Raw genomic sequence first — 57,671 nt, forward strand, 5'->3', positions numbered from 1 at the left:
AAACAGGTTAATATTCCTGTACTTCCAGTTATTGCGATGGAGGGACGGAGAAGGTTAGGCCAGCCTGGCGTTGGTTGTCCAGGTTTAAGGTGGTAGGCTGAAATCTTAGGCAAATCCGGGATTTCAAGGCCGAGAGCTGATGACGAGTTGCCGTTAGGCGACGAAGTGGTTGATACCATGCTTCCAAGAAAAGCTCCTAAGCTTCAGATAACTGGGAACCGTACCCCAAACCGACACAGGTGGTTAGGTAGAGAATACCAAGGCGCTTGAGAGAACTCGGGTGAAGGAACTAGGCAAAATGGCACCGTAACTTCGGGAGAAGGTGCGCCGGCGAGGGTGAAGGACTTGCTCCGTAAGCCCATGCCGGTCGAAGATACCAGGCCGCTGCGACTGTTTATTAAAAACACAGCACTCTGCAAACACGAAAGTGGACGTATAGGGTGTGACGCCTGCCCGGTGCCGGAAGGTTAATTGATGGGGTTAGCGCAAGCGAAGCTCTTGATCGAAGCCCCGGTAAACGGCGGCCGTAACTATAACGGTCCTAAGGTAGCGAAATTCCTTGTCGGGTAAGTTCCGACCTGCACGAATGGCGTAACGATGGCGGCGCTGTCTCCACCCGAGACTCAGTGAAATTGAAATCGCTGTGAAGATGCAGTGTATCCGCGGCTAGACGGAAAGACCCCGTGAACCTTTACTATAGCTTTGCACTGGACTTTGAATTTGCTTGTGTAGGATAGGTGGGAGGCTTTGAAGTGGGGACGCCAGTTCTCATGGAGCCATCCTTGAAATACCACCCTGGCAACTTTGAGGTTCTAACTCAGGTCCGTTATCCGGATCGAGGACAGTGTATGGTGGGTAGTTTGACTGGGGCGGTCTCCTCCCAAAGAGTAACGGAGGAGTACGAAGGTGCGCTCAGACCGGTCGGAAATCGGTCGTAGAGTATAAAGGCAAAAGCGCGCTTGACTGCGAGACAAACACGTCGAGCAGGTACGAAAGTAGGTCTTAGTGATCCGGTGGTTCTGTATGGAAGGGCCATCGCTCAACGGATAAAAGGTACTCCGGGGATAACAGGCTGATACCGCCCAAGAGTTCATATCGACGGCGGTGTTTGGCACCTCGATGTCGGCTCATCACATCCTGGGGCTGAAGCCGGTCCCAAGGGTATGGCTGTTCGCCATTTAAAGTGGTACGCGAGCTGGGTTTAGAACGTCGTGAGACAGTTCGGTCCCTATCTGCCGTGGACGTTTGAGATTTGAGAGGGGCTGCTCCTAGTACGAGAGGACCGGAGTGGACGAACCTCTGGTGTTCCGGTTGTCACGCCAGTGGCATTGCCGGGTAGCTATGTTCGGAAGAGATAACCGCTGAAAGCATCTAAGCGGGAAACTTGCCTCAAGATGAGATCTCACTGGGATCTTGAATCCCCTAAAGGGCCGTCGAAGACTACGACGTTGATAGGTTGGGTGTGTAAGCGCTGTGAGGCGTTGAGCTAACCAATACTAATTGCCCGTGAGGCTTGACCATATAACACCCAAGCAATTTGCGCACGAAAGCCAAATTGTGGTGGTGAAGACGAAAGAACCGAAAGTTCGCAACATCACAAATATCGCATATCCGAATTCGCTGGGCTGTCCATCTGGACATTCTGGCAACAGAATTTCTTGACGACCATAGAGCATTGGAACCACCTGATCCCATCCCGAACTCAGCAGTGAAACGATGCATCGCCGATGGTAGTGTGGGGTTTCCCCATGTGAGAGTAGGTCATCGTCAAGATTCATTTCGCAAAACCCCTATCTGCGCATGCAGGTAGGGGTTTTGTCTTTAAGTAGGAACTACAGAGATTCGCAGGTACGTCCGAGGGACGGGCCAGCACACAGAATTTCTTGACGACCATAGAGCATTGGAACCACCTGATCCCATCCCGAACTCAGCAGTGAAACGATGCATCGCCGATGGTAGTGTGGGGTTTCCCCATGTGAGAGTAGGTCATCGTCAAGATTCAAATCCAAAGCCCCTGTCTGCGATGCAGACAGGGGCTTTGTCTTTTCCGGGGGGGCGCACTTTCAGGCGAGCGCGCTTCCCGTGTAGGAGCGGCCTTGTGTCGCGATCGGACGCGCAGCGACCACCATAGAGTCAGAACTGATAGCTGACCGTGGCACTGACATTGCGCTCTTCACCCATGTAGCAGTAGTTCAGGCTTGCACACGAGGTGATGTAGCTTTCATTGGTGAGGTTATTGGCGTTCAGGCGTACATCCATGCCTTGGAGGCCGACCTTGCCCAGGTCATAGCCGATTGAAGCGTCGAACAGGGTATAGGAGGGCACCTTCATGCTGTTTTCCGCATCCACCCAGCTGTACCCCACATACCGCACCCCACCGCCCAAGCGCAGGCCATCCAGGGCCCCCTGGTGGAAGTTGTAGTCAGCCCAAAGGGAAAACATCTGCTTCGGTGCCTGGGTTGGCGAATTGCCCTTGTTATCCAGGTTGCCGGACACCAGGCTGGGCATCGACTTTGCGTACTCGATATCGGTAAAGGTATAGCCGCCCAGCAGCTTCAAGCTGTCGGTCAATTGCACATGGGCCTCCAGCTCCAGCCCTTGTGAGCGCACTTGCCCTACAGGGCGATAGAAGTCCTCGTCAGGCTGCTTCGAGGCCAGGTTCTCCTGCTCGATGCGGAAAACCGATGCGGTGAACAGGTTGTCGCTACCCGGCGGCTGATACTTGATGCCAGCCTCCCATTGAGTGCCCTCGGTCGGTGCCAGAGGGCGGCCTTGCTGGTCGGATACGGTATTGGGGTTGAACGACTCCGAGTAGCTGACATAGGGCGCAATACCGTTCTCGAACAGGTAGAGCACACCTGCGCGGGTAGTAAACCTGGAGCGCTGGTCACTGACCTTGGTGTTGCTGTCGCGATTCTCCTCGGACACCTTCACCCAGTCCTGGCGCAGCCCCAACGAAAAGCGCCATTGGTCCAGCTCCACCAGGTCCTGCAGGTAAACGCCCGTTTGCTGCAAGCGCCGCTGGTAGCGGTTCTCGCCCAGCACCTGAAGGTTGCCGTTGCCGTACTGCGGGTTGCCTGCATCCAACGGATCGACTGTGCCATAACGCCAGGCCACGTCAGCCTTGCGTCGCTGGTAGTCGGTGCCCAGCAGCAAGGTGTGTTTGGCGGCCCCGGTGAAGAATTCCGCCTGCAGCATGTTGTCGATGATGTACGAATGCAGGCGTTCGTCGCCGCCGGTATAGGCGCGGTTGAGGATATTGCTGTCGGCATCCGCCCAACCGGCGGAATACACCTGGTCCATCGACACATCGGAATCCTGATAGCGGAAGTTCTGGCGTGCCGTGAACACATCGTTGAAGCGATGCTCGAACTGGTAGCTGAAGGACTGTTGGGTACGCTCGTAGTTGTCGATACCCGGCTCGCCCTCGAAGAAGTGGTCCGACAGGCGCAAGCCGTTGCGTTTGTGCAGCATGCCATCTGCGGGGTTACCGCCGTGATAGCCGCCGTTGGGGTCGTGTTGCAGGTAGGCCTGCAGGGTCAGCGAAGTGTCTTCGCTGAAGTCGATGCTGACGGCCGGCGCGATGGCGTAGCGTTCTTCCTTGTTGTGATCGAACTGCGTGTCGGAAGCATCCGCCAGGCCTGTCAGGCGATAAGCGATACGCTTGTCGTCATCCACGGGGCCGCTGAAGTCGAAACCCATGCCACGCTGGCCTTGGGTACCGATGGTGGCCTGGACTTGATGGTAGGGGGTAAATAGCGGCTTCTTGGTGGTCAGCGCCACCAGGCCTCCTGGCGAGCTACGGCCATACAGTACCGAAGACGGTCCCTTGAGAATATCGATGCGCTCCAGGAAGTACGGGTCCACCTGCATGGTGCTGTAGGTGCCGTTGTCTCCCATCGACTTGAGCCCGTCGACGTAGATGTTGTCCACCGAGCCGTCGTTGAAGCCACGCATGGCCACATAGTCATAACGATGGGTCGCCCCGTAGGGGTTGGTCAGTACCCCTGGTGTGTAGCGCATGGCTTGGGCAACGGTTTGTGAGCCTTGGTCGTCCATCTGCTGTCGGGTAACCACCGAGACCGATTGCGATGTCTCTACCAGTGGCATGCTGGTCTTGGTCGCCACTTGGCTATGGGTAGCGTTGTAACCCTCCGTGCTGCCCAGTGCATTGCCGAGGGTGAAGCTACGGATATCGGTGTCTGGCAATGACAATGCAGCGCCTTGGGGTTGTGCCTGCAGCACGTAGCTGCGGCCGTCCTGGCTGACGGCTTCCAGGCCGCTGCCATTGAGCAACTGGTGCAGTGCCTGATCGGTTGGGTATTGCCCCTGCAGGCCGTTCGACTGCAAGCCTTGGGTGAGCTGGGGTGTGCTCGACAAGGTGATGCCAGCCTGGCGGGCGAACTGGTTGAGCACGTCATCCAACTGGCCGGCCGGGATCGCATAGTGGTGGCTCATCTGGGCCGTTTCAGCTGCCATGGAAAGTTGCGTGACGGCTGTAAGGCCCAAGGCGGTGCCAAACAGGGCAGCCCGGACTGCTTTGCGCAAAGGCGCTGAGTGCAAGACAGGTCGAAAATCATTCGCGTTGAAGGTGCGCGTGTGCACGGGGGCGGTAGGCATGAGGGGTCCGTTGAAGTGTGAGGGCAGGAGGTGTCGCTTACTGTCCTAGCCGGACCGGCATTCAAAACCCGTCAAAAAAGTTATTGGGGCCGCTACGCGCCGCATCGCCGGCAAGCCAGCACCCACAGGTATTGCATAAGCCCTGAGGCCTTGTGCGATCCCTGTGGGTGCTGGCTTGCCGGCGATGGGCTGCATAGCAGCCCTGAACGCAATAGCCCCATCAGTTCAGGCCAGCCCCTCCACGCGAACCCACCAGCGTGTACGTTGACGAAGCCGCACGGGCAGCGTCCGTGGTAGCAGTTGCAGCAGTTGCTCCGGGTCTTCGAGGCGGAATACACCCGACAAGCGCAAATCGGCAATATCGTCGCTGCAGCCCAGATAGCCATGGCGATAACGGCTGACCTGCGAGAGGAAGTCGAACAGGCGCATGTCCCGGGTGACGATCAGGCCCTCGGTCCAGGCCATCGCATCCATGTCCACCTGCTCGAGCCGGTGTGTACCCTGTGCATCCAGGCGCCAGTTCTGGCCGCTTTCGATCCATTGCAGCGGGCCAATGCCAGGCCGGTGTATCGCCACCCTGCCATGGCTGACATTGACCTGCGTGCAGTCGCTGTCCTGGCGCGCCACAAAGCGCCCTTCGAACCCTTCCAGCAACGCGTCACGAGTTTGTACAAGCAAGGGACGCTGCCGGCTGCAGGCAATCATCAGTTCCCCCTGCTTCAGGCGGACCAGGCGCTGCTGGTCATTGAAGGCCAGGTCGACGGCACTGCGGGTATTGAGTTGCATCAGCGAGCCATCGGGAAGCGCAAAGCTGCGTCGTTCGCCCGTGCCGGTGGCGTAGTCCGATGTCCAGGCGTTGACCGCATCGAGGTCTTTTCCCAGCCATGCCGCCGTCCCCACCATGGCAACGCCACCAAGCAGCTTCAGCGCCTGCCGACGGTGCAGCCGGCGCTGGCTGGTCTCCAGGGTCTGCAAAGCCAGCCCGGCGCCAGGGACGGCACGCAGGTCGAGGTCCTGATGCAGGTGAATCACCCGTTGCCAGGCCTGTTCGTGTTCGTGGTGGGCAGTGCGCCATTGCCTGCACTGTTGCTGCAGGGCAGGGTCATGCCCGCTCTCGCGCAGCCTCAGCATCCACTGGATGGCCTGCTTGACCGCTGTTGCGCCAGGCTGTGCGGCGGTCATCATGTCAGCACTCGTCGCTGTAGCGCAGCAGGTAGCAATGGTAGAGCGCGTCGGCGATGTAGCGCTCCACGGTGCGCACCGAGATCCCCATCTGGTCGGCGATGGCCTGGTGCTTCAGCCCTTCGCATTGGGCCAGCAGGAATGCGCGGCGTACTTTGGGCTTGAGGCCGTCGAGCATGCGCGCGATGCGCTCCAGCAACTCCAGCAGCAGCTCACGCGTTTCGGCCGAGGGGGCCTGTGCTTCCGGCAACTGTGCCAATGCCTCGAGATAGGCCCTGTGCAGTTCCTCGCGCCGCCAGTGGTCGATCACCAGCCCGCGCGCGACCGTCCGCAGGAAGGCCCGGGGAGTATTCAGTTGCAGGTGTTCGCGACGCTGCAACAGGCGCACGAAGGTGTCCTGGGCCAGGTCTGCGGCATCGGCGGCGTTGCCCAGCTTGCTGCGTAGCCAGGCATGCAACCAGCCGTGGTGGTCACTGTAGAGCGTTTGCACGGAATCGTTGCTGGGCATGGGTGAGGGCGCTGCCATCAATGGACATGAATGATAATTAGTCTCATTGTTGGCGGGAGCCGATCAATTTGCAACCCAGCCGACTGCACCATGCGCGCAGTCACTACCCGCTAGCGCCCCAGTTGCGTATCCAGATACTTACGGATTACCCGCGATGCGTTATTCAGGTGCCGTTCCAGCACCGCTACCGCTTCGTCCACCAGCTTGTCGCCAGCTGCATCCGCCAGTGCGTTGTGATCGTCCTGGGTGAGCTTGCCCAGGCCCATGGACGAAAGATGAAACCGCAGGAAGCGCTCTTCCTCATTCAGTTCGTCCTCGATCAGGCGCAGAAGCTTCTTGTTCGGCGCCTTGTTGTACAAGGACATGTGGAACAGGCGATTGAGACGGCCGATTTCAGCGTGACGGGTTTCGTTTTCCAGTTGCTGGATATACCCGCGGGCGCTGGCGATGTCGCTGGCATCGAGCAGCGGAATGGACTGGCGCAGCGCCTCGGTCTCGAGCAGCACGCGCAGGGCATAGGTGTCCACCGCGTCCTCGCCGATCAACGGCGCAACCACCGCACCCTTGTGCATTTCCACTTTCAGCAGCGATTGCGCCTCGAGCTGGCGCAGGGCCTCGCGCACGGGCATGCGGCTGACACCGAACAAGGTGGCGAGCTCTTGTTGTCTTACGGCAGTACCTGGGGGCAAGCGGCCATCAAGAATGGCACTGCGCAGGCGTTCTTCGATCACGCCACGGGCCTGGTGCGGCAACAGCTGCTCGCTGGCCAGCACATTGCTCAATTTGATTTTCTCGGCCACGCGACGTCTGCCTCAACGATGACTTAAGTTGGATCCAATGACACTAGTAACAGCTCTTGGGGGTGTCAAACCTTTACCGGTAATGGAACCGGCGCCCCAAAAGCGCGGCTATGGTGGATGAAGTCGCCTGTCAAAGGAAGCGGCCTATGGAAGGTTATAACCAGAAAGTGTAGGTCGGGTGACCGGCGGGTGCATGATTGCAGGGTGCCATTGTCTTTTGCCGTGGCAAGCCGCACCATCGCTGCTTTCGACTGGCCTGAACAGGGCTTCGCAGTGGCGATATCCTGGATGCTCAAAACTGTTGTGCAACGTGTCGGCCTTGCTGTGCTGCTTGGCAGCCTGCTGCTGGGCGGCTTGCACGCGGATTGGGACTTTTCCCAGATCAGCCGCAAGTCGCAGGCCCTGTATGGCCCCTTGGGTGCCGGGCAGGGCCGGATCGATGCCTGGCAGAACCTGATGGCCACGCAGAAGCAGGGTACTGAGCTTGAGCGATTGCAGGTGGTCAACCGCTTCTTCAACCAGCAATTGCGCTATGTCGAGGATATCGACCTGTGGCGTGAGGTCGATTATTGGGCCACGCCGGTGCAGGCGCTGATCAAGGGGGCAGGGGACTGCGAGGACTATGCCATCGCCAAGTATTTCAGTCTGCGGCGTATGGGCATCCCCAGCGAAAAGCTGCGCATCACCTACGTCAAGGCGCTGCGGCAGAACCGGGCGCACATGGTCCTGACCTATTATTCAAGCCCACAGGCACAACCATTGGTGCTCGACAGCCTGATGGATGCCATCAAGCCGGCCAGCCAGCGTACCGACCTGCTGCCGGTGTACGCCTTCAATGGTGAGGGCTTGTGGCTGACGGGTGCCGCAGGCAACAAGAAGGTCGGCGATACCAAGCGGTTGTCACGCTGGCAGGATTTGCTGAAGAAAATGCAGGCCGAAGGGTTCCCGGCCGAGCCGGTCTACTGAAGGAGCACAGATGTCACTGTTCAAACAATTGCTGTTGGCCATTTGCCTGTTCCTGGTGGTCGCCTTCAGTGGCAGTTTCATGGTCAGCCTGGAAAGTTCGCGCAGCCAGTACGTCAACCAGTTGCGCTCGCACGCCCAGGATGCGGCGACCGCGCTGGCGCTGTCGCTGACGCCGAATATCGATGACCCAGCGATGGTCGAGCTGATGGTCAGCTCGATCTTCGACAGTGGTTACTACGCAAGCATCAAGGTTGTCGACCTGGGTTCCAATGCTGTGCTGGTGGAGCGCCACGCCGAGCCGGACCCCGGCGGTGTGCCGCGCTGGTTCGTGCACCTGATCGGCCTGGAAGCCGCCGGTGGCGATGCCATCGTCAGCCGCGGCTGGCAGCAGGCCGCACGCGTTGAAGTAATCAGCCACCCGATGTTCGCCATTGCCAAACTCTGGCAGAGCGCCCTGGGCAGCCTGGGTTGGCTGCTGCTGTGTGGCGCGGCCAGTGCGGTACTCGGCGCCTTGCTCCTGCGTCGCCAGTTGCGGCCGCTGGACTACATGGTCGAGCAGTCCCACGCCATTGCCCGCCGCGAATTCCTCAGCCTGCCCGAGTTGCCGCGCACGCCGGAGCTGCGCCGGGTAGTACAGGCGATGAACCAGATGGTCGAGAAGCTCAAGGCACTGTTTACCGAGCAAGCCGAGCGCAGTGAGCGGCTGCGTGCCGAGTCCTATCAGGACAGCCTGACCGGGCTGTCCAACCGCCGTTATTTCGAGATGCAGCTGAACACGCGGGTGAGCAACCTGGAAGAAGCGCGCGCCGGCTACCTGCTGTTGCTGCGGGTCCAGGGGCTGGCGGGGTTGAACGCCCGTCTTGGCGGCCAGCGTACTGACCAGTTGCTACAGGCCGTGGGTGAGCAGTTGCGTCGCACCTGTGCCAGCTACCCGGAAACCAACGACCTGATTTCCCGCAGCCGTGGGGGCGAGTTCGCCGTGCTGGCGCCGGGTATGGTGCATGAAGAGGCGGTACAGCTTGCCCAGGCCCTGGAAGCGACGCTGCACAGCCTGCACGAAACGGGCGCCAGTGATATCGACCCGGTGGCTTGTATCGGCCTGGCGCCGTTCAGCCCCGGTGATTCACCTCAGGCATTGCTGAAGCTTGCCGACGAGGCCCTGGCCCGCGCCGAGAACCAGCCAACACCGGGTTGGGTATGCCTTGAACAAGGCGTGGCTGCAGTTGCCGCGGATAGCCAGCATGTCTGGCACGAGCGGCTGGACCAGGCGTTCGACAATGGGCATTTCGAACTGTTCTTCCAGCCAGTGGTGGATTGCGCTTCTGCGCAACGGGTACTGCACCACAAAGTGATTTCGCGTTTGCAGGATGGCCAGGGCGAAGCGCTGCCGGCCGGCCGCTTCCTGCCCTGGCTGGAGCGCTTCGGCTGGATGCCGCGGCTTGATGTGCTGGTGTTGGAGAAAGTGCTGGCGCACCTTCGAGGGCATGACCAGGTGTTGGCACTGAACCTGTCCGCCGCCACCCTGGCCGACCCCAAGGCACTTCAGCGTGTTTTCGAGCTTCTGGGCCAGAACACGGCGCTCGGCCCGCGGCTGGTTTTCGAAATTGGCGAGGAGCAGTTACCTGAGCAGGCGGCCCTGGAGCAACTCACCCGGCGCCTGCACGCGCTTGGCTTCGGCCTGGCGCTGCAACGCTTTGGTGGGCGTTTCAGCATGATCGGCAACCTGGCGCACCTGGGCCTGGCGTACCTGAAGATCGATGGCAGCTACATCCGCAACATTGATCAAGAGCAGCACAAGCGGCTGTTCATAGAAGCGGTCCAGCGCGCCGCACACAGCATCGACCTGCCGCTGATTGCCGAGCGGGTCGAGACGGAAGGTGAGCGGTTGGTGTTGCGGGAGATGGGTGTAGGCGGGATTCAGGGGCAGTTGGTTGGTGAGCCTGCCCCCTGGCGCTGAGGGTATGCGGTCCCTTGTAGGAGCGGCCTTGTGTCGCGAAAGGGCCGCACAGCGGCCCCAGGATTTCAGCAAAGATGCATAAATCGCTGGGGCTGCTGTGCAGCCCTTTCGCGACACAAGGCCGCTCCCACAGTGTGGGTCGCGGCGATAAGTGTGCTTTTTAACGCTCGCGCAACGCTTCCGAACGCGCCTTCATGATCGGCTTGAGCAGGTAGCTCATGATGGTCTTCTTGCCGGTCATGATATCGACCGTCGCCACCATCCCCGGAATGATCAGCAGCGGCTTCTCGTCAGTGCCCAGGTGGCTGCGGTCGGTACGCAGCTTGATCAGGTAGTAGGTGGTCTTCTTGTCTTCATCGGTGATGGTGTCGGCACCGATCTGCTCCAGCTTGGCCTTCAGCCCACCGTAGATGGTGTAGTCATAGGCCGTGAACTTGACCGTCGCCTCCTGCCCAGGGTGCAGGAAGGCGATGTCCTTGGGCAGGATCTTCGCCTCGATGACCAGTGAGTCGTCCAGCGGCACGATTTCTATGATGTCGCTGCCCGGCTGGATCACCCCGCCAATGGTATTTACCAGCAGCTGCTTGACGATACCGCGTACCGGCGAAGTAACCATGGTGCGGTGCACGCGATCATCCAGCGCCTTGCTGGTCGCCGTGGCCTTGTTCAGCTCGGTGCGCGCTTCGTTCAATTGGGTCAGCGCTTCGCTGCGGAATTTGCCACGGGTCTCTTCGATCTTGCTTTGCACCTCGCGAATGGCCGCCTCGGCACGCGGGATGGCCAGCGCCGTGGAGTCCAGCTGACCGCGGTTCTCCACTTCGGCGCGGCGCAGGCGCAGCACCTCAACCTGGGAGATCGCACCGGTGGCCACCAGGGGCTCGGACATGCTGATCTCCTTGCGCAACAATTGCAGGCTGTTGGCGTACTGGGCACGTTTCGAACTGTATTCGCGCAGTTCCTGCTGGCGCTGTACCAGCTGCTGTTGCAGGCCACCAATTTCGTCCTGCAGTTGCTGGCGCCGGCTCTGGTACAGCGACTCTTCACTGGCCGCCTGGCTTGGCGCGGCCTTGCGCAGCGCCTCGTCGATCTTCAGCGGGCTGTCCTCGACCTCGGCACTCAGGCGCTCGACACGCAAGGCCATGGCCAGGCGGTCGGCCTCGGTTTCACCCACGTTGGAGGCGAAGCGGGTTTCATCCAGGCGCAGCAATGGCTGGCCCACTTCGACGATCTGCCCTTCCTTGGCGAAGATCTCGGCGACGATGCCGCCCTCCAGGTTCTGGATCTTCTGCACCTTGGACGACGGAATGGCCTTGCCTTCACCCCGCGTAACTTCGTCGATGGGCGCTACGCTGGCCCACACGATCAGAAACACGAAGAACAGGATCACGCCCCATATGGTCAGCCGCACGACCCGCGGCGCATCCTCGATCAGGGCCTTGTTGACCTCTGGCAGCGGCTGGCCGCCCAGTGAATCGGAACCCTTGAAATAGCGCCGCAGGCCGTCCTTGAATTGCCCCACATCCAGCTTATGCAACACTGATCTGCCCCTTCTTCAGCGCATCCATGACCGCGGCTTTCGGGCCGTCGGCGACAATCTGCCCGCGATCGATCACGATCAGCCGGTCCACCAGCGACAGCAGCGAGGCACGGTGCGTGACCAGCAGCATCGTCTTGCCTTCCACCACCGCCTGCAGGCGCTGCTTGAGGCGTTCTTCGCCGGTGTTGTCCATGGCGCTGGTCGGTTCGTCCAGCAGCAGGATCTGCGGGTTGAGCAACAGCGCGCGGCCCAGGGCGACGTTCTGCCGCTGGCCACCGGACAGGTTCTGCCCGCGTTCACCCACCTGCAACTCGTAGCCGTCCGGGTGCAACCGGGCGAACTCATGCACACCCGCCAGTTCGGCAGCTTGCAGAATCAACTCATCCTCGATGTAGCGAGCCCCGCTGACCAGGTTGTCGCGCAGGGTACCGGCCAGCAGCTGGATGTCCTGGGGCACGTAGCCGATGTTGTGGCGCAGTTCGCTGACGTCGATCTGGCGAATGTCCACGCCATCGACCAGCAGCGAGCCGCTATCGGCCTCGTACAGGCCGACGATGAGCTTGGCCAGCGAGCTCTTGCCCGAGCCACTGCGGCCGATAATGCCCACCTTCTCGCCGGGGCGGATGGTGAGGTTGATGTTCTTCAAGGCCTGATTCTGTTGGTTCGGGTAGGTGAAATCGACCCCCCGGAACTCGACGCTGCCCTGCAGCACCTTGCGGCTCAGCGGGCGTTCTTCGAAGTTGCGTTCTTGCGGCAGTTCCATCATGTGGTCGGTGGAGACCATGGTCACCTTGGCTTGCTGGTAGCGGGCGAGCAGGCCGTTGAGCTGGCCCAGCGGGCCGAGGGCACGGCCGCTGAGCATGTAGCAGGCCACCAGGCCGCCCATGCTCAGGTTGCCGTCGATGATCAGGTACACGCCGACGCAGATCATCGCCACGCCTGCCAGTTGCTGGATCAGCAGGGTGATGTTCATCGCCAGGCTCGATAGCACCTTCACCCGCAGTTCCAGGCGGCTGAGGGTACCCAGGGTTTGCTCCCACATGTACTGGCGTTCGCTTTCGGCGTTGTTGACCTTTACCGCATCCAGGCCGGCAAGGGTCTCGATCAGGCTGGACTGGCGCTCCGAGGCCAGGGCCATGGTCCGTTCCATGGTCGCCATCAGTGGCCGTTGCAGGGCGTAACCGATGCCCAGGGCCAGCGGGAAGGCGATGATCGGGATCCACACCAGGTGCCCGCCAATGATGGCGATGACGATCAGGATCAGAACGGTGAACGGCAGGTCGATCAGGCTGGTCAGGGTCAGCGAGGCGAGGAAGTCACGCAGGCCCTGGAACTCGTGAATGTTCTGGGCAAAGCTGCCGACCCTGGCCGGGCGGTACTTCATCGACATGCCGACGATACGTTCGAACAGCGTTGCCGAAATGATCAGGTCGGTCTTCTTGCCAGCCAGGTCCAGGCACAAGCCGCGCAGGCCCTTGAGGATCAGGTCGAAGATGTAGGCACCGGCGATGCCGATGGCCAACACCCAGAGGGTCGAGGTGGCCTGGTTGGGCACCACCCGGTCATATACGTTCATCACGAACAGTGGCGCGGCCAGGGCGATCAGGTTGATCACCAGGCTGGCGGCGATGGCGTCGATATATAGCCACTTGCTGCGCAGCAAGGTATCGCGGAACCACGACTTCGCCCGCGGGATGAGGTTGCCGTGGTTGACGTCGAACTTGTGCTGCGGCTGGGCAAAGAATACCCGGCCACTGTAATCGCTCTGCAGGGCTTCGCGGCTGACATGCACCTCGCCGCCATCACTCTCGCTGAGCAGCAGGCGCGCCGTGTCTTCGTTTTCCCAGCCCAGCAGGACGGCGCTGCGGCCTTCCTTGAGCAGCAACATGGCCGGCATGGCGATGCTCGGGATCTGCTCCAGCTTACGCTGCAGCAGGCGCCCCTGCAGGCCAGCCCGGGCGGCTGCGCGGGGCAGAAGCTCGGGGCTCAGGCGCTGGGCCGGCAGCGGCAGGCCGGTGGTCAGCATGACCCGGCTGGCGGGTTTCTGGTGCAGAACACACAGGCTCAACAGACTATCCAGCAGGGGATCGTCATGCTGACTGCGTGGATCGTGGCTGAGTTGGACTCGACTGACTTCGGATTCCACGCGGCTCTTCATCCTTGTGGTGGGTGGGGTGGGTGTGCCGCCGTTCAGGCTGGCTCACCCTGGCGTTCAATGGCGCTGCCAGGCAGTGGCCATGAGGCTACGGCACCTTGGCGCTTGGGCAACCGGCCAATGGTCGCCTTGAATCGGTATTGAGTAAACAATTCTACGGTCTTCATTCCTGGCAGACGATGCTGAGTGGCGGATGTTTCATTTTTGATCCAGTCAGCATCCAGGCCGAATTAATTTGCAGCATAGCCTGCCATCCGTCTGGCGGCAGAGGAGTTGTCCGTATCGACTTGTAGCTTGTCAATAAACAGGCGCTTATTTGTTGACGTCATTCGGTAACTAATTAGGCAAAATTTATTATTGGAAAGCAGGTCGCTGACAGGCTTTGGCTCGACAATCGACTACGTTTTCTCATTTTCGGGCTGGCAGTATTTGCTTAGTGGTTCGCTATCTCTTTGATCTACGGCAAATCGGGTGCCTGATTGTGCAGCGGTGCGGGCTGCTGGCTCCGTGAGCTATCGTATGGCCGCGCTTTTGCCTGGCCTCCCGATCAAAGTCTGGCTGCCTTCAGGCAAGGTTTGTGCTTGTAACCAGGCAATGACCCGAGCGGCAGGGAAAGTGACTTGGTTATTGACGCTTGAATCTTTGACAGCTGCCGATGAGCGGTTGTCCAGTCGTATTCTTTGCGGTTACCTAGCACGAGGAAAGCTGCTGAAAGTACTCACTGAAGACGCTTTGGATGATGTACGACACTTATCCTCAAGAAACGCATGGTTAAGATTCGAATATCAATGTGACATTACATTGCTGATTGTTTAGGATGGCAATGTATAAGGTCAATAGTTTGGCATTTGGTTAATTCCAAAAAGTTATAGACGGAATATTGACGCCAATAAACGTCTAGAGATCATCGACATAGTTCCGCCTGAAGTGGTCTGCAAGTGCCGCTCTGGCAGGGAAGTACCCATCGGGTCACACGGAGAGTCCAATGAGCAGCGTTGTAGCCATCGTCAAAAGTATTGTCGGCCAGGTTATTGCGGTATCCCCAGAGGGCATTCGGCGTGTTCTGATTGAAGGGGACCGCCTGCTGGCCGGTGAGGAAGTGCTCACCGGCCCGGGTGGTGCAGTTACTTTGGAGCTGGCCGATGGCCGTCTGCTCGACCTGGGTCGTGATAGCCAGTGGAGCGCCGATGCGCCAGACAGCAGCACCGACCTGAGCCAGGCGACCGCACAGGCCGCGCCGTCGGTGGAGGAGCTGCAACAGGCGATCGCTGCCGGTGTCGACCCGACTACCGAGCTTGAAGCGACTGCGGCTGGCCCATCATCGGCGGGCGGTGGTGGTGCACTGGGCGGTGGCCACAGCTTTGTCATGCTCGAAGAAACCGCGGGCCGGGTCGACCCTACCGTCGGCTTCCCGACTGACGGGCTGGGCTTTGCTGCCGTGCTCGATGGCGAAGAGGTTGCCGTGCTGGATACCACCAGCAACAACCAGGTAACTACGCCGACGACGGATACCAGCGTTGCTACCGACCTGGTTCTTGGCGCTACCCCGTCCATCAGCGAAGCGGGTGGTGTAATCGTTTATACCGCTACGGTTGGCCAGGCACCGAGCACCAACCTGATGGTCACCCTTTCCAACGGGGCCGTAATCGTCATTCCGGCCGGGCAGACCTCGGGCAGCGTCAACGTCGTGGTTCCGGCAAACGATACCCCGTATGTCGACGGGGACCAGATTTCGGCGACCGTAACGGGCACCACCGGGGGCGGTGGGCTGACGGTGACCGTGCCGCAAACACCTGCGGTTACCCAGGTTACCGATACCATCGACACTACCACCGCGACCCTGACCGCTTCGCCAAGCGTGACTGAAGGCGGCGTCATCACCTACACCGTGACCCTGAGCAACCCGGCGCAGACCCCGGTGACAGTAACCCTGTCCAACGGCCAGACCATTACCATCGAAGCTGGCAAGACCCAGGGCAGCGTTGACTTCCAGACCCCGGCCAACGACGTTTACAACAACGGCTCGACCGTCAGCGTCACCATCGAGGGCGCCACGGGCGGCAACTTTGAGCAGTTGGTGCCGAATCCGACTCCGGCTCAGACCACGATCAACGACTCGGTCGACAACACCACCGCGACCCTGACGGCGAGCCCGTCGGTGACCGAAGGTGGCGTCATCACCTACACCGTGACCCTGAGCAATCCGGCTCAAACCCCGGTGACCGTAACCCTGTCCAACGGCCAGACCATCACCGTCGAAGCCGGCAAGACCCAGGGCAGCGTCGATTTCCAGACTCCGGCTAACGACGTCTACAACAACGGTTCAACTGTCAGCGCCACGATTACCGGTGCGACCGGTGGCAACTTCGAGCAGTTGGTGCCGAATCCGACTCCAGCTCAGACCACCATCAACGACTCGATCGACACCACCACCGCGACCCTGACGGCGAGCCCGTCGGTGACCGAAGGTGGCGTCATCACCTACACCGTGACCCTGAGCAATCCGGCTCAAACCCCGGTGACTGTAACCCTGTCCAACGGCCAGACCATCACCGTCGAAGCCGGCAAGACCCAGGGCAGCATTGACTTCCAGACCCCGGCCAACGACGTCTACAACAACGGCTCGACCGTCAGCACCACGATTACCGGTGCGACCGGCGGTAACTTCGAGCAGTTGGTGCCGAACCCGACCCCGGCTCAGACCACCATCAACGACTCGGTCGACACCACCACCGCGACCCTGACGGCGAGCCCGTCGGTGACCGAAGGTGGCGTCATCACCTACACCGTGACCCTGAGCAACCCGGCCCAGTCGCCGGTGACCGTGACCCTGTCCAACGGCCAGACCATCACCGTCGAAGCCGGCAAGACCCAGGGCAGCGTCGATTTCCAGACTCCGGCCAATGACGTCTACAACAACGGCTCGACCGTCAGCACTACGATTACCGGTGCGACCGGCGGTAACTTCGAGCAGTTGGTGCCGAACCCGACCCCGGCTCAGACCACCATCAACGACTCGGTCGACACCACCACCGCGACCCTGACGGCGAGCCCGTCGGTGACCGAAGGCGGCGTCATCACCTACACCGTGACCCTGAGCAACCCGGCCCAGTCGCCGGTGACCGTGACTCTGTCCAACGGCCAGACCATCACCGTCGAAGCCGGTAAAACCCAGGGCAGCGTCGACTTCCAGACCCCGGCCAACGACGTCTACAACAACGGCTCGACCGTCAGCGTCACCATCGAGGGCGCTACAGGCGGCAACTTTGAGCAGTTGGTGCCGAATCCGACTCCGGCTCAGACCACGATCAACGACTCGGTCGACAACACCACCGCGACCCTGACGGCGAGCCCGTCGGTGACCGAAGGTGGCGTCATCACCTACACCGTTACCCTGAGCAATCCGGCTCAAACCCCGGTGACTGTAACCCTGTCCAACGGCCAGACCATCACCGTCGAAGCCGGCAAGACCCAGGGCAGCGTTGACTTCCAGACCCCGGCCAACGACGTCTACAACAACGGCTCGACCGTCAGCGTCACCGTCGAGGGCGCCACAGGCGGCAACTTTGAGCAGTTGGTGCCGAATTCGACTCCGGCTCAGACCACGATCAACGACTCGGTCGACACCACCACCGCGACCCTGACGGCGAGCCCGTCGGTGACCGAAGGTGGCGTCATCACCTACACCGTGACCCTGAGCAATCCTGCTCAAACCCCGGTGACCGTAACCCTGTCCAACGGCCAGACCATTACCGTCGAAGCTGGCAAGACCCAGGGCAGCGTCGACTTCCAGACTCCGGCTAACGACGTCTACAACAACGGTTCAACTGTCAGCGCCACGATTACCGGTGCGACCGGTGGCAACTTCGAGCAGTTGGTGCCGAATCCGACCCCGGCTCAGACCACGATCAACGACTCGGTCGACACCACCACCGCGACCCTGACGGCGAACCCGTCGGTGACCGAAGGTGGCGTCATCACCTACACCGTGACCCTGAGCAACCCGGCTCAAACCCCGGTGACCGTAACCCTGTCCAATGGCCAGACAATTACCGTCGAAGCCGGTAAAACCCAGGGCAGTGTTGACTTCCAGACCCCGGCCAACGACGTTTACAACAACGGCTCGACCGTCAGCGTAACCATCGAAAGCGCCACAGGCGGCAACTTCGAGCAGCTGACCCCGAACCCGACACCAGCTTCGACTGTGATCAGTGACAGTATCGATACTGTCACCGTAAGCATCGTCAGCAATGGCAATGTGACCGAAGACCAGCAGCCTTCCTTCACCGTGAAAGTAAGCCAGGCACTGGACCGTCCTCTGACTGTCACTTTGTCCAACGGCGACACCGTGACCATCGAAGCTGGCAAGACCGAAGTCGAGTACAAGACCTCGGCCCAGGGTGATGACGTAATCAAAGACGCTGGCTCTGTGACCCTCAGCGTCACAGACGCTACCGTATCGGGTGCCACTTTCGAGAAGCTGGACCTTGGTGGGCCGGCGACCGTTGAAATCTCGGACACCGTCAGTGAAGTCGTCGCTACTCTGACCGTCGACAAGGCCTCCGTAGCCGAGGGTGGCCAGGTGACCTACGCCGTCACCCTGACCAACACGCAGGGTCTGCCGGTTACTCAGCACGGCGCATTGATCTTCACTCTGAGTGATGGGACGAAAGTCACCATCCCGGCCAACAACGCGTCGGGTACCGCGACCATCACGGTCGCCGATGACGTTTATGTCGGTGGTCAGGCGGCTATCGCGAACAAGCTGGAATCCGTATCAGGTGCGGACAGCTTTGAGAAGCTGACGCTCAGCGGTGATACCGTCACCACCTCCGTAACAGACGAGCCAGGCTCCGGCATTCCGGGTACTGGTAACCAGGGCGATCTGGTACAGGTCACCATCACCGCCGACCAGCCCTCGGTGGCTGAGAACCTCAAGCCGACCTTCACCGTACGCATCAATGCCCCGTTGGAATACGACCTGGTCGTGACCCTGAGCAACAATGCCCAGGTCACCATCAAGGCTGGCGATACCAGCGCGCCGTATACTCACGACGCGCAGGGCGATGATGTCTATAACGACGCCGGCCAGATCAGTCTGGGCGTCGAGTCGGCGGCAGATGTCGACGGGCGAGTCTTCGAGAACCTGCAGCTGGGCGGTCCCGCTTCGGTCGAGGTGACCGATACCATCAGCGAAGTGGTGGCCAAGCTGACGGCTACCGAGTCCGTCACCGAAGGTGGCGAGATCACCTACACCGTCACGCTGACCAGCAAAGACGGCTTGCCGCTCAACAGCCACTCGACGCTGTACTTCACCCTCAGTGATGGCAAGACCGTTGTTGTGGTACCGGCCAACAGCACCACCGGTTCGATCACCGTGACCGCGCCGGACAACGTATACGTGGGCGCCAATGCGCCAGTGGTCAACGCGATCGACTCGGTCAGCGGTGCAGACGCGTGGAAGTTCGAAAAACTGACCTTGGACAAGACCGAAGTCAGCACAACGGTGACTGACGAGCCCGGAACCCCAGGCCCTGGCGGCGATATCGTCAAGGTCACCATCGAGGCCAATCAGGAGTCGGTCTTCGAGAACCAGAACCCGACCTTCACCGTGAAGATCAACACCGTTCTGGCGCACGATCTGGTCGTGACCCTGAGCAACAATGCCCAGGTCACTATCAAGGCGGGCGAAACCAGCGTGCAGTACACCCACGCCGAGCAGGGTGAAGACGTTTATCAGGACGCTGGCGAAATCAGCGTGGGCCTCAAGTCGGCGGCCGATACCGCAGGCAGCAGCTTCGAAAACCTGCAATTGGGCGGCGATGCGTCGGTGAAAGTAACCGACACCATCAACGAAGTGGTGGCCAAGCTGACGGCCACCGAGTCCGTCACCGAAGGTGGCGAGATTACCTACACCGTCACGCTGACCAGCAAAGACGGCCTGCCGATCAATAGCCACTCGACGCTGTATTTCACCCTCAGCGACGGCAAGACCGTTGTTGTAGTGCCGGCTAACAGCACCACCGGCTCGATCACCGTGACCGCGCCGAATGACATCTATGTAGGCGCTCAGCCTGTCGTCAATGCCATCGACTCGGTCAGCGGTGCAGACGCGTGGAAGTTTGAAAAGCTGACCCTGGACAAGACAGAGATCAGCACCACCGTCACAGACGGACCAGACTCTGAGGACACCACCTTCCTGACCCTGTCTGCTACGCCGACAGTGGCCGAAGGCGGCAAGATCACCTACACCGCCACCTTGACCAACAAGGCTGGCACCGACCTGGTGATCAAGCTGAGCAACGGTGAAACCATCACCATCGCCGCTGGCTCGAAAGAAGCCTCGATCACTATCGATGCACCAAGCGACGACGTCTACGTCGATGCCGAAGACTTGAGCGTAACCGTCACCGGCACCACCGGTGGCGACTTCGAGAAACTCGACGTCAGCAACACTGCGGCCGTGACCAAGGTCACCGACACCATCGACACCACTACCGTCACCCTGGCCGCCACGCAAAGCGTGGTCGAGGGCGGCGTGGTGACTTACACCGCGTCGGTCAACCACAAGGTCACCGGTTCGGACCTGGTGGTAAAGTTGGCCAACGGCCAGACCATCACCATCCCGGTGGGCGAGTCGTCGGCTTCGGTACCGTTCTCCGCGCCGAACAACGTCCATAACACCAACCTCGACCTGACCAACAAGATCACCGACATCTCGGGCGGTAATTACGAGAAAACCGTGGCGGTTGGCGAGCCGGTGACCACCGTCACCGACAACCCGGCGACTCCGGACGTCACCACGCTCACCCTGACCGCGACGGATACCGTGGCCGAAGGCGGCAAGATCACCTACACCGCCACCTTGACCAACAAGGCCGGTACCGACCTGGTGATCAAGCTGAGCAACGGTGAGACGATCACCATCGCCGCCGGTTCGAAAGAAGCGTCGATCACCATCGATGCCCCAAGCGACGACGTCTACGTCGATGCCGAAAACCTGAGCGTGACTGTCACCGGCACCACCGGTGGTGACTTCGAGAAGCTCGACGTCAGCAGCACTGCGGCTGTGACCAAGGTCACTGACACCATCGACACCACTACCGTCACCCTGACGGCGACTTCGACTGTCGCTGAAGGCGGCGTGGTGACTTACACCGCTTCGGTGAACCACAAAGTCACCGGTTCCGATCTGGTAGTGAAACTGGCCAACGGCCAGACCATCACCATCCCGGTGGGCGAGTCGTCTGCTTCGGTACCGTTCACCGTACCGAACAACGTCCACAACACCAACCTGGACCTGACCAACAAGATCACCGACATCTCGGGCGGCAATTTCGAGAAGACCGTGGCCGTAGGCGAGCCGGTGACCACTGTCACTGACAATCCGGCCACTCCGGACATCACCACGCTCACCCTGACCGCAACGGACACCGTGGCCGAAGGCGGCAAGATCACCTACACCGCCACCTTGACCAACAAGGCCGGTACCGACCTGGTGATCAAGCTGAGCAACGGTGAGACGATCACCATCGCCGCCGGTTCGAAAGAAGCGTCGATCACCATCGATGCCCCAAGCGACGACGTCTACGTCGATGCCGAAGACCTGAGCGTGACCGTCACCGGCACCACCGGTGGTGACTTCGAGAAGTTGGACGTCAGCAGCACTGCGGCTGTGACCAAGATCACTGACACCATCGACACCACTACCGTCACCCTGACCGCCACGCAAAGCGTGGTCGAGGGCGGCGTGGTGACTTACACCGCGTCGGTCAACCACAAGGTCACCGGTTCGGACCTGGTGGTGAAGTTGGCCAACGGCCAGACCATCACCATCCCGGTGGGCGAGTCGTCGGCTTCGGTACCGTTCACTGCACCGAACAACGTCCACAACACCAACCTGGACCTGACCAACAAGATCACCAATATCTCGGGCGGCAACTACGAGAAGACCGTGGCGGTTGGCGAGCCAGTGACGACTGTCACCGATAATCCGGCGACTCCGGACGTCACCACGCTCACCCTGACTGCGACGGACACCGTGGCTGAAGGCGGCAAGATCACCTACACCGCCACCCTGACCAACAAGGCCGGTACTGACCTGGTGATCAAGCTGAGCAACGGCGAGAGCATCACCATTGCCGCCGGTTCGAAGGAAGCTTCGATCACCATCGATGCCCCAAGCGACGATGTGTATGTCGATGCCGAAGACCTGAGCGTGACCGTCACCGGCACCACCGGTGGTGACTTCGAGAAGTTGGACGTCAGCAGCACTGCGGCTGTGACCAAGGTCACTGACACCATCGACACCACTACCGTCACCCTGACCGCCACGCAAAGCGTGGTCGAGGGCGGCGTGGTGACCTACACCGCGTCGGTCAACCACAAAGTCACCGGTTCCGATCTGGTGGTGAAACTGGCCAACGGCCAGACCATTACCATTCCGGTGGGCGAGTCGTCGGCTTCGGTACCGTTCACCGCCCCGAACAACGTCCACAACACCAACCTGGACCTGACCAACAAGATCACCGACATCTCGGGCGGCAATTACGAGAAGACCGTGGCCGTTGGCGAGCCGGTGACCACCGTCACCGACAATCCGGCGACTCCGGATGTCACCACGCTCACCCTGACCGCAACGGACACCGTGGCCGAAGGTGGCAAGATCACCTACACCGCTACCTTGACCAACAAGGCGGGCACCGACCTGGTGATCAAGCTGAGCAACGGTGAAACCATCACCATCGCCGCTGGCTCGAAAGAAGCCTCGATCACTATCGATGCACCAAGCGACGACGTCTACGTCGATGCCGAAGACTTGAGCGTAACCGTCACCGGCACCACCGGTGGCGACTTCGAGAAACTCGACGTCAGCAGCACCGCGGCCGTGACCAAGGTCACCGACACCATCGACACCACCACCGTCACCCTTACCGCCACGCAAAGCGTGGTCGAGGGTGGCGTGGTGACCTACACCGCGTCGGTCAACCACAAAGTCACCGGTTCGGACCTGGTGGTGAAACTGGCCAACGGCCAGACCATTACCATTCCGGTGGGCGAGTCGTCTGCTTCGGTACCGTTCACTGCACCAGACAACGTCCATAAAACCAACCCGGACCTCACCAACAAGATCACCGACATCTCGGGCGGCAACTACGAGAAGGCCGTGGCCGTCGGCGAGCCGGTGACAACTGTGACCGATGGTCCAGGTACCAAGGACATTACTCACCTGACCCTGAGCGCGACGCCGACAGTCGCCGAGGGTGGCAAGATCACCTACACCGCCACCTTGACCAACAAGGCCGGTACCGATCTGGTCATCAAACTGAGCAATGGCGAGACCATCACCATTGCGGCTGGCTCGAAGGAAGCCTCGATCACCATCGATGCGCCAAGCGATGACGTGTATGTCGATGCTGAAGTCCTTCAGGTAAAAATGACCGAAACTTCGGGTGGTGACTTCGAGAAGCTGAATGTAAACAGCGGCGCAGCGGTGACCAAGGTCACTGACACCATTGACACCACCACCGTCACCCTGACGGCGACTTCGACTGTCGCTGAAGGCGGCGTGGTGACTTACACCGCTTCGGTTAACCACAAAGTCACCGGTTCGGACCTGGTGGTGAAGTTGGCCAACGGCCAGACCATTACCATTCCGGTGGGCGAGTCGTCGGCTTCGGTACCGTTCACCGCCCCGAACAACGTCCACAACACCAACCTGGACCTGACCAACAAGATCACCGACATCTCGGGCGGCAATTACGAGAAGACCGTGGCCGTTGGCGAGCCGGTGACCACCGTCACCGACAATCCGGCGACTCCGGATGTCACCACGCTCACCCTGACCGCAACGGACACCGTGGCCGAAGGTGGCAAGATCACCTACACCGCTACCTTGACCAACAAGGCGGGCACCGACCTGGTGATCAAGCTGAGCAACGGTGAAACCATCACCATCGCCGCTGGCTCGAAAGAAGCCTCGATCACTATCGATGCACCAAGCGACGACGTCTACGTCGATGCCGAAGACTTGAGCGTAACCGTCACCGGCACCACCGGTGGCGACTTCGAGAAACTCGACGTCAGCAGCACCGCGGCTGTGACCAAGGTCACCGACACCATCGACACCACTACCGTCACCCTGACCGCCACGCAAAGCGTGGTCGAGGGTGGCGTGGTGACCTACACCGCGTCGGTCAACCACAAAGTCACCGGTTCGGATCTGGTGGTGAAGTTGGCCAACGGCCAGACCATCACCATCCCGGTGGGCGAGTCGTCGGCTTCGGTACCGTTCAATGCACCGAACAACGTCCATAACACCAACCTCGACCTGACCAACAAGATCACCGACATCTCGGGTGGCAACTACGAGAAGACCGTGGCGGTTGGCGAGCCAGTGACCACGGTCACCGACAACCTGGCGACTCCGGACGTCACCACGCTCACCCTGACCGCAACGGACACCGTGGCCGAAGGTGGCAAGATCACCTACACCGCTACCTTGACCAACAAGGCGGGCACCGACCTGGTGATCAAGCTGAGCAACGGTGAAACCATCACCATCGCCGCTGGCTCGAAAGAAGCCTCGATCACTATCGATGCACCAAGCGACGACGTCTACGTCGATGCCGAAGACTTGAGCGTAACCGTCACCGGCACCACCGGTGGCGACTTCGAGAAACTTGACGTCAGCAGCACCGCGGCTGTGACCAAGGTCACCGACACTATCGACACCACCACCGTCACCCTGACGGCGACTTCGACCGTCGCTGAAGGCGGCGTGGTGACCTACACCGCGTCGGTTAACCACAAGGTCACCGGTTCGGACCTGGTGGTGAAGTTGGCCAACGGCCAGACCATCACCATTCCGGTGGGCGAGTCGTCTGCTTCGGTGCCGTTCACCGCCCCGAACAACGTCCACAACACCAACCTGGACCTGACCAACAAGATCACCAATATCTCGGGCGGCAACTACGAGAAGACCGTGGCGGTTGGCGAGCCGGTGACCACCGTCACCGACAGCCCGGCCACGCCGGACATCACTACGCTCACGCTGACTGCGACGGATACCGTGGCCGAAGGCGGCAAGATCACCTACACCGCTACCCTGACCAACAAGGCGGGTACCGACTTGGTGATCAAGCTGAGTAACGGTGAAACCATCACCATCGCAGCCGGCTCGAAGGAAGCGTCGATCACCATCGATGCTCCAAACGATGATGTGTACGTCGATGCCGAAAACCTGAGCGTGACCGTCACCGGTACCACCGGTGGTGACTTCGAGAAGCTGGACGTCAGCAGCACCGCGGCTGTGACCAAGGTCACCGACACTATCGACACCACCACCGTGACCCTGACCGCCACGCAAAGCGTGGTCGAGGGCGGCGTGGTGACCTACACCGCGTCGGTTAACCACAAGGTCACCGGTTCCGATCTGGTGGTGAAGTTGGCCAACGGCCAGACCATCACCATTCCGGTGGGCGAGTCGTCTGCTTCGGTGCCGTTCACCGCCCCGAACAACGTCCACAACACCAACCTGGACCTGACCAACAAGATCACCAATATCTCGGGCGGCAACTACGAGAAGACCGTGGCGGTTGGCGAGCCAGTGACGACTGTCACCGATAATCCGGCGACTCCGGACGTCACCACGCTCACCCTGACTGCGACGGACACCGTGGCTGAAGGCGGCAAGATCACCTACACCGCCACCCTGACCAACAAGGCCGGTACTGACCTTGTGATCAAGCTGAGCAACGGCGAGAGCATCACCATTGCCGCCGGTTCGAAGGAAGCCTCGATCACCATCGATGCACCAAGCGATGACGTGTACGTCGATGCCGAAAACCTGAGCGTGACCGTCACCGGTACCACCGGTGGTGACTTCGAGAAACTGGACGTCAGCAGCACCGCGGCCGTGACCAAGGTCACTGACACCATCGACACCACCACCGTCACCCTGACGGCGACTTCGACTGTCGCTGAAGGCGGCGTGGTGACTTACACCGCGTCGGTTAACCACAAGGTCACCGGTTCGGACCTGGTGGTGAAGTTGGCCAACGGCCAGACCATCACCATTCCGGTGGGCGAGTCGTCTGCTTCGGTGCCGTTCACCGCCCCGAACAACGTCCACAACACCAACCTGGACCTGACCAACAAGATCACCAATATCTCGGGCGGCAATTACGAGAAGACCGTGGCCGTTGGTGAACCGGTGACCACCGTCACCGACAACCCGGCGACTCCGGACGTCACCACGCTCACCCTGACCGCGACGGACACCGTGGCCGAAGGTGGCAAGATCACCTACACCGCTACCTTGACCAACAAGGCGGGCACCGACCTGGTGATCAAGCTGAGCAACGGTGAAACCATCACCATCGCGGCCGGCTCGAAGGAAGCGTCGATCACCATCGATGCCCCAAGCGACGACGTGTACCTCGATGCCGAAAACCTGAGCGTGACCGTCACCGGTACCACCGGTGGTGACTTCGAGAAGCTGGACGTCAGCAGCACCGCAGCTGTGACCAAGGTCACCGACACCATCGACACCACCACCGTGACCCTGACCGCGACTTCGACCGTCGCTGAAGGTGGCGTGGTCACTTACACCGCGTCGGTCAACCACAAGGTCACCGGTTCCGATCTGGTGGTGAAACTGGCCAACGGCCAGACCATCACCATCCCGGTGGGTGAGTCGTCGGCTTCGGTACCGTTCACTGCACCGAACAACGTCCACAACACCAACCTGGACCTGACCAACAAGATCACCGACATCTCGGGCGGCAATTACGAGAAGACCGTGGCCGTTGGCGAGCCGGTGACCACCGTCACCGACAACCCGGCCACTCCGGACATCACTACGCTCACCCTGACCGCGACGGATACCGTGGCTGAAGGCGGGGCGATCACCTATACCGCTACCCTGACCAACAAGGCTGGCACTGACCTGGTGATCAAACTGAGCAACGGTGAAACCATCACCATCGCGGCCGGCTCGAAGGAAGCCTCGATCACCATCGATGCCCCAAGCGACGACGTGTACCTCGATGCCGAAAACCTGAGCGTGACCGTCACCGGCACCACCGGTGGTGACTTCGAGAAGCTCGACGTCAGCAGCACTGCGGCTGTGACCAAGGTGACCGATACCATCGACACCACCACCGTAACCCTGACCGCCACACAAAGTGTGGTCGAGGGCGGCGTGGTGACTTACACCGCTTCGGTCAACCACAAGGTCACCGGTTCGGACCTGGTGGTGAAGTTGGCCAACGGCCAGACCATCACCATCCCGGTGGGCGAGTCGTCGGCTTCGGTACCGTTCACTGCACCGAACAACGTCCACAACACCAACCTGGACCTGACCAACAAGATCACCAATATCTCGGGCGGCAATTACGAGAAGACCGTGGCCGTTGGCGAGCCGGTGACCACCGTCACCGACAACCCGGCGACTCCGGATGTCACCACGCTCACCCTGACCGCAACGGACACCGTGGCCGAAGGTGGCAAGATCACCTACACCGCTACCTTGACCAACAAGGCCGGTACCGACTTGGTGATCAAGCTGAGCAACGGTGAGACGATCACCATCGCCGCCGGTTCGAAAGAAGCGTCGATCACCATCAATGCCCCAAGCGATGACGTGTACCTCGATGCCGAAAACCTGAGCGTGACTGTCACCGGCACCACCGGTGGTGACTTCGAGAAGCTGAACATCAGCAACTCTGCAGCTGTGACCAAAGTCACCGACACCCTCGATAACACCGGTCTGACCCTGACTGCCACTCCTACCGTCCAGGAAGGTGGCCAGATCACCTACACCGCCACCTTGACCAACAAGGCCGGCACCGACATGACCATCAAGCTCAGCAACGGTGCCGTCATCAGCATCGAAGCGGGCAAGCTCTCCGGTAGCGTTACCGTTCCGGCGCCTACCGATGACGTCTATATCGATGCAGGCAACGTTTCGGCGAAGATCACCGAAACCAGCGGTGGCAACTTCGAGAAACTGAACGTCAGCGATACCGCGGCGGTCACTGCGGTCACGGATACCATCCAGACCACCACCCTGAGCATCAGCGGCACCTCTGCGGTCGCCGAAGGTGGCGATGCCACGTACGTCCTGAACCTGACCAACAAGGCCGAGACCGACGTCACCGTCAAACTGACCTACACCGGCACCGCGGCCGATGGCACGGACTACACCGGCGTGGCCACCGTGGTGATCAAGGCCAACAGCACGCAGGCAACGTTCACCATCCCGACCTTCAAGGACAGCACCACCGAGGGCACCGAGCACTTCACCGTCAAGATCGATTCGGCCACTGGCGGCAACTTCGAGAAGCTCGACATCAGCTCCAGCGCCGGCAGCGTGACCACCCAGATCTTCGAACCAGCCCCGGTTCTGGACCTGGATGGCAACGACTCCAGCGGCAAGACCGGTGCCGACTACCAGACCACCTTCACCGAGAACCAGCCAGGCAGTGGTGTGTCGATCGGCGATGTGGACGTCACCATCACCGACTTCGACAGCTCGCAGCTGACGGGTGCGACGGTCACCCTGACCAACCGCCAGCCGGGTGACGCGCTGAACCTGGGCAACAGTGTCAACGGCATCACGATCAACGCCAATAGCACAGACGGCAAGGTAGTCCTGACCCTGAGCGGCACTGCATCGCTGGCCGACTATATCCAGGCGATCAAGAACATCACCTTCATCAACAGCAGCGAGAACCCGAGCACCACGCCTCGCATCATCACCGTGACGGTGACCGACGGCGTTAATACCTCGAACACCGCCACGACCACGGTGAATGTGATCGCCGTCAACGACGCACCGGTCGCCACCGGCGGCGCTGTCACTGGCGTCGAAGACACGCCGCTGGTGCTGACCTGGAACGACTTCAACATTTCCGACGTCGACAGCGCCCTGTCGAGCCTGGGTGTGACCTTCACCCAGCTGCCAGCGGGTTCCCTGCAGCTCTTCAACGGCACCGCCTGGGTCAACGTCGCCCAGAACCAGACCGTCAGCCAGGCCGACATCGCTGCCGGCAACCTGCGGTTCGTGCCGAAACCCAACGAGTCGGGTATCGACGGATATGGCGGAACGGGCGTCGGCAACAAGCAGGCCGACTATGCCCAGATCAAGTACAAGCCTACCGACGGTGCCGCTGCTGGTGGCGAGGCCACGCTGAAGGTCGATATTGCGCCTGTAGCCGACAAGCCTGGCCTGAACATCGGCAGCAACACCCCCGATTCGCTTGGCCTGACCAAGGAAACCTGGAACAGCCTCACGGGCCTGGGCACCAACGGCAACGGCATCAGTGGTACTGCGCTGAAGAACGTGTTCGCCAACTCTGGCAGTGCCAGCAAGACCGAGCAGGTTACCAGCGCCGATTCGGGCGGCAGCGTTGCCGCCGGCACTGGCTCCAAGACCTCCGGTCTGATCTACCTGGAAGCCGGCCAGACCTACACCTTCAGCGGCACCGCCGATGACAGCTTGCAGGTCTATATCGGCAAAACCAGCGTGGTCGGCGCCACCTGGGGGGCGGGCGGTACGATCTCCGGCAGCTTCTCGCCGCCTGTCAGCGGCTACTACACCCTGGAGATCTACCACGCCAACCAGTCCGGCCCGGGTAGCCTGGATATCAACGTCAAGGTCGGCAACGGCCCGGTGACCGACCTGAGCAGCTCGGCCATCCCGATGTACCCGAACGTTGCGGCGATGGGTAATGCCGGGCTTTCCGTGTCCGATTTCCATGGCAGTGACGGCCAGGGCTACTACGATGGCTACAAGCTTAACGAAGGGCCGGAGAACGGCACCGTCAAGCTGGTTGGCATTTCCACCAACCTGACCGACACCGACGGCTCCGAGAGCCTGAGCGTCAAGCTGGACGGCATTCCGGCAGGTTCGGTGCTCAGCGATGGCGCCGGTCATACCGTAACCGTCGGCGCCACTTCGGTTGACGTCACCGGCTGGAGCCTCAACGGCCTGAGCATCAAGCCGCCGGCGTACTACCAGGGCAGTTTCGATGTGAAGGTCACCTCGACCGCTACCGAAAGCGTGGGCGGCAGCAAAGCCTCTACCGAAGGCACGATCAAGGTAACTGTCTATCCGGACACCTACACCGCCAGCAACCTGACCACCGACAGCGACAGTTTCACCGGCACCGCCACCAGCGACATCATCGTTGCCGACATCAGTGGCCTGCACGTGACGCCGGGTCAGGATTACAACATTGCGTTCATCGTCGATACCTCAGGCAGCATGGGCAGCGCGGTCGATGCCGCGCGCAACTCGCTGAAGTCGGTGTTCGATACCTTGGCCAACAGCGTCAAGGGCGCGCAGTCCGGTACAGTGAACATCCTGCTGGTGGACTTCTCCACCCAGGTGAACAGTACGGTTTCGGTCAACCTGGGCGACAAGAACGCGCTGAGCTCGCTCTACAGTGCGCTCAATAAACTCTATTCCAGCGGCTCGACCAACTACGAGGATGCCTTCAAGACCACCGCCAACTGGTTCAAGCAATTGATGGACGCGGGCAACACCGGCAGCCGCCAGACGTTCTTCATCACCGACGGCCAGCCGAACGTGTACCAGACCGGCGAGTATGACCCCACGCTCATGAACTCAAGCTACACGCTGGATGCAGTGCTGAAGTCGATCAACTACAAATTGGGTGATGTGGTCACTGACAAGCTCGTTGGGAACAACAACCGATTCAGCATCGACGCCGCTGGCAACATGACCGCCGAGTACAAAACCGGAAACGGCAACAACTGGAAAACCGACAGTTATGCAAGCGGACAGTTGCATGCTCAGGGAGATGGTACTTATGAGTTTTCCTACGCCACTTCCGACCGCTGGACCGACTACTATGCGGACGTCAATTCCCAGCAGAGCTTCCTGTTGTTGTCCAAGCTGTCTGGCGTGGAGGCCATTGGCCTCAACAGCGCGGTCAACTTCAACGACCTGAAGCCTTACGACACCGATAGCAAGCCGCAGACCAATATCGACCCGAGCAAACTGGCGGAAGCGATCCTGGGCCACACCGAAGCCACCGTGCCAGGCAATGACACCGTCAACGGTGGTGATGGCAACGACATTATCTTCGGTGACCTGGTGAGCTTTGGTTCGGTCGCCGGCAACGGTGTCGAAGCCATACAGGGATATGTCGCAGGTCAGCTGGGTGTGGCCCTGGGTGATGTCGACGGTCGCGTGCTGCACAAGTACATCGTCGAGCACGTCAGCGAATTCGATGTCTCGCGCAGCAACGATGGCAATGACATTCTCAACGGTGGCGCGGGCAATGACCTTCTGTTCGGCCAGGGCGGCGACGACACCCTCGACGGTGGCAAGGGCAATGACATCCTGATCGGTGGCCTGGGCAAGGACACCCTGCTCGGCGGTGAAGGCAATGACATCCTGCTTGGCGGCAAGGGCGATGACACCATGACCGGTGGCAGCGGTGCCGACACCTTCGTATGGAAGGCTGGCGATACCGGCAAAGACGTGATCAAGGATTTCAAGGTGGCCGAAGGCGACCGCATCGACCTCAAGGACCTGCTCCAGGGCGAGAAGGGCAGCACCATCGACAACTACCTGAAGCTCACCACGGTGGAAGGCACGACGACGCTGCAGGTCAGCAGCGAAGGCAAGCTCAATGCCGCCGGTGGTATCGCCAACGCCGACGTCACCATCAAGCTGGAAGGGGTGAACTGGTCCAACACCACGATCAACTCGTTGATCAGCGGTGCTGACCCGACCATCATCGTCCACAACAAGGACAGCTGATGCGCCAATGGGCTGCCCTGCAGCCCATCGCCATCACCGGCTTCAGGCTGGCGCTGTCCCTGTAGGAGCGGCCTTGTGTCGCGATGGGCTGCAGAGCAGCCCCCAGGTCTCCGGCATTGTTGCCGAAACCGAGGGGCCGCTTTGCGGCCCTATCGCGACACAAGGCCGCTCCTACAGGGCGCGTGCCTGGGCCTTTCCCGCAACTCCATGACAGCGCATACTCTGGCGCCGGGCCGGCGTGCCTGGTGATCTTTGCCTATGCTGCTGTCTACCACCAAGGAACCAATGTGACGAGGGACACCGCCATGTTCTACGTGCAACGCGATGCCGCTGGCCAGTTGCTGCGGGTAGAAGCAGCCGCTTTTGACGAGTTCACCGAAATGCTCCCCGCCGACCATGCCGATATCCAGGAATGGTTTGCCCATGACGTGGTGGAAAACAGCCTCAACCAGCTCAAGCAAAGCGACCTCGACATGATCCGCGTGCTCGAGGACCTGATCGATGTACTGACCGCCAAGGGTGTGTTCAAGATCACCGACCTGCCCCCCGGTGCGCAGGCCAAGCTGCTCAACCGTTCTACAGCGCGCAAGGCGCTCAGCAGCCTGAACAACCTCATTGATGAAGAAGAGCAGGGCGGCTTGATCTGATTGCGTAGCACCCCTGGCAGCAGTGCTATGGTTATTCTTTAACGGTATTTAAAATAAAGCTCTTATGACTTTATAGTCACTTCCACTGCGTACCCGTCGACCAATCGATGCGCCGCACGACTTGAACCCACACGGGAAATCCCCGTGCGTTTCTGATCGTTGCGCGCCATTGAAGTCGCGCACTGCGTGGGAGTGAAAAATGTCAGCCGCCTCGAACGCCTTGTCGATCATCGACAGCGCCCAGCCGCAACGCTTCGAAATCCGCCCGTTCTCCGGTGCCGTGGGCGCCGAGATCATCGGCCTGGACTTGGCCAAACCGGTCAACGCCGAGGATTTCGCCCGTATCCATCGCGCCCACCTCGATCACCATGTGCTGGTGTTCCGCGACCAGCGCATCAGCCCCGACCAGCAGATCGCCTTCAGCCGCCGTTTTGGTCCGTTGCAGATCCATGTGCTCAAGCAGTTCCTGCTCGCCGGCCACCCCGAGATCCTGATCGTTTCCAACATCATCGAAAACGGCCAGAACATCGGCCTGGGTGATGCCGGCAAGTTCTGGCACTCGGACCTGTCGTACAAGGAACTGCCCAGCCTCGGCTCCATGCTGCATGCCCAAGAACTTCCCGACGAGGGCGGCGATACCCTGTTCGCCGACATGCACAAGGCCTGGGACGCCGTACCCGCGGCCCTGCGCAAGGTCATCGAGGGCCGTGATGCTGCGCACTCCTACACCGCCCGTTACGCCGAGACCAAATTCGAAGGCAACTGGCGCCCGACCCTGACCGCCGAGCAACTGGCGCAGGTACAGGAAGTCATCCACCCGGTGGTCCGTACCCACCCGGAAAACGGCCGCAAGGCGCTATTCGTCAGCGAAGGTTTCACCACCCGTATCGTCGGCCTGCCAAGTGACGAAAGCCGCGACGTGCTGCAACAGCTGTATGCCCTGAGCGTGCTGGAGCAGAACATCTACCGCCACCAGTGGCAGCCCCACGACCTGGTGTTCTGGGACAACCGCTCGCTGATCCACCTGGCCACCGGCTGCCCCGCACACCTGCGGCGCAAGCTTTACCGCACCACCATCCAGGGCGATGCCCCGTTCTGACGACTGAGGAAACCCATCATGCGTAAATCCATCAGCCGCCTGGCGGCAAGCATCGGCCTGGGCGCAAGCCTGGTCGTCGGCAGCCTGGCGGCCCCCGCCGCGGCGCAAGCAGAAGGCAAGATTCGCATCGCCGAACAGTTCGGCATCGTCTACCTGCTGCTGAACGTAGTGCGTGACCAGCATCTGATCGAAAAACATGGCAAGGAGCAGGGCATCGACATCGAAGTCGATTGGGCCCAGCTGTCGGGTGGTTCGGCCATCAACGACGCACTGCTGTCCGGTTCGGTGGACATCGCCGGTGCCGGCGTCGGCCCATTGTTGACCGTGTGGGACCGTACCAAGGGCCGACAGAACGTCAAGGCCGTGGCCTCGCTGGGCAACTTCCCGTACTACCTGGTCAGCAGCAACCCCAACGTGAAGACCATTGCCGACCTCTCCGACAAGGACCGCATCGCCGTGCCGGCGGTAGGCGTTTCGGTGCAGTCTCGCTTCCTGCAATACGCCGCCGCCCAGCAATGGGGCGACAAGGAATACAACCGCCTCGACAAGTACACGCTGGCCGTGCCGCACCCGGATGCCACTGCCGCGCTGTTGGCCGGCGGCACCGAACTCAACGGGCACTTCTCCAACCCGCCGTTCCAGGACCAGGTGCTGGCCAACAAGAACGTGCACGTGGTGCTCAACAGCTACGACCTGCTCGGCCCCAACTCGCCGACCTTGCTGTTCGCCACCGAAAAATTCCGCAAGGACAACCCCAAGACCTACAAGGCCTTCGTCGATGCGCTGGCCGAAGCCGCGGACTTCGCCCAGAAGGACAAGGCGGCCGCCGCCGACACCTACATCCGCGTGACCAAGGCCAAGATCGACCGCGACACGTTGATCAAGCTGATCGACAACCCGCAGTACGAATTCACCGTCACGCCAAAAAACACCTACAAGCTGGCCGACTTCCTCTATCGGGTAGGCGCCATCAAGCACAAGCCGGAATCGTGGAAGGACTACTTCTTCCAGGATGAACGCCCACTGCAGGGGAGCTGACCGATCATGACCGCCCCATTGCCAGGCCACACGGCCAGCAACCTGAGCCGTGTCGCAACGCCACCTTTGCTCAAGGTGGATAACCTCAGCCTCGAATACCGCACCGCGCAACGCGTGGTGCGGGCCACCCACCAGGTCAGCTTCGAAGTCGACCGTGCCGACCGCTTCGTGCTGCTCGGCCCCTCCGGCTGCGGCAAGTCCACCTTGCTCAAGGCCGTGGCCGGGTTCATCTCGCCCCAGGAAGGGCAGATTCTGCTGCAAGGTCAGCCAGTCAGCGGCCCAGGCCCCGACCGCATCGTGGTGTTCCAGGAGTTCGACCAGCTGCCGCCGTGGAAGACGGTGAAGCAGAACGTCATGTTCCCGCTGCTGGTGTCGGGCCAGCTGAAACGCGCTGAAGCCGAGGAGCGGGCACTGCACTACCTGGAAAAAGTCGGCCTGGCAGCCTTCGCCGATGCCTACCCGCACACCCTCTCGGGCGGTATGAAGGCGCGCGTGGCGATTGCCCGGGCCTTGGCCACGCAGCCGAAGATCCTGCTGATGGACGAACCGTTCGCGGCACTTGATGCGCTGACCCGGCGCAAGATGCAGGAAGAACTGCTGCTGCTGTGGGAGGAGGTGCGTTTTACCCTGCTGTTCGTTACCCACTCCATCGAAGAGGCTCTGGTGGTCGGCAACCGCATCCTGCTGTTGTCGCCCCACCCAGGGCGGGTGCGCGCCGAAGTGCACAGCCACCAGTACGACTTGGGCAGCCTGGGTGGTAGCGACTTCCAGGCCAGTGCCCGGCGCATCCATCGTTTGCTGTTCGATGAGGTGGATGCCCCCGAACAGCCCGACGATCTTGGTTTCAACGATATCCGTATCGCCTACTGACAGGAGCTTCAGCCATGACCACTACACCTGTACGCCAGGAATACGAGGTGCAGCTGGAGCCTTTGCTCAGTGTGCCTGTGGAGCGCAACCTGCCGTTGGCTCAGCGCCTGTGGCAGCACGGCTGGTTGCGCAAGGCGGTCATCCTGCTGGTGATCGCCGTGCTGTGGGAGGCCATTGCCCGCTACCAGGGCAACGATCTGCTGCTACCAACCTTCCTGCAGACGGCCACGGCGCTGTGGGACGGCATGGTCAGCGGTGAGTTGCCGGCCAAGGTTGGCGTGTCGCTGGTGATTCTGCTCAAGGGTTACCTGCTGGGGATCATCCTGGCGTTCGGCCTAACCAGCCTGGCGGTGTCGACCCAGCTTGGGCGCGATCTGCTGGGCACCCTGACCTCGATGTTCAACCCGTTGCCGGCGATTGCCCTGTTGCCGCTGGCTTTGCTGTGGTTCGGGCTGGGCGACAACAGCCTGATCTTCGTGCTGGTGCACTCGGTGCTATGGGCGCTGGCGCTGAACACCTATGCGGGCTTTCTCGGCGTGTCGGAAACCCTGCGCATGGCCGGGCGCAATTACGGCCTGAAAGGGCTGCGGCTGGTGTTGCATATCCTGGTGCCGGCGGCGTTGCCGTCGATCCTCTCGGGGCTGAAGATCGGCTGGGCGTTCGCCTGGCGTACACTGATCGCTGCCGAGCTGGTGTTCGGGGCCAGCAGTGGCAAAGGCGGGTTGGGTTGGTACATCTTCCAGAACCGCAACGAGCTGTACACCGACAAGGTGTTTGCCGGGTTGGCGGTGGTGATCCTGATCGGCTTGCTGGTGGAAGGGCTGGTGTTCAATACCCTCGAGCGGCTGACGGTGCGGCGTTGGGGGATGCAGCGCTAACTGGTATGCCTGTGCCGGCCTCTTCGCGGGCTTGCCCGCTCCCACAGGAAAACCACACACTTCAGAATCTGTAGAGTACCTGTGGGAGCGGGCAAGCCCGCGAAGAGGCCAGCACAGGCTAAAAATTCTGGTACTGCGCCGCCGCATTGCTCAGGATCTTGCCAATCTCCTCCCGCAAGCCGCCCGGCTGCTCAACCACCACCCCATCGCCATGGCTCAACAGCCACCAGCGCAGTGGCCAGCCGTCACTCACCGTGGCCTGCAACCGATGCCCGTGCTCCAAGGCCGTCAGCTGCATGTCGCTACTCAACGGCGCAACCCGCAACTGCCGCGCCAGCGTATCGCTGATCCGCGCCACCAACTCCACCCCCTCGCCCCGAGCCGGTTGCAGCGCATCACCGCGCAGGTGCGTCAACAAGTCGAAATTGCCGCGCAAGTCGCCCACGGCGCTCGCCGACCAATGCCAGCCAAACGGGATGCTCTTGTCATTGCGCTCCAGCGGAAATATCAGCGACAGCTCGTTGAGATCACGCTCGACAGTGCGTTTGCTGACAGTGAAGCCCACGTCACGCAGGCGCCAGACCAATTCGGCGCTGGTAATGCCTGGGGAACGGCTGGGCAACTGGCGCAGCAGCGCCCACTGTCGGCTGAGGGTGGCGCGAGTTGTGGCGAACGGCAAAAGATAACGTCCTTGTCTAGGCTTGCCGCAATAGGATGGCGGCAGGCGTGGGTCATGGCAATTGGCCACAGCCTGCTCAGATCAAGGAAGTCGCATTTGGTTGCCTGGCGCCGAATCGTTCGCGACAGGTTTTGACGTTACGTCACGCAGAATCACGCCTCATCACAGCCGAAGGTTGGGGTTGTGTGTCGTTCAATGAGGATGAACATGTCTGCTGCCAGCAATATCCATTCGCTGCTTGCCCGCCTTTTGCCCGAGCGGGTCATTGCCCCACCGGCCGCTGTCGGGAGGCGACAGCGACTGTTTGCCGGGATAGGGTTGCCCAGCCAGCGCTCGCTGCTGGTCAGCCGCCTGGACGAAGCCAGCGACCTGCAGGCGGTGTACGTCGACCTGCGCCGCCAGGCCTTGCAAGGCAGCGTGGCGGCGCTCAACGACCTTGGCTGGATCTGGCTCAACGGCAAATACTGGCGTGCTGACACCGTGTTGGCCGGCCACCTGTTGCGCATGGCGGCCCTGCAAGGCAATGCCGCGGCATGGTTCAACCTTGGGCAGCAACATTACTTCGGCAAAGGCATCGAGCCTTCTTACATGCAGGCGGCGGAGTGCTACCGGCAGGCTTTCGAGCGGGGCATGCTGCATGCCGCTGCCGCGCTGGGTGACCTGTACGAGGAAGAGGTGTGTGATGGCGGCCTGCAGTGGCAGGTCGACCTGGTGCAGGCCTACCAGTGGTTCCTGCGCGGGGCCGAGCAGGGCGAGGCACGCTGCCGTTTCGAGGTGGGCTACCGGTTGATGCACGGGCTGTACGTGGAGGCTGATCTCAAGGCCGCGCTGTACTGGCTGGAGCTGGCGGCAGCTGCGGGGGTGGTACAGGCGGCCGAAGAGCTGGCGGTGCACTTCAGCAGCCGTGACGAGGGCCGCTACCAGGAGTGGCGTGACCGGGCGGTGCAGATGGGCAGTACATTGGCCTTGACCATGAAGCTGGAAGACCAGATTCAGCCCTGAATGCTCTGTTGCCTGTCCGGGCCTCTTCGCGGGTAAACCCGCTCCCACAGGTACCGCGCATGGCTGAATCCTATGCAGCACCTGTGGGAGCGGGTTTACCCGCGAAGAGGCCGGCACAGGCAGGCCAGAAGCCCCAGCATGAACAACAATTCATCCATCCCCCTGGTTGACGACAGGGGGAGGCACAGGCGTATATTGATAGTTAGCAAACTATGAATATCCTTGGTTCCTGTCATGTCCCTTGATCTCCTGCGCCTGCAAGTCAGCAGTGGCATGGTGGTTGCCGCCCGCCATTGGCGGCGCATCTGCCATACCGCCCTGACCGGTTACGGCATTTCCGAGGCCTGCGCCGCGCCGTTGCTGATGATCGTGCGCCTGGGTGACGGCGTGCATCAGGTGGCCGTGGCCCAGGCCGCCGGCCTGGAAAGCCCATCGCTGGTGCGCCTGCTCGACCAGCTGTGCAAGGCTGGCCTGGTATGTCGCAGCGAAGACCCGCTGGACCGCCGCGCCAAGGCCCTGAGCCTGACCGCCGAAGGCCGCACCCTGGCCGAGTCCATCGAAGCCGAGCTGGTGCGCCTGCGCCGCGAGGTGCTGCATGGCATCGACCAGGCCGACCTGGAAGCTGCCTTGCGCGTGCTGCGTGCCTTCGAAGCCGCCGGCCTGGGCAACACAGGCGGGGCAGCATGAACGGTTTCTTCAGCTCGGTGCCCCCGGCCCGCGACTGGTTCTATGGCGTGCGTACCTTTGCCGCCTCCATGATCGCCCTGTACATCGCCCTGCTCATGCAGTTGCCGCGCCCCTATTGGGCCATGGCCACGGTGTACATCGTCTCCAGCCCGTTCCTTGGCCCCACCAGCTCCAAGGCCCTGTACCGTGCCGTGGGCACGCTGCTCGGCGCCGGCGGGGCTATTTTCCTGGTACCACCGCTGGTGCAGTCGCCGTTGCTGCTGAGCATCGCCATCGCCCTGTGGACCGGCACCTTGCTGTTCCTTTCGCTGAACCTGCGCACCGCCAATAACTACGTGCTGATGCTGGCCGGCTACACCTTGCCGATGATTGCCCTGGCGGTGGTCGACAACCCGCTTGCTGTGTTCGACGTGGCGTCTTCCCGCGCCCAGGAAATCTGCCTGGGGATCGTCTGCGCGGCGGTGGTCGGGGCGATCTTCTGGCCACGACGGCTGGCGCCAGTTGTAGTCGGTGCCACTGGTAGCTGGTTCACCGAAGCGATCCGCTACAGCGACACCTACCTGGCCCGCCAGGCCAGTGCAGACCAGGTTGGCGGCATGCGCGGGGCGATGGTCGCCACCTTCAACTCGCTGGAGCTGATGATCGGCCAGCTCGGCCATGAAGGCGCTGGTCCGCATACCCTGAAGAATGCCCGCGAGTTGCGCGGGCGCATGATCCACCTGCTGCCCGTGATCGATGCCCTCGACGACGCCCTGGTCGCCCTCGAAGGCCGCGCCCCGGCACAGTTCGCCCAGTTGCAACCGTTGCTCGATGCCGCCCGCGAATGGCTCAAGGGCACCGTCGACAGCGCCTCCGTCGCCCGCTGGACCGCTCTGCACGAACAGATCGAGCGCCTGCAGCCCGGCGCCGCTGCCCTCGACCAGCGCGCCGAACTGCTGCTGTCCAACGCCCTGTATCGCCTGACCGAATGGGCCGACCTGTGGCAGGACTGCTGCAGCCTGCAACATGCCCTGCGCAGCGACGATTCCAAACCCTGGCGCGCGGTGTACCGCCACTGGCGCCTGGGCCGCCTGACGGCGTTCTTCGACCGTGGCCTGATGCTGTATTCGGTGGCCTCAACCGTGCTGGCGATCGTTGTCGCCTGCGGCCTGTGGATTGGCCTGGGCTGGAACGACGGCGCCAGCGCAGTGATCCTCGCCGCCGTGTCGTGCAGCTTCTTCGCCGCCATGGACGACCCGGCGCCGCAGATCTACAGGTTCTTCTTCTGGACGCTGATGTCGGTCATCTTCTCCAGCCTGTACCTGTTCCTGGTGCTGCCCAACCTGCACGACTTCCCGATGCTGGTGCTGGCCTTCGCCGTGCCATTCATCTGCGTTGGCACCCTGACCGTGCAGCCGCGCTTCTACCTGGGTACCTTGCTGACCATCGTCAACACCTCGACCTTCATCAGCATCCAGGGCGCCTACGATGCTGACTTCTTCACCTTCCTCAATTCCAACCTGGCCGGCCCCGTGGGGCTGCTGTTCGCCTTCATCTGGACCTTGGTGATGCGCCCGTTCGGCGTGGAGCTGGCAGCCAAGCGCATGACCCGCTTCGCCTGGCGCGACATCGTCGAAATGACCGAGCCGGCCACCCTGGCCGAGCACCGCCAGGTCGGTGTGCAGATGCTCGACCGCCTGATGCAGCACCTGCCGCGCTTGTCGCAAACCGGGCAGGACAGCGGCGTGGCACTGCGCGACCTGCGCGTGGGGTTGAACCTGCTCGACCTGCTGGCCTACATGCCGCGTGCCGGGCAGCAGGCTCGTGAGCGCCTGAACACGGTAGTCGAGGAAGTCGGCGCGCACTATGCCGCTTGCCTGCGCGCCGGCGAGCGCCTGCACGCCCCGGCCGCGCTGCTGCGCAACATGGAGCGCGCGCGCCTGGCGCTGAACCTGGATGAGCTGTACGAGCGCGGCGATGCCCGTACCCACCTGCTGCACGCGCTGAGCGGCCTGCGCCTGGCGCTGCTGCCGGGCGTGGAGGTGATGCTCGAGCCAGCCGAACAACCGCAACTGCCCCCCGGCCTCGACGGAGCGCCCCTGTGATTGGTGAACTGGATATCAGCGGGGTATTCCTGCCCACGCTGCTGGTGATGATGTTTGGCACCTACCTGCTGTTCCTCGGGGTGCACGCGGTGCTGGTGCGCCTGCATTTCTACCGCCTGGTCTGGCACCGGGCGTTGTTCAACGTTGCTCTGTATGCCGTGCTGCTTGGTGCGGTGGACCACTTTTGCCGAAACCTGATGCTGCCATGAAAAAACCTTTGCTGACCCTGGGCCGTGTGGTCCTGACCTTGCTGGTAGTGACCTTCGCCGCCGTGCTCGTGTGGCAGATGGTGGTGTACTACATGTTCGCCCCCTGGACCCGCGACGGCCACATCCGCGCCGACGTGATCCAGATCGCCCCGGACGTGTCCGGGCTGATCCAGAAGGTCGAGGTGCGTGACAACCAGACCGTCAAGCGCGGCGATGTGCTGTTTACCATCGACCAGGACCGCTTCACCCTGGCCCTGCGCCAGGCCAAGGCGACCCTGGGTGAGCGCCAGGAAACCCTGGCCCAGGCCTCCCGCGAAGCGCAGCGCAACCGCAAGCTGGGCAACCTGGTGGCCGCCGAGCAGCTGGAAGAAAGCCAGTCCCGCGAGGCCCGTGCCCGTTCCGCCGTCAGCGAAGCGCAGGTGGCCGTCGATACCGCCCAGCTCAACCTCGACCGCTCGGTGGTGCGCAGCCCGGTGGACGGTTACCTGAACGACCGAGCACCGCGTAATCACGAATTCGTCACCGCCGGCCGCCCGGTGCTGTCGGTGGTCGACAGCGCCTCGTACCACGTCGATGGCTACTTCGAGGAAACCAAGCTTGGCGGTATCCACATCGGCGATGCCGTAGACATTCGCGTCATGGGCGACAACACCCGCCTGCGTGGCCATGTGCAAAGCTTTGCCGCCGGCATCGAAGACCGCGACCGCAGCAGTGGTGCCAACCTGTTGCCCAACGTCAACCCCGCATTCAGCTGGGTGCGCCTGGCCCAGCGTATTCCGGTGCGCATCGCCTTTGATGAAGTGCCGCAAGACTTCCGCATGATTGCCGGGCGAACCGCCACGGTGTCGATCATCGAGGGCCAGCGCCCATGAAACAGCTGATCCTGGCGGGGCTGTGCCTGTCGTTGGGGGCCTGCATGATGGTCGGCCCCGACTATGAGGTGCCGAAGGACGCAGCGGTGCAACGCAGCGACCTCAACGGCCCGCTGCGCCAGGATGCCGACAGCGTGGTATCGGCACCGGTGCCTGAGGACTGGTGGCAGCTGTATCAGGATCAACGGCTGAACGAGCTGGTGCGCCAGGCCCTGAGTGCCAACACCGACCTGCGCGTGGCTGCCGCCAACATTGCCAAGGCGCGCGCCCAGGTCGAAGTGGCTGAGTCGCAAGGTGGCTTCAACGGCGGCGTCAAGCTTGGCGCCCAGCGCCTGCAGGAATCGGGCGAGGCCTTCCTGCTGCCAGAGAAAGTGCCGGTGGCCAACATCGGCGAAGCCATCATCAGTGCTTCGTACCAGTTCGACCTGTGGGGTACTTTCAAGCGTGGCACCGAGGCGGCCAAGGCCAATGCCGACGCAGTGCAGGCCGCCGCCGATACCGCCCGCATCACCCTGGTGGCGGATGTGGTCAAGGCCTACACCCAGGTGTGCTCGGCCAACGAGGAATACCACATTGCCCGCGAGTCGCTTGACCTGCAGGAGCAGAGCGTGAAGCTTAACCAGCGCCTGCGTGATGCCGGGCGTGGCGACGAAACCCAGGTCACCCGCTCGCAGACCCAGTTCAAATCCTTGCGCGCCGAGCTGCCACGCTTCAAGGCGGAGCGCGAGACCGGCATGTACACACTGGCTGCCTTGTTGGCAAAACCGGTTGATCAGCTGCCTGCCGGCACTGCCGATTGTGCCGAGCTGCCGCACCTGAACCAGCTGGTCCCGGTGGGCGATGGCGCGGCGTTGCTCAAGCGCCGTCCCGACGTGCGTCAGGCCGAACGGCAGCTGGCGGCTGCCACTGCCTACATCGGCGTGGCCACCGGGGCCCTGTACCCGGACATCAGCATCGGCGCCCAGGTTGGCACCATCGGTATCCTCGAGAACCTTGGCGAGCCGGCGACCAACCGCTGGGGCTTCGGCCCGCAGATCAGCTGGACCATCCCCACCAATGGCACCCGCGCCCGCATTCGCATGGCCGAAGCCTCGACCCAGGCCGCCCTGGCGAATTTTGATGGGGTAGTGCTGAACGCCATTCGCGAGACCCAGACCCGCCTGGCGCAGTACAGCGCCCTGCTGGACCGGCGTGACGCGCTGGCCGAGGCGGAGAAGTCGGCCAAGGAAGCGGCGGACCAGACGCACCGGTATTACCAGGCGGGGCGTGAATCGTTCCTGGCCGACCTGCAGGCGACGCGTACCTATACCGACATGCGCGCGCAGCTGGCAGCGGCCAATAGCCAAGTGGCTCAGGGGCAGATTGGAGTGTTCCTGGCGTTGGGTGGGGGGTGGAAGGATACCGCCAAGCCTTGAGGACCCAATCGCCGGCAAGCCAGCTCCCATAGAGCTGCACATAACTTACTGATTTAGCGGGGACCCTGTGGGAGCGGGCGTGCCCGCGAACACCGGCGCAGCCGGTGCCAGCCACCGCGTTGAATTCTTCGCGGGCACGCCCGCTCCCACATGTACTGCGCTGTTTTCGAGCCCTGTAGTCCACCTGTGGGAGCTGGCTTGCCGGCGATCGAGGGCAAAGCCCTCGCCTAGGTTCTAGAGCTGTAAGACATTTCCGAACCTGAAACCAAATGCTTCAGTTCGGACGCCCTGTCGAATTATCCTACAGCACCTGTCGGAAGGTGCTGTCTTGGCTGGGAAGTGTTCCCGGACTACTGTCGTGGGGTCGCCTCGCAAGGCGATCGGGCGTGAGACACCCGGTTTACATTCGGTAGCACCGCGTTATGGCGGTCGTGTGCGGACAGGCTTCGGCCTGGCCGGGGTTACCGTATGTCCCGTGTCTCACACCGTACACGACTGCCACCCAACTTCGTGAGACAAGGAGGAGAGCAGTTCAATCCACCATACGGAGTTCTGCCATGAATAAGCTCGTCCCCGATCCACCTGTTACCGATCTGCTTTTGCTCGACCCTCCCGCGCTCTCACTAATCGATCCACTCAGCCCCAAAGACTGCGAAGAGCTGGTCAGCGCCATCACCCTGACCATCGACCACACCACCACAGTCCTGCTCGACAACCCTCCCGGCGACATGCGCAATGCCATGGGCATGAATATTCGATTGCTCTGCCGCCTGATCAATGCCGTGTGCGACCGCACCCATGCAACCCGCCACGATCAAGGAGCGACCCGATGAGCAATGACCCCAGAGACTCTGCAACCGCAGGTGTGGAAACCTTCGACTTGTTCCGCCTGCAGCCAAATGTGCCGTTCAGCCATGCTTTCTCGCAGCTATCTGTGCTGCTGGGCTGTATTCGCCACCTGACCACCGAAGCGGAAATGGAAAACGACCGCATTGCCGGTAGCGCTGCGCGGATACTAAGCGAGATGGCCAAGGCTTTGATTGATGATATGGAGCGGGGGATGAACAAGGTTCTTCAATAGCCCTAAAGACCCCGGGGCCGCTGTGCGGCCCATCGCCGGCAAGCCAGCTCCCACCTCGACCGCATCTCCCTCAAGCCATGTGCAATACCTGTGGGCAGACAACACAAGACAGAATCTCCCACAGGTTCAGCGCATCCCCCTCTTCATCTGATTTGTAGCAAGATTTTTCATGAAATCCGCCCGGCACCCTTGAGCGAAGCAAAGTGGGAGTGAACAATGTTCTCTTTCGCATTCCCTTCGAGACTGGCCATGAAAACCCGTTCCCGTCTGCTTGCCTGGCTGCCGGTTATATTGCTCGGCCCGGTGCTGGCGCTGTGCAGCACCCTGGCGTTGGCCGAAGCCCCCGCCGAGGCCACCAAGGCCCTGCACCTGCTGGACTACATTGGCGCCGACTACCCGCCCACCGTGCAAGGCGGCAAGGTGATAGACGATGGTGAATACCGCGAGCAGCAGGAGTTCAGCGCGGTATTGGCCGACTTGGTCAAAGGCCTGCCTGCGCATGCTGAACAAGCAGCCCTGGAGCAGGGCGTCCAGGCGCTGCGCCAGGCCATCGACCAGCGCCAGGACGGCCCGGCTGTTGCCAGGCAGGCCCGCCAGCTGGGTGCACGCCTGGCGGTGGCCTACGAGGTCAGCCAGGCTCCAGTGATTACCCCGGACCCAGCCCGCGGCGCTTCGCTGTATGCGCAAAACTGCTCGATCTGCCACGGCGACACTGGCGCCGGCGACGGCCCGGCCGGCGTGGGCCTGGAGCCTGCACCCGCCAACCTGCGCGATGTTTCGCGCCTCGACCAGTTGAGCCTGTTCGACCTCTACAACACCCTGGCCCTGGGCATCGATGGCACCGAGATGCCTTCCTTTGCCGACCAGCTGGACGACCGCCAGCGTTGGGATGTGGCTGCCTATATCGCCAGCTTCACCGCCAGGCCAGAAGCCGGCAAAGGCGACAAGGCCTGGAACATCGCCGACCTTGCCCGCCAGACCCCGGCCGAAGTTGCCGCCAGCGAAGGTGCCACGGCCGTGGAGGCGTTCCGCGCCCAGCGCGCCCAGCCGCCGCAGGTCAAGCGTGGCCCTGCGCAATTGCTCGAATACACCGCGAGCACCTTGGACAAGAGCCTGGCGGCCTACCGCGCAGGTGATCACGACCAGGCCTATGACCTGTCAGTGGCGGCCTACCTGGAAGGCTTCGAGCTGGTGGAAAGCTCGCTGGACAACATCGACACCCAGGCGCGCAAGGACACCGAAAAATCGCTGATGGCCTACCGTCAGTCGCTGCAGGACGGCTTGCCCGCGGCCCAGGCCGAGCAACGCCTGAGCGAAGCCAAGGCCAAGCTGGAGCAGGCTTCCAAGCTGCTGGGCAGCGATGGCCTGAGCTGGTCGCTGAGCTTTGTATCCGGCTTGCTGATCCTGCTGCGCGAAGGCCTGGAGGCGATTCTGGTGCTGGCGGCGATCCTGGCCTTCCTGCGCAATACCGGCCAGCAGTCGGCGGTGCGCAGCGTCAACATCGGCTGGGGCCTGGCGTTGGTGGCTGGTTTCGCAACCTGGGCGCTGGCAGCCTACGTGATCGACGTCGGTGGCGCCCAGCGCGAACTGCTGGAAGGCTGCACGGCGCTTTTCGCCGCGGTGATGGTGCTGTGGCTTGGCGTGTGGATGCACGACCGCCGCCATGCCGCCGCCTGGCAGGACTACATCAAGAGCAGCCTGGTCAGTGGTGGTGGACGTTTCGGTTTTGCCGTGCTGGCGTTCTTCTCGGTTTACCGCGAACTGTTCGAAGTGATCCTGTTCTACGAAACCCTGTGGCTGCAGGCCGGCCCAGCCGGGCACCAGGCGGTGCTGGCGGGTGGCGCCACGGCGCTGGTGCTGCTGGTGGGGTTGGCCTGGGTGATCCTGCGTGGCTCGGCCAAGCTGCCGCTGTCGCTGTTCTTCAGCATCAACGCCGCGCTGCTATGTGCCTTGTCGGTGGTGTTCGCCGGGCATGGCGTGAAGGCGTTGCAAGAGGCCGGGGTACTTGGAACACGGCCGGTGGCGTTCTTCGAGTTCGACTGGCTGGGGATTCACGCTGACGCCTACTCGCTTTCGGCGCAGGCGCTGGCCTTGCTGGCCATCTTGTTCCTGTACGGGCGCTCGCGCCTGGCGGAGAAGCGCAGGGTCACTGCTAACTGAAAGCCTCACGCGATCCCTTGTAGGAGCGGCCTTGTGTCGCGACAGGGCCGCAAAGCGGCCCCAGGATTTCAGTAACGCTGCACTAATTGCTGGGGCCGCTGTGCGGCCCTGTCGCGACACAAGGCCGCTCCTACACACAGACCGCGAAGGGAACTCAGGCCGGCTGTGGCGCCTTGAGAATGTTCTGCAGCAACTGGACACTTTCGACAGCGTCATGACCCAGGCTGGTCAGGTAGCCGCCATCAGGTTGATCGGTCAGCCCCTTTTCATGCAGGCGTTGCGCGGCGGCTACCAGGGCGGGGGAAGCGTTCTTGTGAATCTTGATGCCTTCCTGGCTGCTGTCGTGCTTGAACAGCGAAAGGACTTCCAGTTCAGCGATCAGATCGGGGGTAAAAGGCATGGCGACTCCTGACTTCCAGACAAGGATGACGGCACCGTTCTACGGTGCCTGATCTTCGAGTGTAGCCGGGTTATTCGTCCTCGCCTTGATCCATCTCAGGTGGCAGCTCGGGCAGCGCACGCAGGGCATTCTCGTACCACTGGCGGTCGAACTCGCGGTCTTCCACCAGCATGTTGTCAATTTCGAAGGCCAGTACATGGGCCATCAGGTTGAGAATGTCTTCGCGCTCGTAACCGACCAGGGTCAGTTTGTTGAACGTGGCTTTCGCCGCCGCCGGGTCGCCGCTTTCGATCTGGTTCTCGATGGCCTGGGTCAGCGTTGCCTCGGCGAAGGCTTCGTCGTCGTCATTGTCGATGTCGGTGGGCTCGCTCATGGCGGTACTCCTAGGATGGGATGCACAGTGTGCCACGCCTGTGGCGGCAATGCCCGGGCATTGACGGGGCGCATGACGCTGGTCAGGAGCGGGCGTACGGTCTATAAAAGCCGGGCCAACCCCTTACGGCCTGGAGGCTGTTACCTCATGCTCAAGCTTCATGGATTCTCGGTCAGCAACTACTACAACATGGTCAAGCTGGCCCTGCTGGAAAAAGGCCTGCCCTTCGAGGAAGTCACCTTCTATGGCGGCCAGGCGCCACAGGCGCTGGAAGTGAGCCCGCGAGGCAAGGTGCCGGTGCTGCAGACCGAACACGGCTTCCTCAGCGAAACCAGCGTGATCCTCGACTATATCGAGCAGACCCAGGGCGGCAAGGCGCTGCTGCCGGCCGACCCGTTCGGGCAGGCCAAGGTGCGTGAGCTGCTCAAGGAAATCGAGCTGTACATCGAGCTGCCGGCGCGTACCTGCTATGCCGAGTCTTTCTTTGGTATGCAGGTCGAGCCGCTGATAAAGGAAAAAGCCCGTGCCGACCTGCTGGCCGGTTTTGCCACGCTCAAGCGTAACGGCCGCTTCGCACCCTATGTGGCGGGTGAGCAACTGACCCTGGCAGACCTGATGTTCTGCTTCTCGGTCGACCTGGCCTGTGCGGTGGGCAAGAAGGTGCTGAACATCGACTTCCTGGCGGACTTCCCGCAGGCCAAGGCGTTGCTGCAGCTGATGGGCGACAACCCGCACATGGCGCGGATCGTGGCGGACAAGGAGGCGGCGATGCCGGCCTTCATGGAGATGATTCGCAGCGGAAAACGCTGAGAACAGTGTTGGGGCATTCGCGGGTAAACCCGCTCCCACAGGTACAGCACTGCTTTTGAAGCCTGTGCAATACCTGTGGGAGCGGGTTTACCCGCGAACGAGGGCGAAGCCCTCGCAATGGGCCTTAACGCGAAGCCAGCAGCGCCTTGCCGCGGGCGACGGCCGCACGCACCTGCGCCGGTGCGGTACCACCAATGTGGTTACGGGCATTCACCGAGCCTTCCAGGGTCAGCACGGCAAACACGTCCTGCTCGATCTGGTCGCTGAACTGGCGCAGTTCGTCCAGGCTCATCTCGGCCAGGTCCTTGCCGGTGTCCACGCCATACTTCACCGCGTGACCCACGATCTCGTGGCAGTCACGGAACGGCAGGCCACGGCGTACCAGGTAGTCGGCCAGGTCGGTGGCGGTGGAGAAACCGCGCAAGGCCGCTTCACGCATGATGGCGTGCTTGGGCTTGATTGCCGGGATCATGTCGGCAAAGGCACGCAGCGAGTCGCGCAGGGTGTCGGCGGCGTCGAACAGTGGTTCCTTGTCTTCCTGGTTGTCCTTGTTGTAGGCCAGCGGCTGGCCTTTCATCAGGGTCAGCAGGCCGGTCAGGGCGCCGAACACACGGCCGCTCTTGCCACGTACCAGTTCCGGCACGTCCGGGTTCTTTTTCTGCGGCATGATGGAGCTGCCGGTGCAGAAGCGGTCTGGCAGGTCGATGAACTGGAACTGCGCGCTGGTCCACAGCACCAGCTCTTCGGAGAAGCGCGACAGGTGCATCATCGCCACGCTGGCGGCGGCGCAGAATTCGATGGCGAAGTCGCGGTCCGACACGCCGTCCAGCGAGTTGCCGGCCACGGCTTCGAAGCCCAGCAGCTTGCAGGTGAGTTCACGGTCGATCGGGTAGGTGGTGCCTGCCAGCGCGGCGCTGCCCAGGGGCATGCGGTTGGCACGCTTGCGGCAGTCGACCAGGCGCTCGTAGTCGCGGCTGAGCATTTCGAACCAGGCCAGCAGGTGGTGGCCGAAGGTGACCGGCTGGGCCGTCTGCAGGTGAGTGAAGCCGGGCATGATGGTCTCGGCTTCACGCTCGGCCTGCTCCAGCAGACCCTGCTGCAGGCGGGTGATTTCGGCCAGGATCAGGTCGATTTCGTCGCGCAGCCAAAGGCGAATGTCGGTGGCCACCTGGTCGTTGCGGCTACGGCCGGTGTGCAGCTTCTTGCCGGTGATGCCGATACGGTCGGTCAGGCGTGCCTCGATGTTCATGTGCACGTCTTCGAGGTCGACACGCCAGTCGAAGGTGCCAGCCTCGATCTCGCCCTGGATGGTCTTCAGGCCATCGATGATGGTGTCGCGCTCGGCATCGCTGAGCACGCCGACCTGCGCCAGCATGGTGGCATGGGCGATCGAACCCATGATGTCGTGGCGGTACAGGCGCTTGTCGAAATCGACCGAGGCGGTGAAACGGGCGACGAAGGCGTCGACGGGCTCACTGAAGCGGCCGCCCCAGGACTGATTGGTCTTGTCGGTGCTCATGGATTCACTCATTGCAGGCGTGAACGAAAAAGTGGCGCCGATGATAGCAGGGTTTGGGCTGGCCGCCGCAGGGCGCTGGTCGAGAGAAATGCGCGGAAAACGATAGAGAAGGATTTGCAGGAATGAACGGCAGTGTTCCACGGACCGTCTACAGTTGGACAGAGGACTGGCAGTGAATCTGCCGGCCGAGTGAATCTTTGGCCATCGCACCGGTCTAGAGCGTGACCTTAGTGTCGCTCGAACCATACCTGTCTACGCTATACCTGTGCGAGACTCATTCAGGAATCCAGCGCAATTATGAATGTCCTGATCGTTGATGACGAACCCCAAGGCCGTGAGCGCCTTAGCCGGCTGCTCGGCGAACTGGAGGGTTACACCGTGCTGGAGCCTAGCGCCACCAACGGCGAGGAGGCCTTGGCGCTGATCGAAAGCCTCAAGCCCGATGTGGTCCTGCTGGACATTGGCATGCCAGGCCTGGACGGCCTGCAGGTTGCTGCTCGCCTGTGCGAGCGCGAGGCGCCGCCGGCGGTGGTGTTTTGCACCGGGGACGATGAATACGGTGCCGAGGCTTTCAAGGACAGTACCCTCAGCCATGTGACCAAACCTTTCCAGGCCCAGGCCTTGCGCGATGCCTTGCGCAAGGCTGAAAAGCCCAACCGCGCCCAATTGGCGGCGCTCACCAGGCCGGCCAATGAAGGCGGCGGCCCGCGTAGCCACATCAGTGCCCGCACGCGCAAAGGCATCGAACTGATCCCTTTGCCCCAGGTGATCTATTTCATTGCCGATCACAAGTACGTGACCTTGCGCCACGAGGCCGGGGAAGTACTGCTCGACGAGCCCCTCAAGGCCCTGGAAGACGAGTTTGGCGAACGCTTCGTGCGTATCCACCGCAATGCGCTGGTCGCCCGTGAGCGGATCGAACGCCTGCAGCGCACGCCGCTGGGGCATTTTCAGCTATACCTGAAAGGCCTGGACGGTGACGCCCTGACCGTCAGCCGGCGCCATGTGGCCGGTGTGCGCAAGATGATGCAAACCCTCTGAGCCTGTACCGGCCCAATCGCCGGCAAGTCAGCTCCCACAGGTATAGCGTCAGCCTTGAGCCTTGCACGGCTTCTGTGGGAGCTGGCTTGCCGGCGATTGGGCGGTACAGGTAAGCACAGGATCCTGATCCACATCTGCTAGCGATACCGGCGATGCTGTTATCATCGACAGCATTTCTCTGGATCGGGGCGTTCCATGTCCACTCGCGAAATCCGCATTGCCACCCGTAAAAGTGCCTTGGCCCTGTGGCAGGCCGAATACGTCAAAGCCCGCCTCGAGCAGGCCCACCCCGGTCTGCTGGTGACCCTGGTGCCCATGGTCAGCCGTGGCGACAAGCTGCTCGACGCGCCGCTGGCAAAGATCGGTGGCAAGGGCCTGTTCGTCAAGGAACTGGAAACCGCCCTGCTGGACAACGAAGCCGACATCGCCGTGCATTCGATGAAGGACGTGCCCATGGACTTCCCCGAAGGCCTGGGCCTGTATTGCATCTGCGAGCGCGAAGACCCGCGTGATGCCTTTGTTTCCAATACCTTTGACAGCCTTGATGCGCTGCCTGCCGGCAGCATCGTCGGTACCTCCAGCCTGCGTCGCCAGGCCCAGTTGCTGGCGCGTCGCCCGGACCTGCAAATCCGCTTCCTGCGCGGCAACGTCAACACCCGCCTGGCCAAGCTGGATGCCGGTGAGTACGACGCCATCATCCTCGCCGCCGCCGGCTTGATCCGCCTGGGCTTCGAAGACCGCATCACCTCCACCATCAGCGTCGATGACAGCCTGCCGGCTGGCGGCCAGGGCGCGGTGGGCATCGAATGCCGCAGCGCCGACCAGCAAATCCACGCGCTGCTGGCGCCGCTGCACCATGCCGATACCGCCGACCGGGTGGTGGCCGAACGCGCCCTGAACAAACGCCTGAATGGCGGCTGCCAGGTACCGATTGCCTGCTATGCGGTGCTGGAAGGTGACCAGCTGTGGCTGCGTGGCCTGGTCGGCCAGCCCAGCGGCGGTACCCTGCTGGTGGCCGATGCCCGCGCCCCACGTACTGCCGCCGAAACCCTGGGCGTGCAGGTGGCCGAGGACCTGCTGGGGCAGGGCGCCGAGGCCATCCTCAAGGAAGTCTACGGCGAGGCCGGCCACCCGTGAGTTCGTGGCGCCTGTTGCTGACCCGGCCTGCCGAGGACTGTGCGGCACTGGCGCAAAGCCTGGCAGCGGCGGGGGTAGGCAGCAGCTGCCTGCCGCTGTTGGCAATCGAGCCCGTCGCTGTGGATAACCAGCAACGCCTATTGCTGGAAGGCCTGCAGGGCTTCCAGGCGATCATCGTGGTCAGCAAGCCGGCAGCCCGGTTGTTGCTTGAGCAACTGGCCGATGCCGGTCTGCAGCCACCCGTGCAAGGCTGGTTCACTGTGGGCGAGGCAACCGCCGCCGTGCTGCAGGGCGCGGGCCTGGCGGTGAGCTTCCCCCCACGAGGCGATGACAGCGAAGCGTTGCTGGCGCTGCCAGCCCTGCGCCAGGCAGTTGCCGTGCCGGCACCGCGGATCTTGATCGTTCGTGGCGTTGGAGGTCGCGAACTGCTGGCAGAGCGTCTTGCAGAGCAAGGTGCTAGTGTCGATTATCTGGAACTGTATCGTCGCTGCCTGCCGTCTTACCCACCAGGTACCCTGATGCGCCGCATCGAAGCGGAACGCCTCAATGGCCTGGTGGTCAGCAGTGGGCAGGGTTTTGAACACTTGCAGCAGATGGCCGGCGCCGATTGGCCGCAGCTGGCGCGTATGCCGCTGTTCGTGCCCAGCCCTCGGGTTGCCGAGCAGGCCAGGGCCGCCGGGGCCCAACAGGTTGTGGATTGCCGTGGCGCCAGTGCCACGGCCTTGCTGGCAGCCGTGCAGCGCAGCGCTGCACCTGCCTCTTAAGGCGCTAAGCTGAACGCGATGCGCCCCCATGCAAAGGATGGATACGTGAGCGAGACTGTCTTGTCCAATAACGATCAGCCGTCGGCACAGGCGCCGGCGGAACCCGTCACCGCCCCACCTGCCAAGCGCTCCGGCAGTGGCCTGGCAACGTTGGCCCTGCTGTTGGGCGCGGCCGGGGTGGCGGTAGGTGGCTGGGGTGTCTGGCAGGTGCGTCAACTGCAAGGCAGCGAATTCAACCAGGGCCAGCACATCGAGGCGCTGAACCAGCGCGCCGAAGCCCTGCAGCAGCGTGAACAGCAGATCAGCGCGCAGCTGGCCAGCCTGCCGGCGGCCAGCGAGCTGGAAGACCGCCGCCGCCTGGTGGCGCAGTTGCAAGGCGACCAGCAACGCCTCAGCCAGCGCCTGGAAACCGTACTGGGCGAAAGCCGCAAGGAATGGCGCCTGGCCGAGGCCGAGCACCTGCTGCGCCTGGCCACCCTGCGCCTGTCTGCGCTGCAGGACATCACCAGTGCCAAGGCTTTGGTCGAGGGGGCGGACGAGATCCTGCGCGAGCAGAGCGATCCGGGGGCCTTCGCCGCCCGTGAGCAACTGGCGCGCAGCCTGGCCACGCTCAACAGCACCCAGCAACCGGACCGTACCGGCCTGTTCCTGAAACTGGCCGCTCAGCGCGAGCTGGTGCAGCAACTCAGCGCCCAGTCGCCGGAGTTCGACACCAATGCCGATGCCTTGGGCGCGCTCACCGCCGATGGTGACGGCGCCAGTCGCCTGTCCCAGTGGTGGGCCGAGATCTCCAAGTACTTCCAGATCGACTTCAACGCCGATGACAACGTGCGTCCGCTGCTGGCCGGGCAGCAACTGAACCAGCTGCGCCTGGCCCTGAGCCTGACCATCGAGCAGGCCCAGTGGGCAGCGCTCAATGGCGATAGCAAGGTGTACACCCAGGCGCTGGACGACGCCCGCAGCGTGCTGCTGGCCAACTTCAACGCCGACAACCCGCAAAGCAAGGCCATGCTTGACAGCCTCAACGCCCTGGCCGAGCAGCCGGTGTCGGTGGTTACCCCCGACCTCAGCGAAAGCCTGGCCGCAGTGCAGGCCTATATACAGCGCCGCCACCTGCCGGCCGAGGCTGAAGGGGGCAAGCCATGAAGCGTGTCTACCTGCTGGCCGTGCTGGCGATCGTGGTCGCCGCGGCGCTGGGTATTGCGGTCGCCAAGCACAGCGGCTACGTGCTGATCTCCTATGGCAGCTTCCGCTACCAGTCGGGGCTGTGGGCGGCCCTGGCCGGCTTGCTGGCTGTAGTGCTGCTGCTGTGGCTGGTGCGCTACCTGGTCGGCCTGGTGCTGACTTCCAGCGGCGTGGTCAACCCGTGGTCGCGGCGTAATCGCAGCCGGCGCGTTCGTCTGGCCATCGAGCAGGGCCAGCTGGACCTCGCCGAGGGCCGTTGGGCCAGTGCCCAGCGCCATCTGCACCGTGCCGCCGAGGCCGAGCGCCAGCCGTTGCTGTACTACCTCGGTGCCGCGCGTGCCGCCAACGAGCAAGGCCGAACCGAAGACAGCGACAACCTGCTGGAACGTGCCCTGGAGCGCCAGCCGCAAGCGGAACTGGCTATCGCCCTGACCCATGCACAGTTGCAGATGGACCGTGGCGAAAGCGACGGCGCCCTCGAAACCCTGCTGGCCATGCAGGAGCGCCACCCGCACAACGGCCAGGTGCTGCGCCTGCTGCAGCGCCTGTACCTGGAGCGCGGCGACTGGTCGGCACTGATCCGCCTGCTGCCCGACCTGCGCAAGGGCAAGGTGCTGCCGGCCGCCGAGCTGGCAGCCCTGGAACAACGTGCCTGGGGCCAGAACCTGAGCCTGGCCACCACCCGTGGCGAGGACGCGCAAAGTGCCCGTCAGGCCTTGGAGCGCGCCTGGCAGCAACTGACCGCAGCCCAGCGCCAGGAGCCACAGCTGGTGCTGGCCTATGCCGAGCAATTGCGCCAGGTGGGTGCCCAGAGCGAAGCCGAACAAGTGCTGCGTACCGCCCTCAAGCGTGAATACGAAAGCCACCTGGCCCGCCTGTACGGCCTGGTGCGCGGCGATGACCCGGCGCGCCAGCTGCAAACAGCCGAAGGTTGGCTCAAGGCCCACCCGCAAGATGCCAGCCTGCTGCTTACCCTGGGCCGTCTGAGCCTGCAGAACCGCCTGTGGGGCAAGGCGCGCGACTACCTGGAAAGCAGCCTGCGCATGGAGCGCAACCCCGAGGCTTGTGCCGAGCTGGCGCGCCTGCTCGCTGGCCTTGGCGAGACCGAGCGCAGCAACCAGCTGTTCCAGGAGGGCCTCGGCCTGCTGGACGAGCGCCTGCTGGCCCTGCCTTTGCCCGAAGGCGTACGCGCCTGACCTACCCCAGGGCCCGCGCAAAGGCGCGGGCCTTGGGGGCGGGTAACCTTTCTCTCGATGTAAGTTAGATCTGCAATCCATTTCTTCAGACGTTTCCTACTGCATAGTTGGAAATTTCCTTCGCGATTCAGCGACTTGTCGTTGCTGTCGCGCCTTGAAACAAAGCGCGTCTTTCCTCTACCGTTTCAGGCCACTTCATTATCCCGGGACCTTCACCGCCCATGTTGCCGGCCCGTTTGCGCACCTTTTTCCTACCTGCCTGCCTTGCTGCATTGGCGGTACTGGCCGCGTCCTTCCACCTGGAAAGCGTCCTCGGGCTGGTGCCCTGCCCATTGTGTTTCAGCCAGCGGCTGCTGCTTGGCCTGTACGCTCTGCTGTGCCTGGCGGCGGTGCTGCAGGCACCAAGTACGGCGGGCATTCGCTGTTACGCGCGGGCGACGCTGGGCTGTTCGCTGGCCGGGGCGTTGCTGGCAGCGCGACATGTCTGGTTGCAAGGGGATGACGGGGCCATCCCGGTCTGCCCGGTGCCGCTCGGGCGGCTGTTCGAGCAATCCTGGGGCGAGGCGGCCCGGCAATTGTTGTTCGGCGGCCCGGATTGCAACTCGCTGGCCTGGAGCTTTCTCGACCTGACCCTGCCCGAGTGGAGCCTGCTGGCCTTCCTGCTGCTGGCGGTGCTGCCCTTGAGTTGCCTGCTGGCGTATCGTTTCCGCACCCTGGCGAGAACATGACCTGGCGCAAGGTTGCGCCATTGGCACGACCAATGGCCATGTAACAGGGTATTAAACACTTGTATGAACTTTGTCCGCTGCGTACCTTGAAGGGCAGCACGCGCGGGAATAATCTCCCAGCACGCATACCGAAAACACAACTGCTCGATGCCGCCTGCTGATGTCACCTTTGTGCTGCACGGTCGTGGTGCGAGGTGCAGCGGCATCTACCCAGAAGGGAAGAGATCGCCATGCTCGATAGTTGTCAGAACGCTCAGGAACGCTGGGGTGGGGTTCACAAACTGATCGACCGCTGGCTGGAGGAGCGCCAGGAACTGGTGCAGGCTTTCCGCGCGCTGCGCGTTGCCAAGCCGGCCTTCGCCGACAAGGACACGAACGGGGAGTTTTGCGCGCTCCTTGTCGACTACGTTTCGGCGTGGCATTTCGAAGTCTGCGAGCAGCTGGTCAGTGAGGCCAAGGCCTTCGGCGACGAGAAGGCGCTGAAGTTGGCCGAAGATATCAACCCACGGATCAACGACAGTACTCAGATCGCACTGGCCTTCAATGACCATTGCGCCAAGGGTGAATGCAAGGACACCGAACGCTTTGCCGAAAAGCTGGGCAAGCTGGGTGGCCTGCTGCACGAGCGCTTCGAACTGGAAGACTGCCTGATCGAAGTGTTGCACAACGCGCACAAGGAAGAAGGCGCAGTCCAGGCCTGAGGGTTGGCGTCAGTCGCCAACCGCCAGCAGTTCGATCTCGAACACCAGGGGTGTATAGGGGGCGATCAGGTCGCCCGCGCCCTCGGCGCCATAAGCTTGCGCTGAGGGAATCACCAGGCGCCATTTGGCGCCGGTGTGCATCTTTGGCAAGGCCACCTGCCACCCTTCGATTACCGAATCCAGGCTGAACCACTGGGGCGTCTGGTTCTGGTCGAACACCGAGCCGTCTGGCAGCCTGCCCACGTAGCGCACCTGCACCTTGCCACCGGCTTTGGGCTGCGCGCCCGTACCTGCTTGCAGTTCGCTGTAGAGCACGCCCTCCGGTAGTTCGTGCACGCCATAACGACCACGCTCGTTGGCCATGAAGCGTGTTTCGGCAGCTTGAAGTTTCTGCATGGCGGCATCGCCTTCCTGGGCTTCCTGCTGCTGGAGCAAGGCCTGCATGCGTGCCTTGTCGAGTTTCAGCGGTTGCCCCTGGTAGGACTGGCGCAGGCCTTCTACCAGCGCATCCAGTTGCAGGCCCGGCATATCCTGGCGCAGCCGCTCACCCAGGCTGGCGCCGATGCTGTAGGCGAGGTCATGTTCTTCGCTGTCGGCCAAGGCGATGGGTGCCAGCAGGCATAAACCTAAAACAAGATATCGAGGCATGGTGAGTTCCTGCGCCAATGAGCGGGGAAGTATGCCAGTGTTCGTTATTTGTATTTGCCTTTTTACGCCCGCTGTAGGAGCGGCCTTGTGTCGCGAAAGGGCTGCGGAGCAGCCCCGGCGATATTTGCCCTGGCGCTGACACCGGGGGCCGCTCTGCGCCCCATCGCGACACAAGGCCACTCCTACAGGGGGCTGTGCAGTACAGATAATTGCCAAATATCAGCAATGATTTATTCAGCAACTACACTTGCTCGGAGCTGCAAGATAACAACTTTGCCCAGGCATGCAACGCGGCGTAAATAATACTGTCAACATGCCCTAGCGGCGGTAGCAGCAGAAGCATAGTATGAGCCGCAATCTCGTCAGCCAGGAGGTAAACCATGTCGGCTAAAAAGAAGCCAGTAAGCACGCCGTTACACCTGCTCCAGCAACTTTCGGGCAGCTTGCTCGAACACTTGGAAGATGCCTGCTCGCAAGCGCTGGCTGATGCGGAAAAACTGCTGGCCAAGTTGGAAAAGCAGCGTGGCAAGGCCCAGGAAAAACTGCACAACGGTCGCCTGAAACTGCAAGACGCGGCCAAGGCAGGTAAAGCCAAGGCGCAGACCAAGGCGCAAAAAGCCATTGGCGAACTTGAAGAACTGCTCGACTCCCTCAAGGAACGTCAAACCCAGACCCGTTCTTATATCCAGCAACTCAAGCGCGATGCCCAGGACAGCCTCAAGCTGGCCCAAGGTGTAGGCAAGGTTCGCGAAGCTGCAGCCAAGGCGCTTGACCAGCGTGCTGCCAAGACCTCCAAACCGGCAGCCGCCAAACCCGTCACCAAGGCTGCTGCGGCCAAACCTGCAGCCAAGCCGGCCGCCAAGGCCACTGCTGCCAAACCTGCGGCCAAGCCAGCCGCCAAGGCCACTGCTGCTGCCAAACCTGCG

At 62.0% G+C, this 57,671-nt stretch carries 37 protein-coding genes and 3 rRNA genes (2 of these 40 only partly in view); 29 read left to right on the forward strand and 11 right to left on the reverse strand.

Annotated features, from left to right (window positions below; translation table 11 throughout):
* The 3 genes from C163_RS00630 to rrf (C163_RS00640) all read left to right on the forward strand — a co-directional run.
* Positions 1-1,521 (forward strand): 23S ribosomal RNA (locus C163_RS00630); it begins 1,372 nt to the left of the window's first position.
* A 136-nt stretch (positions 1,522-1,657) separates the two neighbouring features.
* Positions 1,658-1,773 (forward strand): 5S ribosomal RNA (gene rrf / locus C163_RS00635).
* 109 nt (positions 1,774-1,882) lie between these two features.
* Positions 1,883-1,998: ribosomal RNA gene (rrf, locus tag C163_RS00640) — 5S ribosomal RNA — on the forward strand.
* A 135-nt stretch (positions 1,999-2,133) separates the two neighbouring features.
* Here rrf (C163_RS00640) and C163_RS00645 read toward each other — a convergent pair.
* The 4 genes from C163_RS00645 to C163_RS00660 all read right to left on the reverse strand — a co-directional run bounded on the left by C163_RS00645 (position 2,134) and on the right by C163_RS00660 (position 7,110).
* Positions 2,134-4,548: a TonB-dependent siderophore receptor gene (locus C163_RS00645; protein WP_025337251.1), complete on the reverse strand. Its 2,415-nt coding sequence runs from the start codon at positions 4,546-4,548 to the stop codon at positions 2,134-2,136.
* 297 nt (positions 4,549-4,845) lie between these two features.
* Positions 4,846-5,802 carry a FecR domain-containing protein gene (locus C163_RS00650; RefSeq protein WP_025337252.1) on the reverse strand — a complete coding sequence of 319 codons (957 nt, stop codon included), beginning with the start codon at positions 5,800-5,802 and terminating at the stop codon, positions 4,846-4,848.
* Between the two features lie 4 nt (positions 5,803-5,806).
* Entirely contained in the window at positions 5,807-6,310 is a 504-nt protein-coding gene (locus C163_RS00655) for a sigma-70 family RNA polymerase sigma factor (RefSeq protein ID WP_025337253.1), read from the reverse strand.
* Positions 6,311-6,420: 110 nt separating this feature from the next.
* On the reverse strand, positions 6,421-7,110 hold the full coding sequence (locus C163_RS00660) for a GntR family transcriptional regulator (protein ID WP_025337254.1): 690 nt from the start codon (positions 7,108-7,110) through the stop codon (positions 6,421-6,423).
* Positions 7,111-7,314: 204 nt separating this feature from the next.
* On the opposite strand from C163_RS00660, the gene lapG reads away from it, so the two are divergent.
* Together lapG and lapD are read left to right on the forward strand one after the other, a co-directional pair.
* Positions 7,315-8,076: a cysteine protease LapG gene (gene lapG, locus C163_RS00665; RefSeq protein ID WP_025337255.1), complete on the forward strand. Its 762-nt coding sequence runs from the start codon at positions 7,315-7,317 to the stop codon at positions 8,074-8,076.
* A gap of 10 nt (positions 8,077-8,086) precedes the next feature.
* Positions 8,087-10,033: a cyclic di-GMP receptor LapD gene (lapD, locus tag C163_RS00670; protein WP_025337256.1), complete on the forward strand. Its 1,947-nt coding sequence runs from the start codon at positions 8,087-8,089 to the stop codon at positions 10,031-10,033.
* A gap of 160 nt (positions 10,034-10,193) precedes the next feature.
* On the opposite strand, the gene C163_RS00675 is transcribed toward lapD, so the two are convergent.
* Complete coding sequence (locus C163_RS00675) at positions 10,194-11,570, reverse strand: HlyD family type I secretion periplasmic adaptor subunit (protein ID WP_038407794.1); 1,377 nt, start codon at positions 11,568-11,570, stop codon at positions 10,194-10,196.
* Positions 11,560-13,716 carry a type I secretion system permease/ATPase gene (locus C163_RS00680; protein ID WP_025337258.1) on the reverse strand — a complete coding sequence of 719 codons (2,157 nt, stop codon included), beginning with the start codon at positions 13,714-13,716 and terminating at the stop codon, positions 11,560-11,562. The genes C163_RS00675 and C163_RS00680 overlap by 11 nt, the downstream gene beginning before the upstream one ends.
* Positions 13,717-14,710: 994 nt before the next feature.
* Between C163_RS00680 and C163_RS00685 the strand changes: the two genes are divergently transcribed.
* From C163_RS00685 to C163_RS00710, 6 genes are all read left to right on the forward strand, one after another.
* Entirely contained in the window at positions 14,711-31,522 is a 16,812-nt protein-coding gene (locus C163_RS00685) for a retention module-containing protein (RefSeq protein WP_025337259.1), read from the forward strand.
* Between the two features lie 305 nt (positions 31,523-31,827).
* Positions 31,828-32,169 (forward strand): hypothetical protein, encoded by a 342-nt coding sequence (locus C163_RS00690; protein ID WP_025337260.1) that lies wholly within the window; start codon positions 31,828-31,830, stop codon positions 32,167-32,169.
* Positions 32,170-32,368: 199 nt separating this feature from the next.
* Positions 32,369-33,268 carry a TauD/TfdA family dioxygenase gene (locus tag C163_RS00695; protein WP_025337261.1) on the forward strand — a complete coding sequence of 300 codons (900 nt, stop codon included), beginning with the start codon at positions 32,369-32,371 and terminating at the stop codon, positions 33,266-33,268.
* Positions 33,269-33,286: 18 nt separating this feature from the next.
* Positions 33,287-34,306: an ABC transporter substrate-binding protein gene (locus tag C163_RS00700; RefSeq protein WP_025337262.1), complete on the forward strand. Its 1,020-nt coding sequence runs from the start codon at positions 33,287-33,289 to the stop codon at positions 34,304-34,306.
* Between the two features lie 6 nt (positions 34,307-34,312).
* The gene (locus C163_RS00705; protein ID WP_025337263.1) at positions 34,313-35,176 is read left to right on the forward strand and encodes an ABC transporter ATP-binding protein; all 864 of its coding nucleotides are present in this window, start codon (positions 34,313-34,315) and stop codon (positions 35,174-35,176) included.
* Between the two features lie 14 nt (positions 35,177-35,190).
* Positions 35,191-36,054, forward strand: a complete 864-nt coding sequence (locus C163_RS00710) for an ABC transporter permease (protein WP_015268522.1) — start codon at positions 35,191-35,193, stop codon at positions 36,052-36,054.
* Positions 36,055-36,172: 118 nt separating this feature from the next.
* Here the strand turns inward: C163_RS00710 and C163_RS00715 are convergent, their stop codons facing one another.
* Positions 36,173-36,733 (reverse strand): WYL domain-containing protein, encoded by a 561-nt coding sequence (locus C163_RS00715; protein WP_025337264.1) that lies wholly within the window; start codon positions 36,731-36,733, stop codon positions 36,173-36,175.
* A 207-nt stretch (positions 36,734-36,940) separates the two neighbouring features.
* On the opposite strand from C163_RS00715, the gene C163_RS00720 reads away from it, so the two are divergent.
* The 9 genes from C163_RS00720 (at position 36,941) to C163_RS00760 (ending at position 46,243) form a co-directional block, all read left to right on the forward strand.
* Positions 36,941-37,735 (forward strand): tetratricopeptide repeat protein, encoded by a 795-nt coding sequence (locus tag C163_RS00720; protein ID WP_025337265.1) that lies wholly within the window; start codon positions 36,941-36,943, stop codon positions 37,733-37,735.
* Positions 37,736-37,969: 234 nt separating this feature from the next.
* Complete coding sequence (locus C163_RS00725; protein ID WP_025337266.1) at positions 37,970-38,422, forward strand: MarR family winged helix-turn-helix transcriptional regulator; 453 nt, start codon at positions 37,970-37,972, stop codon at positions 38,420-38,422.
* A complete protein-coding gene (locus tag C163_RS00730) occupies positions 38,419-40,506 on the forward strand; it encodes an FUSC family protein (protein ID WP_025337267.1) in 2,088 nt (695 codons plus the stop codon). The genes C163_RS00725 and C163_RS00730 overlap by 4 nt, the downstream gene beginning before the upstream one ends.
* Positions 40,503-40,715, forward strand: a complete 213-nt coding sequence (locus C163_RS00735) for a DUF1656 domain-containing protein (protein ID WP_003255905.1) — start codon at positions 40,503-40,505, stop codon at positions 40,713-40,715. The genes C163_RS00730 and C163_RS00735 overlap by 4 nt, the downstream gene beginning before the upstream one ends.
* On the forward strand, positions 40,712-41,587 hold the full coding sequence (locus C163_RS00740) for an HlyD family secretion protein (RefSeq protein WP_010951565.1): 876 nt from the start codon (positions 40,712-40,714) through the stop codon (positions 41,585-41,587). Before C163_RS00735 ends, C163_RS00740 begins: the two co-directional genes overlap by 4 nt.
* Entirely contained in the window at positions 41,584-43,002 is a 1,419-nt protein-coding gene (locus tag C163_RS00745) for an efflux transporter outer membrane subunit (protein WP_025337268.1), read from the forward strand. Before C163_RS00740 ends, C163_RS00745 begins: the two co-directional genes overlap by 4 nt.
* A 557-nt stretch (positions 43,003-43,559) precedes the next feature.
* Positions 43,560-43,835, forward strand: coding sequence for a hypothetical protein (locus tag C163_RS00750; protein ID WP_025337269.1), 276 nt, complete (start codon positions 43,560-43,562; stop codon positions 43,833-43,835).
* Positions 43,832-44,083 carry a DUF3077 domain-containing protein gene (locus tag C163_RS00755; protein WP_025337270.1) on the forward strand — a complete coding sequence of 84 codons (252 nt, stop codon included), beginning with the start codon at positions 43,832-43,834 and terminating at the stop codon, positions 44,081-44,083. The genes C163_RS00750 and C163_RS00755 overlap by 4 nt, the downstream gene beginning before the upstream one ends.
* 216 nt (positions 44,084-44,299) lie before the next feature.
* Positions 44,300-46,243, forward strand: a complete 1,944-nt coding sequence (locus C163_RS00760; RefSeq protein WP_025337271.1) for an FTR1 family protein — start codon at positions 44,300-44,302, stop codon at positions 46,241-46,243.
* A gap of 154 nt (positions 46,244-46,397) precedes the next feature.
* Here C163_RS00760 and C163_RS00765 read toward each other — a convergent pair whose 3' ends face one another.
* Both C163_RS00765 and C163_RS00770 read right to left on the reverse strand, forming a co-directional pair.
* Positions 46,398-46,643 (reverse strand): TIGR02647 family protein, encoded by a 246-nt coding sequence (locus C163_RS00765; RefSeq protein ID WP_015268535.1) that lies wholly within the window; start codon positions 46,641-46,643, stop codon positions 46,398-46,400.
* A gap of 70 nt (positions 46,644-46,713) precedes the next feature.
* Positions 46,714-47,016, reverse strand: a complete 303-nt coding sequence (locus C163_RS00770; protein WP_025337272.1) for a hypothetical protein — start codon at positions 47,014-47,016, stop codon at positions 46,714-46,716.
* 147 nt (positions 47,017-47,163) lie between these two features.
* Here C163_RS00770 and C163_RS00775 point away from each other — a divergent pair, with 147 nt between their 5' ends.
* Positions 47,164-47,826 carry a glutathione S-transferase gene (locus C163_RS00775; protein ID WP_025337273.1) on the forward strand — a complete coding sequence of 221 codons (663 nt, stop codon included), beginning with the start codon at positions 47,164-47,166 and terminating at the stop codon, positions 47,824-47,826.
* 124 nt (positions 47,827-47,950) lie between these two features.
* Here C163_RS00775 and argH read toward each other — a convergent pair whose 3' ends face one another.
* Positions 47,951-49,345 carry an argininosuccinate lyase gene (argH, locus tag C163_RS00780; RefSeq protein ID WP_025337274.1) on the reverse strand — a complete coding sequence of 465 codons (1,395 nt, stop codon included), beginning with the start codon at positions 49,343-49,345 and terminating at the stop codon, positions 47,951-47,953.
* A gap of 297 nt (positions 49,346-49,642) precedes the next feature.
* Here argH and C163_RS00785 point away from each other — a divergent pair, with 297 nt between their 5' ends.
* From C163_RS00785 to C163_RS00815, 7 genes are all read left to right on the forward strand, one after another.
* Positions 49,643-50,386, forward strand: coding sequence for a LytTR family DNA-binding domain-containing protein (locus C163_RS00785; protein WP_015268539.1), 744 nt, complete (start codon positions 49,643-49,645; stop codon positions 50,384-50,386).
* Positions 50,387-50,581: 195 nt separating this feature from the next.
* Positions 50,582-51,523 (forward strand): hydroxymethylbilane synthase, encoded by a 942-nt coding sequence (gene hemC, locus C163_RS00790; protein WP_025337275.1) that lies wholly within the window; start codon positions 50,582-50,584, stop codon positions 51,521-51,523.
* A complete protein-coding gene (locus tag C163_RS00795) occupies positions 51,520-52,287 on the forward strand; it encodes a uroporphyrinogen-III synthase (protein ID WP_025337276.1) in 768 nt (255 codons plus the stop codon). Before hemC ends, C163_RS00795 begins: the two co-directional genes overlap by 4 nt.
* Positions 52,288-52,332: 45 nt before the next feature.
* A complete protein-coding gene (locus tag C163_RS00800; protein ID WP_025337277.1) occupies positions 52,333-53,433 on the forward strand; it encodes a uroporphyrinogen-III C-methyltransferase in 1,101 nt (366 codons plus the stop codon).
* On the forward strand, positions 53,430-54,668 hold the full coding sequence (locus C163_RS00805; RefSeq protein ID WP_025337278.1) for a heme biosynthesis protein HemY: 1,239 nt from the start codon (positions 53,430-53,432) through the stop codon (positions 54,666-54,668). Before C163_RS00800 ends, C163_RS00805 begins: the two co-directional genes overlap by 4 nt.
* A gap of 221 nt (positions 54,669-54,889) precedes the next feature.
* Entirely contained in the window at positions 54,890-55,396 is a 507-nt protein-coding gene (locus tag C163_RS00810; protein WP_025337279.1) for a disulfide bond formation protein B, read from the forward strand.
* Between the two features lie 230 nt (positions 55,397-55,626).
* On the forward strand, positions 55,627-56,097 hold the full coding sequence (locus tag C163_RS00815; protein ID WP_025337280.1) for an Rsd/AlgQ family anti-sigma factor: 471 nt from the start codon (positions 55,627-55,629) through the stop codon (positions 56,095-56,097).
* Between the two features lie 9 nt (positions 56,098-56,106).
* On the opposite strand, the gene C163_RS00820 is transcribed toward C163_RS00815, so the two are convergent.
* The gene (locus tag C163_RS00820) at positions 56,107-56,745 is read right to left on the reverse strand and encodes an FKBP-type peptidyl-prolyl cis-trans isomerase (RefSeq protein ID WP_025337281.1); all 639 of its coding nucleotides are present in this window, start codon (positions 56,743-56,745) and stop codon (positions 56,107-56,109) included.
* Between the two features lie 380 nt (positions 56,746-57,125).
* On the opposite strand from C163_RS00820, the gene C163_RS00825 reads away from it, so the two are divergent.
* Positions 57,126-57,671: the 5' portion of an AlgP family protein gene (locus C163_RS00825; protein WP_025337282.1), read on the forward strand. Its footprint extends 402 nt past the window's final position; only the first 546 of its 948 coding nucleotides appear in the window; the start codon lies at positions 57,126-57,128; the stop codon falls past the right edge of the window.

Source organism: Pseudomonas sp. FGI182, assembly GCF_000511325.1.
Lineage (GTDB): Bacteria > Pseudomonadota > Gammaproteobacteria > Pseudomonadales > Pseudomonadaceae > Aquipseudomonas > Aquipseudomonas putida_Z.

Coding starts and splice junctions, on each gene's coding strand:
- argH (WP_025337274.1), bottom strand. CDS start 49,345: ATGAGCACCGACAAGACCAATCAGTCCTGGGGCGGCCGCTTCAGTGAG.
- C163_RS00745 (WP_025337268.1), top strand. CDS start 41,584: ATGAAACAGCTGATCCTGGCGGGGCTGTGCCTGTCGTTGGGGGCCTGC.
- hemC (WP_025337275.1), top strand. CDS start 50,582: ATGTCCACTCGCGAAATCCGCATTGCCACCCGTAAAAGTGCCTTGGCC.
- C163_RS00820 (WP_025337281.1), bottom strand. CDS start 56,745: ATGCCTCGATATCTTGTTTTAGGTTTATGCCTGCTGGCACCCATCGCC.
- lapD (WP_025337256.1), top strand. CDS start 8,087: ATGTCACTGTTCAAACAATTGCTGTTGGCCATTTGCCTGTTCCTGGTG.
- C163_RS00765 (WP_015268535.1), bottom strand. CDS start 46,643: ATGCCTTTTACCCCCGATCTGATCGCTGAACTGGAAGTCCTTTCGCTG.
- C163_RS00655 (WP_025337253.1), bottom strand. CDS start 6,310: ATGCCCAGCAACGATTCCGTGCAAACGCTCTACAGTGACCACCACGGC.
- C163_RS00730 (WP_025337267.1), top strand. CDS start 38,419: ATGAACGGTTTCTTCAGCTCGGTGCCCCCGGCCCGCGACTGGTTCTAT.
- C163_RS00810 (WP_025337279.1), top strand. CDS start 54,890: ATGTTGCCGGCCCGTTTGCGCACCTTTTTCCTACCTGCCTGCCTTGCT.
- C163_RS00705 (WP_025337263.1), top strand. CDS start 34,313: ATGACCGCCCCATTGCCAGGCCACACGGCCAGCAACCTGAGCCGTGTC.
- C163_RS00815 (WP_025337280.1), top strand. CDS start 55,627: ATGCTCGATAGTTGTCAGAACGCTCAGGAACGCTGGGGTGGGGTTCAC.
- C163_RS00740 (WP_010951565.1), top strand. CDS start 40,712: ATGAAAAAACCTTTGCTGACCCTGGGCCGTGTGGTCCTGACCTTGCTG.
- C163_RS00685 (WP_025337259.1), top strand. CDS start 14,711: ATGAGCAGCGTTGTAGCCATCGTCAAAAGTATTGTCGGCCAGGTTATT.
- C163_RS00770 (WP_025337272.1), bottom strand. CDS start 47,016: ATGAGCGAGCCCACCGACATCGACAATGACGACGACGAAGCCTTCGCC.
- C163_RS00750 (WP_025337269.1), top strand. CDS start 43,560: ATGAATAAGCTCGTCCCCGATCCACCTGTTACCGATCTGCTTTTGCTC.
- C163_RS00720 (WP_025337265.1), top strand. CDS start 36,941: ATGTCTGCTGCCAGCAATATCCATTCGCTGCTTGCCCGCCTTTTGCCC.
- C163_RS00725 (WP_025337266.1), top strand. CDS start 37,970: ATGTCCCTTGATCTCCTGCGCCTGCAAGTCAGCAGTGGCATGGTGGTT.
- C163_RS00700 (WP_025337262.1), top strand. CDS start 33,287: ATGCGTAAATCCATCAGCCGCCTGGCGGCAAGCATCGGCCTGGGCGCA.
- C163_RS00710 (WP_015268522.1), top strand. CDS start 35,191: ATGACCACTACACCTGTACGCCAGGAATACGAGGTGCAGCTGGAGCCT.
- C163_RS00690 (WP_025337260.1), top strand. CDS start 31,828: ATGTTCTACGTGCAACGCGATGCCGCTGGCCAGTTGCTGCGGGTAGAA.
- C163_RS00785 (WP_015268539.1), top strand. CDS start 49,643: ATGAATGTCCTGATCGTTGATGACGAACCCCAAGGCCGTGAGCGCCTT.
- C163_RS00760 (WP_025337271.1), top strand. CDS start 44,300: ATGTTCTCTTTCGCATTCCCTTCGAGACTGGCCATGAAAACCCGTTCC.
- C163_RS00775 (WP_025337273.1), top strand. CDS start 47,164: ATGCTCAAGCTTCATGGATTCTCGGTCAGCAACTACTACAACATGGTC.
- C163_RS00755 (WP_025337270.1), top strand. CDS start 43,832: ATGAGCAATGACCCCAGAGACTCTGCAACCGCAGGTGTGGAAACCTTC.
- C163_RS00650 (WP_025337252.1), bottom strand. CDS start 5,802: ATGACCGCCGCACAGCCTGGCGCAACAGCGGTCAAGCAGGCCATCCAG.
- C163_RS00695 (WP_025337261.1), top strand. CDS start 32,369: ATGTCAGCCGCCTCGAACGCCTTGTCGATCATCGACAGCGCCCAGCCG.
- C163_RS00805 (WP_025337278.1), top strand. CDS start 53,430: ATGAAGCGTGTCTACCTGCTGGCCGTGCTGGCGATCGTGGTCGCCGCG.